60 protein-coding genes (1 of these 60 running past the window's edge) are annotated in these 55976 nt (G+C 75.3%); 41 read left to right on the forward strand and 19 right to left on the reverse strand.

The window, feature by feature from the left end:
* Nucleotides 1-87: 87 nt before the first annotated feature.
* Nucleotides 88-1059 carry a 4-hydroxy-3-methylbut-2-enyl diphosphate reductase gene (locus ACI8AA_RS13305; protein WP_457044887.1) on the reverse strand — a complete coding sequence of 324 codons (972 nt, stop codon included), beginning with the start codon at nucleotides 1057-1059 and terminating at the stop codon, nucleotides 88-90.
* A 133-nt stretch (nucleotides 1060-1192) separates the two neighbouring features.
* Here ACI8AA_RS13305 and ACI8AA_RS13310 point away from each other — a divergent pair, with 133 nt between their 5' ends.
* Genes ACI8AA_RS13310 through ACI8AA_RS13320 form a run of 3 tightly spaced genes read left to right on the forward strand, consistent with a single transcriptional unit; the run spans nucleotide 1193 to nucleotide 4138 of the window.
* Entirely contained in the window at nucleotides 1193-2650 is a 1458-nt protein-coding gene (locus tag ACI8AA_RS13310) for a hypothetical protein (RefSeq protein WP_457044888.1), read from the forward strand.
* A 49-nt stretch (nucleotides 2651-2699) separates the two neighbouring features.
* Entirely contained in the window at nucleotides 2700-3923 is a 1224-nt protein-coding gene (gene xseA / locus ACI8AA_RS13315) for an exodeoxyribonuclease VII large subunit (protein ID WP_457044889.1), read from the forward strand.
* Entirely contained in the window at nucleotides 3920-4138 is a 219-nt protein-coding gene (locus ACI8AA_RS13320) for an exodeoxyribonuclease VII small subunit (protein WP_456936965.1), read from the forward strand. Before xseA ends, ACI8AA_RS13320 begins: the two co-directional genes overlap by 4 nt.
* A 13-nt stretch (nucleotides 4139-4151) precedes the next feature.
* Here ACI8AA_RS13320 and ACI8AA_RS13325 read toward each other — a convergent pair whose 3' ends face one another.
* A complete protein-coding gene (locus tag ACI8AA_RS13325) occupies nucleotides 4152-4763 on the reverse strand; it encodes a DUF4245 domain-containing protein (protein WP_457044890.1) in 612 nt (203 codons plus the stop codon).
* 129 nt (nucleotides 4764-4892) lie between these two features.
* Between ACI8AA_RS13325 and glpX the strand changes: the two genes are divergently transcribed.
* Nucleotides 4893-5954 carry a class II fructose-bisphosphatase gene (gene glpX / locus ACI8AA_RS13330; protein WP_457044891.1) on the forward strand — a complete coding sequence of 354 codons (1062 nt, stop codon included), beginning with the start codon at nucleotides 4893-4895 and terminating at the stop codon, nucleotides 5952-5954.
* 70 nt (nucleotides 5955-6024) lie between these two features.
* Here glpX and ACI8AA_RS13335 read toward each other — a convergent pair whose 3' ends face one another.
* Entirely contained in the window at nucleotides 6025-7128 is a 1104-nt protein-coding gene (locus ACI8AA_RS13335) for a hypothetical protein (RefSeq protein ID WP_457044892.1), read from the reverse strand.
* Nucleotides 7129-7219: 91 nt separating this feature from the next.
* Nucleotides 7220-7777, reverse strand: a complete 558-nt coding sequence (locus ACI8AA_RS13340) for a hypothetical protein (protein WP_457044893.1) — start codon at nucleotides 7775-7777, stop codon at nucleotides 7220-7222.
* 154 nt (nucleotides 7778-7931) lie between these two features.
* Here ACI8AA_RS13340 and ACI8AA_RS13345 point away from each other — a divergent pair, with 154 nt between their 5' ends.
* From ACI8AA_RS13345 to ACI8AA_RS13360, 4 genes are all read left to right on the forward strand, one after another.
* Nucleotides 7932-9326 (forward strand): class II fumarate hydratase, encoded by a 1395-nt coding sequence (locus ACI8AA_RS13345; protein ID WP_457044894.1) that lies wholly within the window; start codon nucleotides 7932-7934, stop codon nucleotides 9324-9326.
* Nucleotides 9327-9418: 92 nt separating this feature from the next.
* A complete protein-coding gene (locus tag ACI8AA_RS13350; protein WP_457044895.1) occupies nucleotides 9419-10720 on the forward strand; it encodes a citrate synthase in 1302 nt (433 codons plus the stop codon).
* A gap of 11 nt (nucleotides 10721-10731) precedes the next feature.
* Nucleotides 10732-10929, forward strand: a complete 198-nt coding sequence (locus ACI8AA_RS13355) for a hypothetical protein (RefSeq protein ID WP_457044896.1) — start codon at nucleotides 10732-10734, stop codon at nucleotides 10927-10929.
* Nucleotides 10930-11136: 207 nt separating this feature from the next.
* Nucleotides 11137-13083 carry an NlpC/P60 family protein gene (locus tag ACI8AA_RS13360; protein WP_457044897.1) on the forward strand — a complete coding sequence of 649 codons (1947 nt, stop codon included), beginning with the start codon at nucleotides 11137-11139 and terminating at the stop codon, nucleotides 13081-13083.
* A 1-nt stretch (nucleotide 13084) separates the two neighbouring features.
* Here the strand turns inward: ACI8AA_RS13360 and ACI8AA_RS13365 are convergent, their stop codons facing one another.
* The 9 genes from ACI8AA_RS13365 to ACI8AA_RS13405 form a co-directional block, all read right to left on the reverse strand.
* Nucleotides 13085-13852, reverse strand: coding sequence for a hypothetical protein (locus tag ACI8AA_RS13365; protein WP_457044898.1), 768 nt, complete (start codon nucleotides 13850-13852; stop codon nucleotides 13085-13087).
* Complete coding sequence (locus ACI8AA_RS13370; protein ID WP_457044899.1) at nucleotides 13849-14190, reverse strand: hypothetical protein; 342 nt, start codon at nucleotides 14188-14190, stop codon at nucleotides 13849-13851. Before ACI8AA_RS13370 ends, ACI8AA_RS13365 begins: the two co-directional genes overlap by 4 nt.
* Before the next feature lie 139 nt (nucleotides 14191-14329).
* Nucleotides 14330-15436: a flagellar biosynthesis protein FliA gene (locus ACI8AA_RS13375; protein ID WP_457044900.1), complete on the reverse strand. Its 1107-nt coding sequence runs from the start codon at nucleotides 15434-15436 to the stop codon at nucleotides 14330-14332.
* A gap of 49 nt (nucleotides 15437-15485) precedes the next feature.
* Nucleotides 15486-15890: a hypothetical protein gene (locus tag ACI8AA_RS13380; protein WP_457044901.1), complete on the reverse strand. Its 405-nt coding sequence runs from the start codon at nucleotides 15888-15890 to the stop codon at nucleotides 15486-15488.
* Between the two features lie 215 nt (nucleotides 15891-16105).
* Nucleotides 16106-16384 carry a carbon storage regulator CsrA gene (gene csrA, locus ACI8AA_RS13385; protein WP_457044902.1) on the reverse strand — a complete coding sequence of 93 codons (279 nt, stop codon included), beginning with the start codon at nucleotides 16382-16384 and terminating at the stop codon, nucleotides 16106-16108.
* Nucleotides 16385-16472: 88 nt separating this feature from the next.
* The gene (gene fliW / locus ACI8AA_RS13390) at nucleotides 16473-16877 is read right to left on the reverse strand and encodes a flagellar assembly protein FliW (RefSeq protein WP_457044903.1); all 405 of its coding nucleotides are present in this window, start codon (nucleotides 16875-16877) and stop codon (nucleotides 16473-16475) included.
* Nucleotides 16874-17770: a flagellar hook-associated protein FlgL gene (gene flgL, locus ACI8AA_RS13395; RefSeq protein ID WP_457044904.1), complete on the reverse strand. Its 897-nt coding sequence runs from the start codon at nucleotides 17768-17770 to the stop codon at nucleotides 16874-16876. Before flgL ends, fliW begins: the two co-directional genes overlap by 4 nt.
* A 5-nt stretch (nucleotides 17771-17775) precedes the next feature.
* Nucleotides 17776-19194 (reverse strand): flagellar hook-associated protein FlgK, encoded by a 1419-nt coding sequence (gene flgK / locus ACI8AA_RS13400; protein WP_457044905.1) that lies wholly within the window; start codon nucleotides 19192-19194, stop codon nucleotides 17776-17778.
* Complete coding sequence (locus tag ACI8AA_RS13405) at nucleotides 19191-19685, reverse strand: flagellar protein FlgN (protein ID WP_457044906.1); 495 nt, start codon at nucleotides 19683-19685, stop codon at nucleotides 19191-19193. The genes flgK and ACI8AA_RS13405 overlap by 4 nt, the downstream gene beginning before the upstream one ends.
* A 140-nt stretch (nucleotides 19686-19825) precedes the next feature.
* On the opposite strand from ACI8AA_RS13405, the gene ACI8AA_RS13410 reads away from it, so the two are divergent.
* The gene (locus tag ACI8AA_RS13410) at nucleotides 19826-20788 is read left to right on the forward strand and encodes a sigma-70 family RNA polymerase sigma factor (protein WP_457044907.1); all 963 of its coding nucleotides are present in this window, start codon (nucleotides 19826-19828) and stop codon (nucleotides 20786-20788) included.
* A 155-nt stretch (nucleotides 20789-20943) separates the two neighbouring features.
* On the opposite strand, the gene ACI8AA_RS13415 is transcribed toward ACI8AA_RS13410, so the two are convergent.
* Nucleotides 20944-21780 carry a hypothetical protein gene (locus ACI8AA_RS13415; RefSeq protein WP_457044908.1) on the reverse strand — a complete coding sequence of 279 codons (837 nt, stop codon included), beginning with the start codon at nucleotides 21778-21780 and terminating at the stop codon, nucleotides 20944-20946.
* A 1-nt stretch (nucleotide 21781) separates the two neighbouring features.
* Nucleotides 21782-22861 carry a glycosyltransferase family protein gene (locus tag ACI8AA_RS13420; protein ID WP_457044909.1) on the reverse strand — a complete coding sequence of 360 codons (1080 nt, stop codon included), beginning with the start codon at nucleotides 22859-22861 and terminating at the stop codon, nucleotides 21782-21784.
* A gap of 362 nt (nucleotides 22862-23223) precedes the next feature.
* On the opposite strand from ACI8AA_RS13420, the gene ACI8AA_RS13425 reads away from it, so the two are divergent.
* From ACI8AA_RS13425 to ACI8AA_RS13575, 31 genes are all read left to right on the forward strand, one after another.
* Nucleotides 23224-24045, forward strand: a complete 822-nt coding sequence (locus ACI8AA_RS13425) for a flagellin N-terminal helical domain-containing protein (RefSeq protein ID WP_457044910.1) — start codon at nucleotides 23224-23226, stop codon at nucleotides 24043-24045.
* A 134-nt stretch (nucleotides 24046-24179) separates the two neighbouring features.
* Nucleotides 24180-25484, forward strand: a complete 1305-nt coding sequence (fliD, locus tag ACI8AA_RS13430; protein WP_457044911.1) for a flagellar filament capping protein FliD — start codon at nucleotides 24180-24182, stop codon at nucleotides 25482-25484.
* A 52-nt stretch (nucleotides 25485-25536) separates the two neighbouring features.
* Nucleotides 25537-25920: a flagellar export chaperone FliS gene (gene fliS / locus ACI8AA_RS13435; RefSeq protein WP_457044912.1), complete on the forward strand. Its 384-nt coding sequence runs from the start codon at nucleotides 25537-25539 to the stop codon at nucleotides 25918-25920.
* Nucleotides 25917-26261, forward strand: coding sequence for a hypothetical protein (locus tag ACI8AA_RS13440; protein ID WP_457044913.1), 345 nt, complete (start codon nucleotides 25917-25919; stop codon nucleotides 26259-26261). The genes fliS and ACI8AA_RS13440 overlap by 4 nt, the downstream gene beginning before the upstream one ends.
* A gap of 384 nt (nucleotides 26262-26645) precedes the next feature.
* Complete coding sequence (gene flgB, locus ACI8AA_RS13445; protein ID WP_457044914.1) at nucleotides 26646-26996, forward strand: flagellar basal body rod protein FlgB; 351 nt, start codon at nucleotides 26646-26648, stop codon at nucleotides 26994-26996.
* A 1-nt stretch (nucleotide 26997) separates the two neighbouring features.
* Nucleotides 26998-27396, forward strand: coding sequence for a flagellar basal body rod protein FlgC (flgC, locus tag ACI8AA_RS13450; RefSeq protein ID WP_457044915.1), 399 nt, complete (start codon nucleotides 26998-27000; stop codon nucleotides 27394-27396).
* 2 nt (nucleotides 27397-27398) lie between these two features.
* Entirely contained in the window at nucleotides 27399-27725 is a 327-nt protein-coding gene (gene fliE, locus ACI8AA_RS13455; RefSeq protein WP_457044916.1) for a flagellar hook-basal body complex protein FliE, read from the forward strand.
* Nucleotides 27725-29323 (forward strand): flagellar basal-body MS-ring/collar protein FliF, encoded by a 1599-nt coding sequence (fliF, locus tag ACI8AA_RS13460; RefSeq protein ID WP_457044917.1) that lies wholly within the window; start codon nucleotides 27725-27727, stop codon nucleotides 29321-29323. Before fliE ends, fliF begins: the two co-directional genes overlap by 1 nt.
* Nucleotides 29320-30399 (forward strand): flagellar motor switch protein FliG, encoded by a 1080-nt coding sequence (gene fliG, locus ACI8AA_RS13465; protein ID WP_457044918.1) that lies wholly within the window; start codon nucleotides 29320-29322, stop codon nucleotides 30397-30399. The genes fliF and fliG overlap by 4 nt, the downstream gene beginning before the upstream one ends.
* Nucleotides 30383-31297 (forward strand): FliH/SctL family protein, encoded by a 915-nt coding sequence (locus ACI8AA_RS13470; protein WP_457044919.1) that lies wholly within the window; start codon nucleotides 30383-30385, stop codon nucleotides 31295-31297. Before fliG ends, ACI8AA_RS13470 begins: the two co-directional genes overlap by 17 nt.
* On the forward strand, nucleotides 31294-32604 hold the full coding sequence (locus ACI8AA_RS13475; protein WP_457044920.1) for a FliI/YscN family ATPase: 1311 nt from the start codon (nucleotides 31294-31296) through the stop codon (nucleotides 32602-32604). The genes ACI8AA_RS13470 and ACI8AA_RS13475 overlap by 4 nt, the downstream gene beginning before the upstream one ends.
* A 1-nt stretch (nucleotide 32605) precedes the next feature.
* Entirely contained in the window at nucleotides 32606-33064 is a 459-nt protein-coding gene (locus ACI8AA_RS13480) for a flagellar export protein FliJ (protein WP_457044921.1), read from the forward strand.
* A complete protein-coding gene (locus tag ACI8AA_RS13485; protein WP_457044922.1) occupies nucleotides 33052-34020 on the forward strand; it encodes a transglycosylase SLT domain-containing protein in 969 nt (322 codons plus the stop codon). The genes ACI8AA_RS13480 and ACI8AA_RS13485 overlap by 13 nt, the downstream gene beginning before the upstream one ends.
* Nucleotides 34017-35318 carry a flagellar hook-length control protein FliK gene (locus tag ACI8AA_RS13490; RefSeq protein ID WP_457044923.1) on the forward strand — a complete coding sequence of 434 codons (1302 nt, stop codon included), beginning with the start codon at nucleotides 34017-34019 and terminating at the stop codon, nucleotides 35316-35318. Before ACI8AA_RS13485 ends, ACI8AA_RS13490 begins: the two co-directional genes overlap by 4 nt.
* A gap of 12 nt (nucleotides 35319-35330) precedes the next feature.
* A complete protein-coding gene (locus ACI8AA_RS13495; protein WP_457044924.1) occupies nucleotides 35331-35750 on the forward strand; it encodes a flagellar hook assembly protein FlgD in 420 nt (139 codons plus the stop codon).
* 87 nt (nucleotides 35751-35837) lie between these two features.
* Nucleotides 35838-37079: a flagellar hook protein FlgE gene (locus ACI8AA_RS13500; protein ID WP_457044925.1), complete on the forward strand. Its 1242-nt coding sequence runs from the start codon at nucleotides 35838-35840 to the stop codon at nucleotides 37077-37079.
* A gap of 316 nt (nucleotides 37080-37395) precedes the next feature.
* Nucleotides 37396-37707: a flagellar FlbD family protein gene (locus ACI8AA_RS13505; protein ID WP_457044926.1), complete on the forward strand. Its 312-nt coding sequence runs from the start codon at nucleotides 37396-37398 to the stop codon at nucleotides 37705-37707.
* A gap of 3 nt (nucleotides 37708-37710) precedes the next feature.
* A complete protein-coding gene (locus tag ACI8AA_RS13510; protein WP_457044927.1) occupies nucleotides 37711-38481 on the forward strand; it encodes a motility protein A in 771 nt (256 codons plus the stop codon).
* Between the two features lie 19 nt (nucleotides 38482-38500).
* Nucleotides 38501-39439 (forward strand): flagellar motor protein MotB, encoded by a 939-nt coding sequence (locus tag ACI8AA_RS13515; protein WP_457044928.1) that lies wholly within the window; start codon nucleotides 38501-38503, stop codon nucleotides 39437-39439.
* A complete protein-coding gene (locus tag ACI8AA_RS13520; protein WP_457044929.1) occupies nucleotides 39436-39912 on the forward strand; it encodes a flagellar basal body-associated FliL family protein in 477 nt (158 codons plus the stop codon). The genes ACI8AA_RS13515 and ACI8AA_RS13520 overlap by 4 nt, the downstream gene beginning before the upstream one ends.
* A 94-nt stretch (nucleotides 39913-40006) precedes the next feature.
* Nucleotides 40007-40975 (forward strand): flagellar motor switch protein FliM, encoded by a 969-nt coding sequence (locus ACI8AA_RS13525; RefSeq protein WP_457044930.1) that lies wholly within the window; start codon nucleotides 40007-40009, stop codon nucleotides 40973-40975.
* Nucleotides 40972-41721 carry a flagellar motor switch protein FliN gene (gene fliN / locus ACI8AA_RS13530; protein ID WP_457044931.1) on the forward strand — a complete coding sequence of 250 codons (750 nt, stop codon included), beginning with the start codon at nucleotides 40972-40974 and terminating at the stop codon, nucleotides 41719-41721. The genes ACI8AA_RS13525 and fliN overlap by 4 nt, the downstream gene beginning before the upstream one ends.
* A gap of 82 nt (nucleotides 41722-41803) precedes the next feature.
* Complete coding sequence (locus ACI8AA_RS13535; RefSeq protein WP_457045007.1) at nucleotides 41804-42199, forward strand: FliO/MopB family protein; 396 nt, start codon at nucleotides 41804-41806, stop codon at nucleotides 42197-42199.
* Nucleotides 42199-43017, forward strand: coding sequence for a flagellar type III secretion system pore protein FliP (gene fliP / locus ACI8AA_RS13540; protein WP_457044932.1), 819 nt, complete (start codon nucleotides 42199-42201; stop codon nucleotides 43015-43017). The genes ACI8AA_RS13535 and fliP overlap by 1 nt, the downstream gene beginning before the upstream one ends.
* Nucleotides 43014-43289 (forward strand): flagellar biosynthesis protein FliQ, encoded by a 276-nt coding sequence (gene fliQ / locus ACI8AA_RS13545; protein WP_387987863.1) that lies wholly within the window; start codon nucleotides 43014-43016, stop codon nucleotides 43287-43289. Before fliP ends, fliQ begins: the two co-directional genes overlap by 4 nt.
* A gap of 5 nt (nucleotides 43290-43294) precedes the next feature.
* Nucleotides 43295-44059, forward strand: coding sequence for a flagellar biosynthetic protein FliR (gene fliR, locus ACI8AA_RS13550; RefSeq protein WP_457044933.1), 765 nt, complete (start codon nucleotides 43295-43297; stop codon nucleotides 44057-44059).
* A 6-nt stretch (nucleotides 44060-44065) separates the two neighbouring features.
* Nucleotides 44066-45214: an EscU/YscU/HrcU family type III secretion system export apparatus switch protein gene (locus ACI8AA_RS13555; RefSeq protein WP_457044934.1), complete on the forward strand. Its 1149-nt coding sequence runs from the start codon at nucleotides 44066-44068 to the stop codon at nucleotides 45212-45214.
* Between the two features lie 80 nt (nucleotides 45215-45294).
* Nucleotides 45295-47325 carry a flagellar biosynthesis protein FlhA gene (gene flhA, locus ACI8AA_RS13560; RefSeq protein ID WP_457044935.1) on the forward strand — a complete coding sequence of 677 codons (2031 nt, stop codon included), beginning with the start codon at nucleotides 45295-45297 and terminating at the stop codon, nucleotides 47323-47325.
* Complete coding sequence (locus tag ACI8AA_RS13565) at nucleotides 47306-50002, forward strand: hypothetical protein (RefSeq protein ID WP_457044936.1); 2697 nt, start codon at nucleotides 47306-47308, stop codon at nucleotides 50000-50002. Before flhA ends, ACI8AA_RS13565 begins: the two co-directional genes overlap by 20 nt.
* Nucleotides 49999-50244, forward strand: a complete 246-nt coding sequence (locus tag ACI8AA_RS13570) for a hypothetical protein (protein WP_457044937.1) — start codon at nucleotides 49999-50001, stop codon at nucleotides 50242-50244. The genes ACI8AA_RS13565 and ACI8AA_RS13570 overlap by 4 nt, the downstream gene beginning before the upstream one ends.
* A 164-nt stretch (nucleotides 50245-50408) precedes the next feature.
* Complete coding sequence (locus tag ACI8AA_RS13575) at nucleotides 50409-51329, forward strand: type IV toxin-antitoxin system AbiEi family antitoxin domain-containing protein (RefSeq protein ID WP_457044938.1); 921 nt, start codon at nucleotides 50409-50411, stop codon at nucleotides 51327-51329.
* 82 nt (nucleotides 51330-51411) lie between these two features.
* On the opposite strand, the gene ACI8AA_RS13580 is transcribed toward ACI8AA_RS13575, so the two are convergent.
* From ACI8AA_RS13580 to ACI8AA_RS13595, 4 genes are all read right to left on the reverse strand, one after another.
* The gene (locus tag ACI8AA_RS13580; RefSeq protein WP_457044939.1) at nucleotides 51412-52707 is read right to left on the reverse strand and encodes a PhoH family protein; all 1296 of its coding nucleotides are present in this window, start codon (nucleotides 52705-52707) and stop codon (nucleotides 51412-51414) included.
* Between the two features lie 268 nt (nucleotides 52708-52975).
* Nucleotides 52976-53263 (reverse strand): hypothetical protein, encoded by a 288-nt coding sequence (locus ACI8AA_RS13585; protein ID WP_457044940.1) that lies wholly within the window; start codon nucleotides 53261-53263, stop codon nucleotides 52976-52978.
* A 3-nt stretch (nucleotides 53264-53266) separates the two neighbouring features.
* Entirely contained in the window at nucleotides 53267-54484 is a 1218-nt protein-coding gene (locus ACI8AA_RS13590) for a DUF885 domain-containing protein (RefSeq protein WP_457044941.1), read from the reverse strand.
* Nucleotides 54485-54497: 13 nt separating this feature from the next.
* Nucleotides 54498-55277: an isoprenyl transferase gene (locus ACI8AA_RS13595; RefSeq protein WP_456926444.1), complete on the reverse strand. Its 780-nt coding sequence runs from the start codon at nucleotides 55275-55277 to the stop codon at nucleotides 54498-54500.
* 137 nt (nucleotides 55278-55414) lie between these two features.
* Here ACI8AA_RS13595 and trhA point away from each other — a divergent pair, with 137 nt between their 5' ends.
* A protein-coding gene (gene trhA, locus ACI8AA_RS13600; protein WP_457044942.1) for a PAQR family membrane homeostasis protein TrhA crosses the window boundary here: on the forward strand, nucleotides 55415-55976 show its 5' portion. Its footprint extends 254 nt past the window's final position; only the first 562 of its 816 coding nucleotides appear in the window; it begins with the start codon at nucleotides 55415-55417; its stop codon lies off the right edge, out of view.

Genomic DNA, 55976 nt, shown 5'->3' on the forward strand with positions numbered 1-55976 from the left:
GCTGGGCCGCCCGGGACTCACACGAGGTCTGCCCCGCGGCGGCCCCCCGCGCCTGGGGGGCGGCGCCCCGGGTGCGTCCCGCGGGTCCTAGCGGACGGGGCGGGCGGTCTCGCCGCGCTTGGGCCGCAGCTCGTGCGGCAGCGCGAACACCAGCCGCTCCTCGGCCGCCTTCACCGTCTCGACGTCGGGGTAGCCGCGCTCGGCCAGGAGGTCGAGCACCTCGCTGACCAGCACCTCGGGCACCGACGCGCCGCTGGTGACGCCGACGGTGCCGACGCCCTCCAGCCACGCCGGATCGATCTCGGCGGCGTAGTCGACCAGGTGCGCGGCGCGGGCACCGGCCTCCAGGGCCACCTCCACCAGCCGCACCGAGTTCGACGAGTTGGTCGAGCCGACGACGATCACCAGGTCGCACTCGCCGGCCATCTGCTTGACCGCCTGCTGCCGGTTCTGCGTCGCGTAGCAGATGTCGTCGCTCGGCGGGGACTGCAGCCCGGGGAACCGGGTCCGGAGCTGGTCGACGGTCGCGAGCGTCTCGTCGACCGACAGCGTCGTCTGCGACAGCCACACCACCCGCTCGGGGTCGCGGACCTGCACGTTCGCGACGTCGTCGGCGCCGTCGACGAGCTGGATGTGCTCGGGGGCCTCGCCGGAGGTGCCCTCGACCTCCTCGTGCCCGCGGTGGCCGATGAGGAGGATGTCGTAGTCCTCCTTGGCGAACCGCTTCGCCTCCTGGTGCACCTTGCTCACCAGCGGGCAGGTGGCGTCGATGGTGCGCAGCGAGCGCGCCCGCGCCTCCTCGTGCACGGCCGGCGAGACGCCGTGGGCGCTGAAGACGACGACCGCGCCCTCGGGCACCTCGTCGGTCTCGTCGACGAACACCGCGCCGCGCCGCTCGAGGGTGGCCACGACGTGCTTGTTGTGGACGATCTGCTTGCGGACGTACACCGGGGCGCCGTGGATCTCCAGGGCCCGCTCGACGGCCACCACCGCCCGGTCGACACCGGCGCAGTAGCCCCGGGGATCGGCCAGCAGGACCCGTCCGCGCTGATCAGCCATGCCCCCATGGTAGGTGCCGCGGAGCCCCCGGCCCGGCCGCCGCCGGGAGCGTGACGAGCCGCACGCCGCCCGACCGGGTGGGCCGGGGACCGGCCGCTGTGCCGTTCGCCGCGCGCTGCGGCAGGCTGGGCGCATGTCCCGTGAGATCCCGGAGCCGATCCGCGCCACCGTCGGTCTGGCCGCCACCGTCCTCGACGACGTCCGCAGCCTCCCGCAGACGCTGCCGGGCCTGCCGGTGCGCATCGTCGGCATCGCGCTGCAGGCGGCGATGAAGCTGCAGCAGCAGTGGTCGGGGCTGGTGGCCCGCGGCGACGAGGTGCTCACCGGGCTGCGCGGCGACCGCGAGCCCGGCCTGGCCACCTTCGACGAGGACGAGGAGGCCGCCGTCGGCGGTGCGCCCCTCGTGGCCCAGCCGATCGACGTGCTGCGCGACTCCGCGTTCGACCGCGCCCCCGACGTCGACACCGTCGGTGACGGCGCCGAGGTCGACGTGATGGAGATCGACGTCGACACCGACGCCGCCGGCCTGGTCGACGACGAGCTCGCCGGGCTGCCCCCGGAGCCGTCCCCCGCGTCGGTCGTCGCCGCCGTGGAGGACGTCAACGACGAGGTGCTGGGCGCCGAGGAGGCCGCGTCCGCGCTCGACGCCGCCGACTCCGCGCTGACCGCCGAGGACGCCCTGGAGAGCGCGCTGCTCGAGGCCGAGGGCACCGACACCCCCGCCGGCACCGCGGCCGCCCCGGAGGAGACCCCGGCCGCGAGCGACCCGGGCGGCTCCCCGGTCGGCGAGCTGGCCGGCGCCCCCGACGTGGGCACCGACGACACGGTGGTGCCCGACGCCGCGGACTCCGGCGTGCCCGACACCGGCATCGGCCTCGCCGACGCCGGCGTGCTGGGTGAGGACGCGGAGGCCGACGCGGCCGCGGCCGAGGACGTCGCGAGCGAGGTCGACGTCGTCACGCCCGACGGGCAGGTCACCACGGTCGAGGGCACCGTCACCGAGGAGGGCGTCGTCGCCCCCGAGGACGGCGGCGAGCAGGCCGCCGCCACCCAGGGGACGGCGGCCGGCGAGGCCGGCGACGTCGTCACCGGGGAGCACGCCCGCGTCGACGAGGAGCTCGGCGCCGCGCCCGCGCCCGGCGAGGACAGCGGCGCGGCCACCGACACGATCGAGCCCGAGCCGGCCGCCGAGGCCACCGACGAGGGCGGCACGACCGTCGCCGCGGCCACCGGGGTGCGCACCGACGTCGGCGAGGCCGACACCGCCGAGGAGGACGCGGCGATCGCCGAGGGCGCGGCCGTCGACGCGGTCGGCGGGGACTCCGCCGCCCCGACCGACGACGCGCAGGGCGGCAGCGAGCTGTCCGGCTCGCAGGCCGCCGGGGCCGCCCCGATCGAGGGCTACGACTCCTTCACCGTCGCCCAGCTGCGCGGCCGGCTGCGCGGGTACCAGCTGGCCACGGTGTCGGACCTGCTCGCCTACGAGGAGGCCACCCGCGCGCGGGCGCCGTTCCTCACGATGCTGCGCAACCGGCTGGAGAAGCTCGAGCAGCAGGCCGTCGAGACCAGCCCCCTGCAGCCGCGGGGGTGAACCGGGGTGCCGGGCGGGGCCGTCGGCCCCGCCTGGCACCCTCGGGACCGTGAGTGCGCCCTCGTCCCCCGAGTCGCCGTGGCCGGTCCGGACGGTGGCCCGCAAGGTCGCCGAGTGGATCGGCCGGCTCGGCGAGGTCTGGGTCGAGGGGCAGGTCGCCCAGCTCAACCGGCGCAGCGGCGCCGCGACCGTGTTCCTCACCCTGCGCGACCCCGCCGCCGACCTCTCGGTGCCGGTCACCTGCGCCCGCGACGTCGCCGACCGGCCCGGCCTGGAGCTCACCGAGGGCGCCCGCGTCATCGTCCGCGCGCGGCCGGACTACTACATCGCCCGCGGCTCCTTCTCCCTGCGCGCCACCGAGATCCGCGCCGTCGGGCTCGGTGAGCTGCTCGCCCGCATCGAGCGGATCCGCCGGCTGCTGACCGCCGAGGGCCTGTTCGACCCGGTCCGCAAGCGCCCGCTGCCGTTCGCCCCCGCCGTCGTCGGGCTGGTCACCGGCAAGGACTCCGCCGCCGAGCGGGACGTGCTGGTCACCGCCCGCCGCCGCTGGCCGGCGGTGCGCTTCGCCGTCCACCACAGCCTGGTGCAGGGCGTGAACGCCGCCGCGTCGGTGATCGACGGGCTGCAGCGGCTGGACCGCGACCCCGAGGTCGAGGTGATCGTCATCGCCCGCGGCGGCGGGTCGGTCGAGGACCTGCTGCCCTTCTCCGACGAGGGCCTGGTCCGCGCGATCGCCGCCTGCCGCACGCCGGTGGTCACCGCCGTCGGCCACGAGACCGACACCACGCTGGTCGACCACGTCGCCGACGTCCGCGCGGCCACCCCCACCGACGCGGCGCACCGCGTGGTGCCGGAGATCGGCGAGCAGCGGCGGCTGGTCGACGGGCTGCGCGCCCGCGCCCGGCACCTGCTCACCGTGCGCCTCGAGCAGTCCGAGCGGTGGCTGGAGAGCGTCCGCAGCCGGCCGGTGCTCGCCGACCCCGAGCGGCTGCTGCACGGCCGAGCCGACGACGTCGCGGCGCTGCGCGACCGGGCCCGCCGCACGCTCACCCACCGCGTCGAGTCCGCCGAGCGCGACCTCGACCACGCCCGCGCGCGGGTGGCCGCGCTGTCCCCGCAGGCGACCCTGCAGCGCGGCTACGCGCTGGTGCAGCGGGGCGACGGCGCCCTGGTCCGCGACCCCGCCGAGGTGGCCGACGGCGAGCGGCTGTCGGTGCGCGTGGCGGGTGGGCGGCTGGCCGTCCGGGTGGACGGGCAGGATGGGGAGCCGTGAGCGAACCGACGACCGAGCAGCCGACGCAGACCTACGAGCAGGCCCGCGAGGAGCTGGCCGAGGTGGTCCGCCGGCTCGAGGCCGGGGGGCTCACCCTCGAGGAGTCCCTCGGCCTGTGGGAGCGCGGCGAGCAGCTCGCGCAGCTGTGCCAGCACTGGCTCGACCGCGCCCGCGAGCGGCTGGCCGCCGCGACGCCCGCCGAGCAGGAGGGCTGACCCCCGCCGGGTCTCAGCTGGGGACGCTGACCGGCGCGACGGCGGCGGCGACGGTCTCCAGCTCGTCGTCGCCGGCCGAGCCGGTGACCACGGTGGTCACGTCCCCGGCCTCCAGCGACAGCACGGTCTCCCCGCGCCCGTTGGTCTGCCGGGTCCAGGTGCGCCCGGCCAGGTCGACGCTGCCGTCGTCCTGCGCGCCGTCGAGGACGGTGCGCAGCCGGTCGGCGTCGGGGTCGTCGGTGGTGAGGAAGCCCGCGTACTCGTCCGACGGCGTCACGTAGCCGATCTCCAGGGTCACCGGCTCCCCCTCGCCGGCGTCCGCCGCGTCGGTGCGCGCGCTGGTCGGCCGGTAGCCGTCGGGAAGCTCGGCGGGCACCTCGACGGTGTAGGACGCCCGCTCGGCGGCGAGCCGGACGCTGCTGGTCGGGTCGATGGGGCGGACGGGATCGACGTCGCCCTGCCGGAAGGCGACCCAGCCGGCGACGAGCAGGACGATGACCACCAGCTGCAGCAGCGACCGGAGCATGTTGGCCGCGCTCATCCGGTTCGCGCGCTCCGCGGCGGTCGGCGCCGGCGGCGGCTGCTCCTCGGGGGCCTGCTGGCCCGACGGGCCGGGACTGGTCATGCCCCTAGGATCGCAGCACCGATCCACCACCCCGCCGCCCCGCTTCCGGACGGCCCCGCGCGCCCGACCGGCTCCGGGGACGGGTCGCGGGCGGCGGGCACCGGCAACGGTGCCGGACTAGGAGGTCTCGTGACCCTGCCCGTACCCGACGGCCCCGTGCCACCCGCCCCCCGCCGGAGCACCTTCCGCACCGACCGGCCGGCGCCCGACCGCAACCTGGCCCTCGAGCTGGTGCGCGTCACCGAGGCCGCCGCGATGGCCGCGGGCCGCTGGGTCGGCCGCGGCGACAAGAACGGCGGCGACGGCGCCGCCGTGGACGCCATGCGGGCGCTGATCGGCACGGTGAGCATGCGCGGCGTCGTCGTCATCGGCGAGGGCGAGAAGGACCAGGCGCCGATGCTCTACAACGGCGAGCAGGTCGGCGACGGCTACGGCCCCGAGTGCGACGTCGCCGTCGACCCCATCGACGGCACCACCCTGATGGCCAAGGGCATGCCCAACGCGATCGCCGTCATGGCGGTCGCCGACCGCGGCGCCATGTACGACCCGTCGGCCGTCTTCTACATGGAGAAGATCGCCACCGGCCCGGCCGCGGCCGACGTCGTCGACATCACCGCGCCGGTCGCCGAGAACATCCGCCGGGTCGCGGAGGCCAAGCGGAGCCGGCCCGAGGACGTCACGGTCTGCATCCTCGACCGGCCGCGGCACGACCAGCTCGTGCACGAGGTCCGCGAGGCGGGCGCGCGGATCAAGTTCATCACCGACGGCGACGTCGCCGGCGCGATCGCCGCGGCCCGCGAGGGCACCGGCGTCGACATGCTCATGGGCATCGGCGGCACCCCGGAGGGGATCATCGCCGCCTGCGCGCTCAAGTGCATGGGCGGTGCGCTGCAGGGCCGGCTGTGGCCCAAGGACGACGAGGAGCGGCAGAAGGCGGTCGACGCCGGCCACGACCTCGACCGCGTGCTCACCATCGACGACCTGGTGCGCGGCGACGTGTTCTTCGTGGCCACCGGGATCACCGACGGCGAGCTGCTGCGCGGCGTCCAGTACCGGGCCGGCGGCTGCACCACGCAGTCGCTGGTCATGCGCTCGCGCTCGGGCACCATCCGCTCGATCGACAGCCTGCACTCGCTGGAGAAGCTGCGCGCCTACTCCGCGGTGCCCTTCGACCGTTCCGACGACCAGTAGCCGCACGGGACAGACGCACGACGGCCCCGGGGCGAGCGCCCCGGGGCCGTCGTGCGTCGCGGGACCGGCGTCAGCCGAGCCGGCCCTCGCAGTTGGCGACCTCGTAGGTCACCCGGCCGGCGCAGGTGCCGGCGTACTGCTCCCACTGCGAGCCCGACGGGGAGGAGCCCCACAGGTCGTCGCAGGCCGCCCAGTCGCCGGCGAAGCAGCCGTCGGCCAGCGGCTGGAACTCGCCGTCCGGGTCCTCCCCGAGGCCCTGCGGCGGGACCGGGTCGCTCTGCGGCTCCGGCGCGGCGTCCCCGAGTCGCGTCACGCACTGGCCGGCCTCGTAGGGCGCCCGGCCGGCGCAGGTGCCCCCGTACTGCTCGTAGGCCGAGTCGACCGGCGTCGAGACCCACAGCTCGTCGCAGGCGGAGAAGTCACCGGCGAAGCAGGCCTCGGCCAGCGGCTGGAACTCGCCGTCCGGGTCCGAGCCGAGCCCCTGAGGGGGCACCGGCGCCGACGTCGAACCCGCGCCGCCCCCGCCGGACGACGACGTGGGCGACGAGGAGGAGCTGCTCGACGAGGACGACGACGAGGACGGGCCCGAGGACGACGAGCTGGACGCGGACGAGGACGTGCTGGTCCGCGTCGGGTCGGCGACGGTCGAGCTGTCGTCGTCGCGGAGCAGGAAGAACAGCCCGACGGCCGCGGCGGCGACCAGGAGCACACCGGCGATCACCGAGGCGATGACGACGTTCTTCCTGCCCCCCTTCTGCTGCTGCGGCTGGCCGTACCCCGGCTGCCCGTAGGGCGGCTGGCCGTAGCCGGGCTGCCCGTACTGGCCGTAGGGCTGGCCGTACTGCTGGTTCGGGTCGTAGGCCTGCTGCCCGTACGGCTGGTTCGGGTCGTAGCCGGGCTGGCCGTACGGCTGCTGGCCGTAGGGCTGCTGGCCGTACTGCTGCGTCGGGTCCTGGCCCGGCTGGCCGTAGGGCTGCTGACCGGGCTGGGGGAAGGGCGAGGTCTGGTCGCGCTCGCCCGGCTGGCCGTACTGGCCCGGCTGGAACTGGGAGGTGGGGGGCGCCGGCTGACCGAACTGCCTCGTCGGGTCGTCGGACTGCCCCCACCCCTGCCGGCCGGGCTGCTCGCCCCGGGGGTCGTTGCCGCCCGGCGGCGGATACGGCGGCTGGGACATGGTGCGGACTCCTCGGTTCAGGTCGATGCGCTGGTCAGGCTAGGTGGGCCGGGTGGCGGCGACCAGCACCGGCAGGTCACGGACGGGCCGGTCAGTCGAGGTCGGTGCACAGCGGCACCGACCACGCCTTCACACGGCCACCGCAGGTGAGCGCGTACTCCTCGTAGTCCGACAGCGGCGGCGACTCGGCGAACAGGTCGTCGCAGGCCTGCAGGTCGCCGTCGAAGCAGCCCTGGGCGTGGGCGTCGAGGACGGGGTCGGACCCGAGGACGCCGGGCGGCACCGGCTCGGACTGCTCGACCTCGCCCAGCCCGCCCCCCACCCCGTAGTCGTACTCGGAGGGAACACCGCCGTAGAGGGCGTCGCCCACCGCCTCGCCCATCGCCTCGCCGGCCGCGCGGCCGGCGTCGTCCGCGGCACCGCGCAGCACCAGTGCCCCGACGACGGCGGCGAGCACCAGCCCGAGGGCCAGGCCGGCAGCGACCAGCGCGGCGGGGAGGACGCGGGAGGCCGGCGCTGGCCCCGCGACCGGCGCGGGTGCCGGCGGGACGGCGGGCCCCCGGCCGGCGGTGGGGTCCCAGGTGCCCCACGGCGTCCAGCCGCCCACGGGGACGGTGCCGGGCGCGTCCGGGGGATGCGGGTGGGTCACGGGGCCTCCTCGGGCCGAGAGCGTCGCCGCACCGTAGGACCCGGGGCCGCCCCGTCCCGGGTCCCACTCCGGGCCTGCGAGCAGTGGGGAGGACGGGGCCCTTCTAGGGTCACGCGTGCAGCACCGATCCCACCGACACCACACGGGAGCCAGCGTGGCCACCGAGCAGGACCACCGCATCGAACACGACTCCATGGGGGAGGTCCGTGTCCCCGCGTGGGCGAAGTGGCGGGCCCAGACCCAGCGCGCCGTCGAGAACTTCCCCATCTCCGGCACCCCCATCGAGCGCGAGCTCATCGCCGCCCTGGCCGCCATCAAGGGCGCCGCGGCCCGCGTCAACGCCGACCTCGGCGTCCTCGACGGCGAGGTCGCACGGGCGATCGCCGCCGCCGCGGCCGAGGTGGCGTCCGGCACGTGGGACGAGCACTTCCCCATCGACGTCTTCCAGACCGGCTCGGGGACGTCGAGCAACATGAACACCAACGAGGTCATCGCGACCCTCGCCACCGAGGCCGCCGGCACGCCGGTGCACCCGAACGACCACGTCAACGCCTCGCAGTCGTCCAACGACGTCTTCCCCTCGGCCATCCACGTGGCCGCCACCCGGGCGATCGTGCGCGACCTGGTCCCGGCCCTGCGCCACCTCGAGTCCTCCCTCACCCGCAAGGAGGCGGAGTTCGCGGAGGTCGTGAAGAGCGGCCGCACCCACCTCATGGACGCCACCCCGGTCACCCTCGGCCAGGAGTTCGGCGGCTACGCGGCGGCGATCCGGTACGGCGTCGAGCGGCTGGAGGCCTCGCTGCCGCGCATCGGCGAGCTGCCGCTGGGCGGCACCGCCGTCGGCACCGGCATCAACACCCCGCCCGGGTTCGCGGCCGCGATCATCGACACGCTCGCCGCGGAGCTGGACCTGCCGCTGTCCGAGGCGCGCAACCACTTCGAGGCGCAGAGCTCCCGGGACTCGCTCGTCGAGGCCTCCGGCCAGCTGAAGACGATCGCCGTCGGCCTGGTGAAGATCGCCAACGACCTGCGGTGGATGGGCTCGGGCCCGCGCACCGGCCTCGGCGAGATCCAGCTGCCCGACCTGCAGCCGGGCAGCTCGATCATGCCGGGCAAGGTGAACCCGGTGATCCCCGAGGCGGTCATCCAGGTCGCCGCCCAGGTCATCGGCAACGACGCCGCGGTCACCTTCGCCGGCACCACCGGCGTCTTCGAGCTCAACGTGACGCTGCCGCTGATGGCGCGCAACGTGCTCGAGTCGATCCGCCTGCTGGCCAACGCGAGCCGGATCCTGGCCGACCGCTGCGTCGACGGGATCGTCGCCAACGTCGAGCAGTGCCGGACCTACGCCGAGTCCTCGCCGTCGATCGTGACGCCGCTGAACAAGTACATCGGCTACGAGGAGGCCGCGAAGGTCGCCAAGCAGTCGCTGGCCGAGCAGAAGACGATCCGCCAGGTGGTGCTCGAGCGCGGCTACGTCGAGCAGGGCAGGCTCACCGAGGCCCAGCTCGACGAGGCCCTCGACGTCCTCTCGATGACCCACCCCTGACCGTCCGGGGTGGGCCGGGATCCCCGGCCCACCCCCGTCGGGCGACGCTCCCTGTCGTCCTCGGGGCCCGACGCCAGTAGCGTTCGACCACCATGACCGAGACAGCCAGCACCCCCGAGGTATCCCTGCGACACGCGGGGGGTGACCTCCCGCTGCGCACGGTCCCGGCGTCGGAGGGCCCCTCCGGGCTCGACGTCTCCAAGCTGTTGGCGACCACCGGCCAGGTGGCGCTCGACGTCGGCTTCGTCAACACCGCCTCGTGCACCTCGGCGATCACCTACATCGACGGCGACGCCGGCGTCCTGCGCTACCGCGGCTACCCGATCGACCAGCTCGCCGAGCACTCCAGCTTCCTGGAGGTGACCTACCTCCTGATCTACGGCGAGCTGCCGACGGCCGACCAGCTGGCGGCGTTCGACACGCGGATCCGCCGGCACACGCTGCTGCACGAGGACCTGAAGATGTTCTTCAACGGCTTCCCGCGCGACGCGCACCCGATGCCGGTGCTGTCGTCGGCGGTCAGCGCGCTGTCGACCTTCTACCAGGACTCGCTGGACCCGTTCGACCCCCAGCAGGTGGAGATCTCCACGCTGCGCCTGCTGGCCAAGCTGCCGACGATCGCGGCCTACGCCTACAAGAAGTCGGTCGGCCAGCCCTTCCTCTACCCGGACAACTCCTGCGGGCTGGTCGAGAACTTCCTGCGGATGACCTTCGGCTTCCCGGCCGAGCCCTACCAGCAGGACCCCGACCTGGTGAAGGCGCTCGACATGCTCTTCGTCCTGCACGCCGACCACGAGCAGAACTGCTCGACGTCGACGGTGCGGCTGGTCGGCTCGTCGCAGGCGAACCTCTTCGCCTCTGTCTCGGCCGGCATCAACGCGCTGTTCGGACCCCTGCACGGCGGCGCCAACCAGTCGGTGCTGGAGATGCTCGAGTCCATCCAGGGCGAGGGCGGGGACATCCCGGCGTTCGTCGAGCGGGTGAAGAAGAAGGAGCCCGGCGTCAAGCTCATGGGCTTCGGGCACCGGGTCTACAAGAACTACGACCCGCGCGCAGCGATCGTGAAGCAGACCGCCGACACGGTGCTGGACAAGCTCGGCGGGGACAACCAGCTGCTCGACCTCGCCCGCCAGCTCGAGGAGATCGCGCTGTCCGACGACTACTTCGTCGAGCGCCGGCTCTACCCGAACGTCGACTTCTACACCGGGCTGATCTACCGGGCGATGGGCTTCCCGACCCGGATGTTCACCGTGCTGTTCGCGCTGGGCCGGCTGCCCGGGTGGATCGCGCAGTGGCGGGAGATGATCGCCGACCCGACGACGAAGATCGGCCGCCCGCGGCAGGTCTACACGGGTGAGACCGAGCGGGCGTTCGTCCCGCTGGCCGAGCGCTGACGACCTCGTCGATGGGCAGCGAGCCGCCCGGCGAGGACCTGCTGGTCCTGCCCCCGATCCCGCTGGCCACCGGGCGGCTGCTGCGCTCCGACGACGACCGGCCGGTGCCGATCACCGGCGTCGAGCTGGTCGTGCTCACCGAGGACGGCGCCGAGCACCGCATCCCGCTGGTGGCGCGGCACGGCGCCTGGTGGCCGCCCGACCGCTGACCCCGCCGTGCCCCTCCGCGGGACCGCACCTCCCCGGAGCGGCACGGCGCGCCCGGCCCGGTCCCCCGGCCGGGCGCATCCCCTCCCCCGTCGGGGTGAGGCCTCCCCTCCCGTCCCTCCTCCGGGCCCCCCCGGCGGTCGATCTGACGGCGAGCGCTCCACGCCGGAGCGCGGCCAGCCGATCGAGACCGCCCGGGGGACCCCGCCGTGCCCGCACCACGCACGCCCGCTCCCGCGCGCACGGCCGCCCCGTCCCGCACCGCCGCCCGCCGCACCACCTCGTCCCGCTCCGCCTCCCCGCGCACCGCTCCCCGCAGCGAGCTCACCGCCCGCGAGGCCGAGGCGCTGCGCGCCCTGCTGGCCGCCCGCGCCGCCGCCCCCGGCGCTCCCGCTCCCGCGCGCCGCACCGGCACCGCGACGAGGAAGCGCCGGAAGCAGCCCGCCCGCCGCCGGCCCACCGCCCGGACGCCGCGCGGACGCGGCCCCTGGCGCACCCGGCTGCTGGTCGTCGGCCTGGCCACGCTGCTCGTGCCCGTCCTCACCGTCCTGCTCGCCCCGGCCACCTCCGCGCCCGGCTCGGCGACCGTCGCTCCCGACCCGGCGGGCCTGGCCCTGGCCGCCCGCAGCACCCTGCTGCAGGACGCCGACGCCTACCGCCGGCTGCAGGCCGAGGTCGCCACGCGGCGGGCCGAGCTGCAGGCCGCGGTCGAGGCCGAGCAGGCCGCCCGGGCCGCCGTCACCGCCGAGCAGGTCACCGTCGGCTCCGCCGCCGCCGACCTGTACCGCGCCTCCGCCCAGACCCGCATGCCGGTCCTCGGCCTGTCCGCCGCGGCACCCGCGACCACGGGCGACGTCCTCTACCGCCAGGCGCTGGCCGACCGTGCCGCCGGGCAGCGGGAGACCGCCGTCGTCCGTGCCGAGCGCGCCGCGGCCGCCGCCCGGGCCGCCGCAGACCGCGTGGCCGCCGCGCAGGACGCCGTCGACACCTCCGCGGCGCAGGCCCGCACCGTGCTGGCCGGTGTCCGCGCGACCGTGCGCGACCTCGGCCTCGACGTCTCCGCGCAGCTGGCCGCGCTGGGCACCGTCCCGGCCGCCGGCGCGCAGCAGGAGCGCAACACCGCCGCGCTGCAGCGCTGGCAGGGCCACCTCGCCGAGCTGGCGTCGGCGGGGATCGAGCCGCCGTCCGCGGCCGAGCTGGCCGACCCGGCGGCGCTGCCCGACGGCTTCTCCCCCGCGCTGGACGCCGCCGGCCAGGCCGTGCCCGGCGTGGCGTGGGCCGTCGTCGGCAACCGGCCGGTGACCGTGCTGCCGGCGGAGACCGTCGCCGCGGTGAGCAGCGCGCTGTCCCGGCTGGGCCGGCCGTACGCCGCCGGTGCCACCGGCCCGGACGCCTTCGACTGCGGCGGGCTCACCGCCTCGGCGTGGCTGCTGGCCGGCTACGACCTGCCGGCCGGCGCCGCGGAGCAGTGGGCCGCGGCGGCCGTCGTGCCCGCCTCGCAACTGCAGGTCGGCGACCTGGTCGTCTCCGACGGCGGCGCGGACGTCGCCGTCTACCTCGGCGAGGGCGAGGTGCTCGGCGCCTCGGCGGCCACCTACCAGGTCGGCGTCCGCTCGATGCCCGGCGACGCCCGCGCCGTCCGGGTCACCCTGCCCGCACCCGCGACGCCGAACGCGCCGCTGCGGGCGTCGGCGTCCGGCCGCGGGGCCTGCGGCGCTCCCCCGGCGCCGGCCGGGCCGGTGAGCCCCGCGTGGGGCGGCTGGTCCAACGGCCGGATCCCGGCCGAGGCGCTGTGTCCGATCGCCCGCGGCCACGCGCTGCGCTGCGACGCCGCGGCCGGCTACGCCGCGCTGGCCCGGGCCTACGAGGCGGCGCTCGGCAGCCCGCTGTGCATCACCGACTCCTACCGGTCGAGGGCCGCGCAGGTGGACGCGTTCCGCCGCAAGCCGGCGCTGGCCGCGGTGCCGGGGACGTCGAACCACGGCTGGGCGCTGGCGGTGGACCTGTGCGGCGGGGTGAACGTGGCCGGGACGCCGCAGTGGACGTGGATGACCGAGCACGCCGGGCAGTTCGGCTTCGTCAACCCCGACTGGGCCCGGCCCGGCGCCGAGAAGCCCGAGCCCTGGCACTGGGAGTTCGGCGCGCTGCTCTCCTAAGCTAGGGCAACCAGCGGAGGTCGGGCAGGGCGGCCCAGGGCAGGCGGACGCACGCCTCGCCGGTCAGCCCGGCCAGGCGGTCGGTCACGCCCGCGGAGGCGCACGCCAGCGGCCGCAGCGGCGTGACGACGACGTGCGGCTCGGCCACCCGCAGCCCGGCCTCGGCGATCCGCCCGAGCAGCCGCTCGGGATCGGCCAGCGCGGCCGTGGCGAGCATCGGCGCGCCGGGGTGCGACCACAGCGCCACCGGACCCTCGACGCGGAGCACGCCCCCGGCCTCGGCCGCGCGGGCGGTGGCGGCGGTGCGGGTGCGGGCCACCACCGCGGCGTCGGCGCGGTCCGACGGCGTCCACGCGACGGTGCGGTCCCCGCGGCGGACGACGACGCGCCAGCCGACGCCGGTGCACGCCGGGCCGGTCCAGTCGAGGACGGCGACGCCGGCGCCGGCGGCCGCGGCGTCGCTGACCGGGCGGGCGGCGACGAAGGCGGTGAGCGCGGCGGCGACGCCCTCGGCGGTGGGGGCCACGCCGGCGTCGGTCATGTCCTCGGCGAGGTCGTGCAGGGGCACCCGCACGCGGCGCTCGTCCTCGGCGAGGACCAGCACCGGCCCGCGGGCGGGGTCGGCGAGCACGGCGGCGCGCAGCCTGCCCGTGACCAGGCCCGGCAGCACCGCGTCGGCGGCGGCGCGGACGTCGTCGACGGCGACCGGCGCCGGGCGCAGCCGCTGCAGCAGACCCGACGCGGAGCGGCCGGGGCGCCCGGGCGTCACTGGCGGCGTCCCCCGAGGGTCGCGCGCAGGTCGCCCGGCAGCTCGGTCAGGCCGAGGACGCTGTCGAGCTCGGCGGCCGACAGCCGCACCGGCAGGACGTCCTCGGCCCACCCGGTGACCCGGCGGACGCGGGCGGCGGGGCCGGGCCAGACGGCGTCGCGGGCGGCGGCCACGTGCAGCTCGGTGAGGACGTCGGCGAGGTGGACGGCGGCGACCGGGTGGACGCCGGGCCGCTCGACGGCGGCGCGCACGACGCCGGCCAGCAGCTCACGGTCGGCACCGGAGAGCCAGTGCGGGAGCAGGACGACGGCGGGGTCGCCCGCAGGCAGCACGCTCACCGCACACCTCCCCCCGTCGGCGTCTGCGGTCCCCCGGCGGCGGTGCAGCAGGGACTCGCGGTCACGTCCTCGATATCGGCAGCCCCGCGCCCGGATGGACCCGTCGGCGACGGACTCCTGCGTTCCGTTTACCGGGACGTCACTCGGACAACTCGGCGAGCCGGTCCTTGAGCGCCCGCTCGACGCGGTCGGCGTGCACGTTCATGTTGCGCACCGAGGTCCCGAGGTCGGCCGAGACCTGAGTCTTGGTCTGCCCGCCCCAGGTGGTCAGGTACCAGGTGGCCCAGCCCAGGACGTTGGGCTGCGCGGCCCGCTGGCCGCGCGCGGCGGTCGGGTCGGGGGCGCAGGCCGCGGTCAGCGCGTGCGACAGCAGCGTCTGCTCGGCCTCGTCCATGATCTGGTCGGGCGCCTCGCTGGAGTCCGGCAGCAGCACCTCGGTCGCGTCCGGGCCGCCGTCGAGGGACTGCAGGTTGCGCAGGCCGTTGAGGGTGGCGACCGTCTGCGAGTTGCGCCGCAGCGTGGCCACGCTCTGTCCCATGTAGGCCGCGAGCTCGCGCTCGGTGGGGCGCCGCTGGTGCTCGGCCTGGAAGGCGGCGAGCGCCTTCTGCTGCCGGTTCTCGGTGTCGGCGGCGGTGCGGCCGTGGGCGTTGCGGCCCAGGTCGTGCACCCACTTGGACAGCTGGGTGGCGAGGAAGGCGCCGAACGGGACGCCCTTGGTCTCGTCGTACTGGCCGACCGCCTTGAGGATCCACTCGGCGACCTGCTGGCCGAGGTCGTCCGGGTCGGGCAGGTGCATCCGGATCGTGCTCATGTTGCGCTGCAGCCGCTTGAGGCTGACCGGCTGGTAGTGCCGGCACAGGTCCTCGAGGAAGGCCGGCGGCAGGTCGCGCGGCGCGCGGCGGCGGACGCCGGCCTCCGCGCGCAGGCCCACGGTGGCGACGTCGCGGGCCGCGCACCAGGCGCGGATCCAGTCGGCGAGCACCTGGCCCCGGCCGCACGGGCCGTCGACCCGGTAGAGCCCCTCGCCCTCGTCGTGGCTGACCGTGACGCCGTCGGGCAGGTCGGCGCGGAACGCGGCCAGCGGCAGGTCCCGGTCGACGCGGAAGTGCACCCGGTCGCGGGCGGTGATCGGGACCCGCGCGAAGCCCTCGGCCTCGGGGATCCCGCCGAACACGAGCGGCGCGCGGGTGCCGGCGTCGGCCGGCTGGCCGGCGGTGGGGACGGCGGACGGGGAGGTGCTGGTCACCGGTGACTCCTGGTCGATCGCGGGGAAGGCGTCGGCGAGGGGTGGGGCGCTAGGCCGGGACGCGCTCGAGGGCGAGGGCGCCGTCCGGGGCCTCGACGTCGGCGTCGTCGGCGCGGAGGAGGACCTCGGCGGCGGCGCGCTCGGCGGCGGAGGGCTCGGCGGCGTACACCGGCATGTGGTCGTACAGGACCGTGAACAGGTCGCTGACGAAGGCGTAGGCGGCCTGCGCCTGCGGCGAGAAGCGGGCGATCGCCTCGCGGGGGCCGAGCTCCACGCCGACGGTGACGCGGACGACGCGCTCGTCCTTGCCGAGCCCGGTGACCGAGAAGGCGACCGACGGGTGGGCGGCGGCCAGCGCGGCCAGCTCGGCCAGGCAGCGCCGGGTGGACCCGCGGCGCGGCCGCAGCTGGACGTGGACGACGACGGTCTCGTCGGCCTGCTGGGTCCCTGCCATCACACTGTGCTGCATCCTCATCGCCCCCTGTGTCGTGCTCGGGGGCAACTCTGGCGCATGAGCGGACGGTCACCGGCACACAACTCGCCGTGCCCTGTGCAATCTCCGGGGCGACCTTCGTCAGGTCTTGCCCAGGACGGAGCCCTCCACGGTCCGGCGGGCCGTCGCATCGGCGATCCTCGCCGAACCGCCGGCCCGCCGTCCGTGGCGTGTCGTCAGCGCGCGGGCCGCTCCGGCGAGCCGGGCCGCTCCGGGGCGGCATGGGCGGCCGGCGGCGCGAAGGCGGCGAGCGCGCCCAGCGTGTCCGCGGTGACCTGCGCGGCGAGCAGGTTGGCCTCGGCGATCTGCCGGTAGACCTCCTCGCGGTGGATGGCCACCTCGCGCGGGGCCTTGAAGCCCAGCCGGACGGTGCCGCCGCGGACCTCGACGACGTGCACCTCGATGTCGTCGCCGATGCGGATGGTCTCGCCGACGCTGCGGGTCAGTGTGAGCACGGGTACCCCTCCATGGGTGTGTGTGACGGCCTCCTGGCACCCCCGCCCGGCGGGGCGGGGGGTCGAGCGGTCGGACCGCTCCCCTCCTCTATCGGCGCAGGGGACGCCGGATCGGATGACGGCCGTCGGGGAGCACGACCTGGGTGGCGCGCCAGTTCGCCGGGTTGAGCACGACGGGGGCGCGCAGGTTCACCGTCGCCGCGGCCGGACCCTCGGCCGGCACGGTGACCAGGCAGAACAGCGAGGCGTCGGCCGGGTCCGCGAGGTCCAGGTCGGCCAGCACCGGGGCCGGCAGCACGGGCGCGTAGTCCGGGAACCACCGGGCCGGGGGGACGGCCAGGAACCGCGGACCGTCGGCGTCCAGGGACTGCAGCCAGAACAGCAGCCCGTCCCCGTCGGCCGTGACGAGCACGTAGTCGCGGGAGTCGGGGAAGCCGGGCAGCGGGGACACCATGCCCACCAGCGGCAGGGTGACGACCGGGGCGAGGGTCACCGCAGGAAGTCCGCGAGCGAGGGCTGGATGACCTGGGCGGTCGCCTGCAGGGCGGCCTGGTAGCCGGTCTGCTGGAACTGCAGCTGCATGATCGTCTTCGGCAGGTCGACGTCCTCGACGGTGGCGAGCTGCTTCTGCAGCGCCAGGGACCGGTCGGAGTTGACCTGCGCGGCGTTGTCGATGCGCGCGGCGCGGGCGCCGACGGCCGACGCGGCGGTGAGCAGCCGGTCGACGGCGGTGTCGAGGGCGGCCAGGTCGGCCTGCACCGAGGCGCCGGCCCGCACGTCGGTGGCGATCCGCCCGACCACGGCGAACAGGTCGTCCCCGGGCGGGCCGAAGGCCTCGACGCCGGTGACGTCGATGCGGACCTGCTCGTCGTTGGAGATCCGCCGCTTGATCGGGACGACGCCGGTGCCGTCGGCGTTGCCCACGCCGACCCAGGTGCCGTCGGCCTGGTACGCCTTGGCGCCGCTGGTGGCGCCGCCGAAGACCGGGCGGCCGTCGACGTTCTCGTTGGCCAGGCCGAGCAGGCTGTCCCGCAGTGCCGCGACCTCGCTGGCGATCGCGGTGCGGCTCTCGTCGGTCATCGCGCCCTCGTTGGCCGCCTGCACCGTCAGGTCCCGCACGCGGCGGACCTGCGCGAGCATCGAGGTCAGCGCGGTGTCCGTCGTCTCCATCCAGCTCTGGGCGTCGGAGATGTTGCGCGCGTGCTGGGCCGTCGCGGCCTGGTCCTTGCGGATCTGCAGGGACCGGTTGACGGCGGTCGGCGAGTCCGAGGGCCGGCTGACGACCTTGCCGGAGGTGAGCTGCTCCTGCAGCTTGCCCAGGTCCGCGAGGTTGCGGTTGAGCCCCTGCAGGGCGGTCTGGGCGACGGCCCGCTGCGTGATGCGCATCCCGGTCACCGACCCACGACGCCGGTGCGGTTGATGAGGGTGTCCAGCGCCTCGTCGATCGCGCTCACCATGCGTGCGGCGGCGTTGTAGGCGTGCTGGAAGGAGAGCATGTTGGTCATCTCCTCGTCGAGGTTGACGCCGGAGGTCGACTCACGGGCGGCGTCGACCTGCGCGGACACCACGGACTGGACCTCGGCGTTGCGCGTGGCCACGGAGGACTCGACGCCCAGGGCCACCACGAGCCTGCGGTAGGACGCGTCCAGGCCGGCGGGATCCAGGCTGAGCTGGAAGAACGCGTCGGCGTTGTCGCCGTCGGCCGACGGCGTCCCGTTGGTCCCCGACGGCGGGGTCGCCGCCGCGGCGACCTGCTGCGGGGTGAGCGGGCGCAGGGTGATGTTGGCGGCGGTGACCACGGTGCCGGACCCGCCGGTGTCGAACAGCGCCTGCCCCGGCGCCCCGGTGAGGTCGTGGCCGCCGGTGTGCGCGGCGTTGAACGTCGTCGCGACCGAGCGGGCGAACTCGTCGAGCTGCGTGCGGTAGGCCGGGACCGTCTGCGTCAGGGCGGTGAGCTGACCGGCGGCGGTGCCACCCGCGCGCAGGGTCGACCCGCCGGGCTGGGTGACCAGCCGGGGCGCGTCGGCGCCGACGCCGTCGGCGTTGTCGGCGCCGGCCAGCCGGACGGCGGTGGCGGCGCTGCCGGCGACCAGGCCGGTGCCGCCGACGGTCACGTCGACGACGCCGTCGGCCCGCGGCACGGCGGTGGCGCCGATGCTCTGCGACAGCTGCAGGACCAGCGCGTCGCGCCGGTCGGAGAGCTCGTTCACCGGCAGGCCGGACAGGGTGGCCTGCCGGATCGCGCCGTTGAGCTCCGCGACCGAGGCGGCCGCGGTGTTCACGTCCGCGACCAGGGCCTGCAGGCCGTCGCGGGCCTGCTCCCACTGCTGGTCGAGCGCGGCCCGGGTGGTGCGGATGCCGTCGGCGAGGACGTCGAGCCGCTCGAGCACCTGGCTGCGCGAGGCGAGGGTGAGCGGGCTGTCGGACAGATCGGAGAAGCCGGCCCAGACGTCGGACAGCATGCTCTGGAGGCCGTTGTCGCCCGGCTCGCGGAAGGCGTCCTCGATCCGGGAGAGCGTGTCGGCCTCGGCGGTGAGCTGCGCGCCGGCCGCGGTCTCGAGGTGGGCGCGGGCCTCGAGGAAGGCGTCGCGGACGCGGCGGACCCTGTCGGAGTCGACGCCGCCGTCCACGCCGGTGCTGACCGAGTGGATCGCCGGGACGGCGGTGCCGCCCATGGCCGTCTGGTCCACGCGCTGGCGGGAGTAGCCGGCGGTGTTGACGTTGGCGATGTTCTGCCCGGTGACGTCGAGGCCGCGCTGGGCGGCCCACAGCGCCGTCGACGCCGTGTTGAGGCCGGAGAAGGTGCTCACAGGGCACCGTCCAGGGTGACCGCGCGGGAGGACCCGTGCTCGGAGCGCCCGGTGGCGCCGTAGGTGCCGGCCGTGGGGTGGCGGACCGACAGCAGCGCGTCGCCGATCGCGGACAGGCCGCCCTCGATGAGCTCGCGGTTGGCGTCGGAGAGGCTGCGCAGGTCGGTGACGAGGACGAGCAGCGCCTCGTGGTGCTTGGCCAGCAGGTCGCTCCACGGCGCGGGGGCGGCCTCGGCCAGCTGGCGCAGCGACGGGTTGACCCCGGTGCCCAGCCGGACGGCGATCGCCTCGGTGGCGGCGGCCCGCTCGACCTCGAGGACGCGCAGCTGGTCGAGGACGACCTCGATCTCGTGCGCGATCCGGGCCAGCCAGCGGGTCTTGCCGGACAGGATCAGGTACTGCTTCTCCTCTGCCTTGAACAGCAGCAGGTCGAGCAGCTCCTGCTCGCGCCACAGCAGCGTCGACAGGTGCTGGAAGTCCACGTCCGCCACCGCCTCCCTCGTCTCCCGGCGGGTGTCCCCGCCTTCGCGGACAGACGGTCGGCAGCGGGCAAGCGGCCCTCAAGCCGAGTTCCCAGGATTGGCAGGAGTTGTGCGTCCGGGACGGTGCGGTCCCTGCCGAGGAAGGGACCGTGCCAGCAGCCCGCTCCCCGGTGACCGACCGCGCGGTCCCCGCGCGCTCCGCTCCCCCGCAGCCGTCGGACGCCGCGCGCCCCGAGGCCCTGCGCTCCGAGGTCGAGGTCGAGGCGCTCGTCACCGAGCACCTCCCCCTGTGCTCGTTCGCGGTCAACGCGGTGGCCTCGCGCATCTCGCTGCCGGGCCACGTGAGCCGGGAGGACCTGCTGTCCTGCGCGAAGGTGGCGCTGGTCGAGGTGGCCCGCCGGTTCGACCCGTCGGCCGGCGCGACGTTCGCCACCTACGCCCTCCCCCGCCTGCAGGGCGCGGTCCTGGACGAGCTGCGCTCGGGCGACTGGGCCAGCCGCTCGGTCCGGGCCGCGGCCCGCCGCACCGACGCCGCGTCCGACGCGCTGACCATCCGGCTGGGCCGGCCGCCGACGCGCGAGGAGCTCGCCGAGGCCCTCGGCGTGCGCCGCGAGGACCTCGACGCGCTGCAGGTCGACGTCCACCGCGCCGTCATGGTGAGCATCGACGCCGAGTCCGGCGCGGAGGGCGGCACGCTGGACCTGCCCGACCCCGGCGAGTCCCCCGAGCGGGCGGTGCTGCGCGGCGAGCGGGCCCGCTACCTGCAGGACGCCATCCGCGCGCTGCCCGACCGGCTCGACGAGGTCGTGGAGCGCAACTTCTTCGGCGGGGAGTCGCTCACCGACATCGCCGCCGACCTCGGCGTCACGCTCTCCCGCGTCTCGCAGATGCGCGCCCGCGCGCTGACCCTGCTGCACGCGGCGATGAGCGAGGTCTGGGAGGGCCGGGCGGTGCCCGCCGACGGCGGCGTCCGCGCGCGCAACCAGCAGCGGCTCTACGTCGAGCGGGTCGCCGGCCGCGGCACCGCCGACCGGGGCCTGCCGCCGATCCCCGCCCCCCGGCGGACGCCCTCCCGGGCGGCCGCGGCCTACGGGGTCGCCCGCCCGGCCTGAGCCCCCGGCGCCGCCTGCCGGCACACGACGGAGGGCCCGGGTCCCTGCAGGGGCCCGGGCCCTCCGTCGTGCGCGTCAGGCCCCTCCGCCGGAACGGGCGTGGGCCACACCGCCCGAGCGGTGCGGCCCACGTCGACGACGATCCGGGCGTGCGGTCAGTCCCCGGGTCGGTGCACGCCGTCGGGGGTCACGAGCAGCGCCTGGTGCGCCTCCACGGGCCCGGTCCACTTCGCCACCAGCTGGTGCAGGAGCAGCGCGTGCAGCCGCTCGAGGCAGAACCCGGTGGCCCGCCGCTGGTAGCCGTCGCGCTCCTGCGCCAGTGCCGCCTCGAAGGTGCCGGCCACGGACTCCAGCGCCTCGAGGACGATCAGCAGCCACTCGGTCGGGTAGACGCCCACGCTCGGGGTCGCGAACAGCACCGACCGGTCGAGGAAGTCGGTCACCGACGCGTCGTCGACGACGCCGAGGTCGATCGCGACCCCCATGAACAGCAGCAGGTCCCGCACGACGTGCGACTCGCCGTACTGGCGCAGCAGGCTCCTGCCGAAGTCCAGCGGGGCCGGCACGACGAGCGTGGGACCGTCCGGGAGGAAGACCTCGTCCGGCAGCCGGCCGAAGGTGGTGGGGTCGACGAGCTGGGTCATCCCCGCCGGGGTGCCCACGGTGCGGGTCACGCCGAACCGGCGGAAGTGCGCCAGCCCCAGCATCAGGTCACCGGCGGGTGCGTCGGCGCCTCCCCACTCGGCCTCGAGCATCCGGCGCAACGCGAACAGGGCCGCGTACTCCCCGAGCGTGCGGTCGCGGCCGGCCAGGTCGGGAGCCCACCGGGTGAGGTCGACGACGCCCTCCCCCAGCCCTGGCGCGAGCGCGACCGGCTGGACGAAGGCCGGCAGAGGCCACTCCAGCGGGCGGTGGGTGACGGCGTAGTAGCGGAGGCCGGCGCCCCCGGAGGCCCGTCCGGGAGCGGGAGCCGCGGTGAGGTCGGCGGTCACCTCAGGCACCGATGCGGTCGGCGCGGGAGCGGATGTCGCGGGCCGTGCGCCATGCGGTCACCCACTGCTCCGCGGTGTGCTCGGTCAGGTGGTGGGCCAGCACGCGCTCGCGGGCAGCGGCGGCCTGCTCGCGGCGCCAGTCGGGGTCCTCGACCGCTCGGCTGATGGCGGTGGCCCAGTCCCGCGGGCGCTTGGCGCGGTAGCCCAGGCCGAGCCGCTCGTACTCGGCGCTCGGTGAGCGGACGGAGAACACGCCGCGGGCTGAGTACTCGAGCACCTTCAGCCAGCTCTTGCAGTTGTTGAACTTGTCGATGCGCAGCGGCGCGACGCCGACGTCGAACCGCTCCCCCACCGCGGCGACGTAGTCGTCGACCTCCTGGACCCAGGGGATCTCGACCGGGTCCTCGGTGAGCCGCAGCGCCTGGCGGGCGTTGCGTCCCTGTCCCAGGATCGCGAAGCGACTGCGCCCGGCGGTCCGCTCGAGCGCCTGCTGCAGCCCGGACCCCATCTCCTGCAGGTCGTAGGGGTGCGTGCCCACGGTGCCGGTCCAGCCGACCGTGAGGACGTCGGGCTCCCGCTCGTAGGCCGGCGGTAGCTCCGCCAGCCGGCGCGGGATCGCGTTCGGCACGACCGTCCCGCGCCCCCCGGACCCGTACTCGCGCAGCAGGTTGGGGGTGGAGACCGTGACGAAGTCCGCTTCGCGCGCGCAGGTCTCGGCGATGCGCCCGACGCCGCGGCGGATGAGGAGCTCGTGCCCCTGGTGACCGGGCGGCAGGGCGGTCAGGTGGTCGTCGAGCTCCACGACCACGGCCACGCCCTGGGCCTGCAGCAGCCGCAGGCAGTCGAGCATCTCGCGCGTCTTGGGCAGCTGCATGACGACGACGTCGGCTCCCTGCGCGTCGACGTCGCGGACCACCAGCGGTCCGGCGGGGTCGTGGGGGTCCGGCGCCATCGTCGTCCGGAGGCCGCGCTGGACGGTCACCTGGACGTCCAGTCCCGCCTCCTCGACGGCCCGGGCCGGCTCCGCCATGCGGTGGAACATCGAGCCGGTGAACACGGTCGTGGTCAGCAGCACCTTCACGGGAGCACGTCCTCACCGCGCTCCGTCGGAGCGCTGGGTCGCGACGCCCGGCAGCCGAGCGGCCGGGCTGGGGAACGGGTGCGCGAGGGCGTCCACCGGCGGACGCGCACCTCGGCGGCCGGCCCACCTTCCCGGCCGCGTCGCACCTCCCCGCGCCACCCTCCGGTGACACGCCGCCGCACGTCCCGCGAGTCACACCCGTCCGCCCCGTCCCGCCGACCACCCGCCCCGGGGGAGGCAGGCGCGCAGAAAAGTCACCGGTTCGCCTCAAGGTCGGCGACCACCCGGCCGTAGACCCGTGTGCACGACCGCAGCACGGATGCAGCGGTACCAGGTACGACCCGATTCCAAGGAGGAACACCATGGGTCTGCGCGTCAACAACAACATCGCCGCGTTCAACGCCTACCGGAACCTGTCGACCACCGACACGGCGATGGGCAAGTCCCTGGAGAAGCTCTCCAGCGGCCTGCGCATCAACCGGGCCGCCGACGACGCGGCCGGTCTGGCCATCTCCGAGGGCCTGCGCTCGCAGATCGGTGGCCTCAAGGTCGCCGTCCGCAACGCCCAGGACGGCATCTCCGTCGTCCAGACCGCCGAGGGCGCTCTCACCGAGACGCACTCGATCCTGCAGCGCATGCGCGACCTCGCGGTGCAGGCGGCCAACGACGGCGCCCTGAGCGACGACGACAAGGCCAAGGCCGACGCCGAGTTCCAGGCCCTGGCCGACGAGCTCGACGACATCTCGAAGACCTCCTTCAACGGCACGAACCTGCTGGACGGCTCGTACTCGTCGAAGAACTTCCAGGTGGGCTCCAACAACAGCGACGTGCTGGGCGTCACCATCGGCGACATGAGCGCGTCCGCCCTGGGCGTCTCCAGCTCGGTCAGCATCTCCTCGGCGTCCGGCGCCTCCTCGGCGATCGAGACGATCAGCGCCGCCATCAGCTCGGTGTCCGAGGAGCGGGCGGAGCTCGGTGCGGTCCAGAACCGGCTCGAGCACAAGATCAACAACCTGAACGCCACCGTCGAGAACCTGACCGCGTCGGAGAGCCGCATCCGCGACACCGACATGGCCCAGGAGATGGTGGCCTTCACCCGGTCGCAGATCCTGTCGCAGGCCGGCACCGCGATGCTGGCCCAGGCGAACCAGAGCTCGCAGGGCGTCCTGCAGCTCCTCCGGTGACGGAGCGCCTGACCAGGTAGTCAGCACCATCCGGTGAGGGGGGAGGCCCAGGCCTCCCCCCTCACTGCGCACCGGGGGCAGGTCACACCCGCCCCACCCGACACCCACCCGCACGACCCCTGGAGAGCGCAGCGATGGTGAGCCTGAGCGTCGACGGCCTGGTCTCGGGCCTGGACACCACGAGCTTGATCACCCAGCTCGTCGCCGCCGAGGGGACCGTCCAGAACCAGCTCAAGAGCCGGCTGTCCCAGACGCAGAAGGCCGCCGAGGCGTACCGCTCGGTCAACACCAAGGTCGACGCGCTGCGCGCGGCCGCGGAGGCCCTGGGCACGGACGCCACCTGGACCGCCGCGAAGGCGACCAGCTCGAACACCGCCGTCGCCGTCGCCGTCACCGGCACGCCGCAGACCGGCTCCATGAGCTTCACCGTCGACTCCGTCGCCGCAGCGCACGCCGTCGTCGCCTCCACCACGCAGACCTCGGCGACCGCCGCCGGTGCCTACTCCAGCCTCACCCTGTACGAGGCCGACGGCACCACGGTGAAGCGCACGCTGACCGCCCTCGGCACCGGGTCGCTCAACGACACCGCAGCCGCCGTCAACAAGAGCGATCTCGGGCTCACCGCCACCGTCCTGCAGGTGAAGCCGGGCGAGTACGCGCTCCAGGTCAGCTCGAAGACCACCGGCGCGGCCGGCGGGTTCTCCCTCGGCACGGGGTTCCGGGTCCTGCGTCAGGGCGCGAACGCCCAGATCACGGTCGGCGAGGCCACCCCGCCGCTGACGATCACCTCGACCACCAACACCTTCACCGGGGTCATCCCGGGCGCGACCCTCACGGTCAGCGCCAGGAGCACCACCCCGGTGACCGTCGACGTGGCGTCCGACCCCGACGCCGTCGCCGCGAAGGTGCAGGCCTTCGTCGACGCCGCCAACGCCGCGCTCACCGAGATCGCGAACAAGTCCGCCAACGGCGCGGAATCGACGGCCGTGCTGCGTGGCGACAGCAACCTGCGCCGGCTCACCGACCAGATCCTCACCGCGGTGTCCGACGTCGTCGCCGGTCCGGGCTCCCCCGGCACCTACGGCGTCGCGCTCACTCGCGACGGGGAGGTGCAGTTCACCAAGGACACCTTCCTGGCCAGGCTGCAGGCCGACCCCGCGAAGGCCCGGTCGGCGTTCACCGCCACCGACGGCGTCGCCACCCGGGTGCAGGAGCTGGCCAAGCGGACCACCAACGCCACCACCGGCACGCTCACGCTGCTCGCCAAGGGGCGCGACGAGCTGGCCACCGACCTGCAGGGCCGCATCGACGACTGGGACCTGCGCCTGGCCGCCCGCAAGGAGGCCCTGACCCGGCAGTTCACCGCCATGGAGACCGCGCTGAGCTCGCTCAAGTCGCAATCGACCTGGCTCGCCGGCCAGCTCTCCGGCCTCGCCTGACCCGATCTCTCCTGATCCCCGCTCCCCCGTCCCCGATCCAGGAGCTCCCCCGATGACCGCCGCCTCCCTCCGCTCCCGCTACCTCGGCGACGCCGTGAGCACCGCCTCGCCGCAGCAGGTGCTGGTGATGCTGTACGACCGCCTGGCCCTGGACCTCGAGCGCGCCCGGACGGCGCTGGCCGAGGGCCGGCGCGCCGACGCGCGCGAGCAGGTGCGCCACGCCCAGGAGATCGTCTTCGAGCTGCTCGGCAGCCTGCGGGTCGACGCCTGGGAGGGCGGCCCCCGCCTCGCCGCGCTCTACAACTGGCTGATCGCCGAGCTCAACCAGGCGATGGTCAAGCAGGACGCCAACCGCCTCCGCTCCTGCCTGCAGGTCGTCGAGCCGCTGCGGGACGCCTGGCGCCAGGCCGCCGCGAGCCTGGCGGGTACCGCATGACCGTGGCGCACTCCGCGGACGAGCAGCGTCGCGCGGAGTGGGCCAGCGTCCTCGAGGAGATGGAGGTCGAGGTCCTCGACGCCGAGCGGGCGATCCGCGGCAACCGCGCCGAGGAGATCGCCGCGTGGGGCCGGCGCATGGAGGACTGGACCCCGCCCAGCGTCCTGGGCCCGGTGCCCACGGACCTGCGCGAGCGGGCCGCCCGGCTGCTGCAGCACCAGCTCGCCGTCGCCGAGGAGCTCGTCGAGCGGATCACCCAGTCCCAGCGCCAGCGCGACGTCGCCGCGCGGATGGCCTACCGGCCCCGCCCGGTGGCCGCCTTCATCGACAGGGCCCTCTGACCCCGACTGGCACGACTCCACAACGAACCGACCCGGCCGGGTCCGCCTCAGGGCGGGCCCGGCCGTCGTCGTCCCCGGCCATGGACCGCCTCTCGCGCGCGAGAGGCGGGTCGGCCCTGCCTTCCGCGCGCGGAAGGCGCCTCAGGAGACACCAGCGAGCCCGGTGGTCCCCGCCCGGCCCGTCCGCGCCATCCGTCACACCCGTCACCCGAGTCACGGAACGTGGTCAAGGTGTGACGGACCGCTGCCGAGAACGGGCTTGCACGGACAGCACCACTCTCGCCACGGATCGGCGGCCCCTCCCCTGCGCTCGCGCGCCGGGGTCCCCCGACGTACCCGGAGGCCAGTCGTGCCCTGCCGCCCTGCCCGCCGGCGGTCCACCCGATGACGATCAACGACGTCACGATGACGACGCTGCACGCGGCGCTGAGCGGCCTGGCCCTGCGCCAGCGCGTGACCGCGGACAACATCGCCAACGTCCAGACCCCGGGCTTCCTGGCCGGCCGCACCGACTTCGAGTCCTCGCTGCGCGCCGAGCTGCGCCAGGGGAGGACGCCGACGGTCTCCGGCGGCTCCATCGCGCGCTCGTTCGAGCCGACCCGCGAGGACGGCAACAACGTCAACCTCGACAGCGAGACGGTCATCGCCACCGAGACCGGCCTGCGCTACCAGTTCGCGCTCACCGCGCTCGACGGCAAGTACAGCGGTCTGCGCACGGCCCTGAGGACGACCTGACGTGTTCGACAGCCTCGACATCTCCGGGTCCGGACTGTCCGTCCACCGGCGCTGGATGGACGCCGTCTCGGACAACATCTCCAACATCAACACGGTCGGCTCGACCGACGGCGAGGCGTTCCGGGAGCGCATGGTCGTCGCGCAGGCCGTGGACTACGGCTCCGGCGAGGGCGGCGTCCGCATCGCCCGGGCCGAGTTCGGCAGCGGCGAGGGCCGGCTCGTGTACGAGCCCGACCACCCGCTGGCCGACGCCGAGGGCTACGTCCGGTACCCGGACATCGACCTCGGCGACCAGATGACCCAGCTGATCATGGCCCAGCGCGGCTACCAGGCGAACCTGGCGTCCCTGGACCGGGCGACCACCGCCTACCAGGCCGCCCTCCAGCTCGGGAAGGGCTGACCATGAGCTCCCCCATCGACGGCATCTCGCTGCCCGGCATCCCGGCGATCGGCGCCCTCGGCGGCGCGGCCGCCACGACGGCCGCGGCCCCGGCGCCCTCCACCTCGGGCGAGGGCTTCGCCGCCGCGCTGACCGGCGCGCTCGACCAGGTCGGCAGCCTGCAGAAGGCCAAGGACGCCCTCGCCGTGCAGGGCGCCACCGGCGACCTGCGTGACGTGCACGACTACATGATCGCCGCCCAGGAGTCCTCCGTGGCCACCGAGATGGTCGTGACCTTCAAGAACAAGGCGGTCGAGGCCTTCACCGAGATCATGAGGATGCCCGTCTGATGCCTGCCGCACTCGCCGGTCCCCTGGCGAAGATCAAGGGCACGCTCGCCACCATCAGCCTCGGCCAGAAGGTCGTGATCGGCCTGCTGGTGGCCGGGCTGGCCCTGGGCGGCTTCTTCTTCTACCGCTGGATCACGACGCCGACCATGGCGCCGCTGTTCTCCAACCTGGCCTCGACCGACGCCTCGGCGATCGTCGACGAGCTCAACGCCTCCGGCGTCTCCTACGAGCTCGCCGACGGCGGCGGCACGATCCTGGTGCCCAACGAGCAGGTCTACGACCTGCGGCTGCAGATGAGCGGCAAGGGCCTGCCGGCCGGCTCGGACACCGGGTACGCGCTGCTCGACGAGCAGGGCATCACCACCAGCGAGTTCCAGCAGCAGGTGCAGTACCAGCGCGCCATCGAGGGCGAGCTGGCCAACACCCTCGAGGCGCTCGACGGCGTGCAGACCGCCGTGGTCCACGTCGCGCTGCCCGAGGACGAGGTCTTCGCCTCCGACGAGGGCGAGCCGACCGCCTCGGTGCTCCTGGACCTGGAGCCCGGCACCGAGCTCGCCGGCGAGCAGATCCAGTCGATCACCAACCTGGTCTCCTCCAGCGTCGAGGGCATGGACCCCGACCAGGTCACCGTCTCCGACTCGACCGGCCAGCTGCTGTCGGCCGCCGGCCAGGGCGTGAGCGCCGCCTCCGGCGACGCCCGCTCGCAGATGGAGACCGACTACGAGAGCCGCCTCGCGTCCAACGCCCAGGCCATCCTCGACACCGTCCTCGGCCCGGGCAACGCCCGCGTCGCCGTGCGCGCCGACCTGGACATGTCACGGAGCGACAGCACCGCGACGACCTACGGCTACACCGAGGGCACCCCGCCGGTGTCCGAGCAGACCTCGACCGAGCAGTACACCGGCGACGGCACCGCCGTCGGCGGCGTGCTCGGCCCGGAGAACACCGCCGACGCCGCCGACGGCACCGGCGGCGGCACCTCCACCTACTCGACCGAGTCGACCACGGCCAACAACTCCGTGGACCAGACGGTCACCAACACCGTCACCGCGCCGGGGGAGGTCAACCGGCTCACCGTCGCGGTCGTCCTGAACGACACGGTGGCCGGCAACCTCAACCAGACGCAGGTGCAGGACCTCATCGGCAACGCCGTCGGCCTGGACACGGCGCGCGGCGACGACATCAGCGTCGCCTCGCTGGCCTTCGACACCACGGCCGCCGACGCCGCGGCCGCGGAGATGACCGCGGCCCGCGAGGCCGAGCAGCAGGCGCAGATGTGGGCGCTGGTCAAGAACGGCGGCATCGCGCTCGGCATCGCGCTGCTGGTCCTCGTCGTGTGGCTGCGCTCGCGCCGCCGCGGCGACGACGAGGAGGACGAGGACGACGAGCCGCTGGAGCTCGACGAGGGCCTGATCGCCGAGCTCGAGCGGCTGCGGGTGTCCAGCTCGCGGGACGACACGGCCGTCCTGGACAACCGGGCGCTGGAACTGGAGGCCGCGGAGCGGCAGCGGGTGCGGGGGGAGATCGCGACGATGGTCAGCGAACGTCCGGACGAGGTGGCGCAGATGCTGCGCGGCTGGCTGAGTGACGTCAGATGACGCTCGCACCGGTCGAGCAGCTGGTGGGCGCGGGCGGGACCAACCTGCCCGCGCTGCCGCCGGCTCCCCCGCGCCCCGAGATGCCCGGCCTGCGCAAGGCCGCCGTCTTCCTCGCCCAGATGAGCAAGGAGGAGGCCGGGCTGCTGCTGTCCAAGCTGCGCCCGCGCGAGGTCGAGGCCCTCACCCGCGAGATCATGAAGCTCGGCTCCGTCGAGCCGGACGACGTCGACGGCGTCCTCACCGAGTTCTCGCAGATGATGGCCGCGCAGCGGTACGTGGGCCGCGGCGGCGTCGACTTCGCCCGCGAGATCCTGGCCGCCGGCCTCGGTGAGGACAAGGCCGAGGGCATCCTCGCCCGGCTCAACGTCGTCTACACCGAGGTGCCGTTCGCCTCGCTGCGCAACGCCGACGTCCGCCAGCTGGTCACCTTCCTCAAGGACGAGCACCCGCAGGTCATCGCGCTGGTGCTGGCCCACCTGTCGGCCGCGCAGTCGGCCGAGGTGCTCTCGGGCTTCTCCCCCGAGCAGCAGGCCGAGGTGGCCCACCGGATCGCCACGATGGACCGCACCTCCCCGGAGATGGTCCGGCTGGTGGAGGAGGAGCTCGGCCGCCGCATGGGGTCGCTGCTCGCCCACCAGGACATGTCCACCGTGGGCGGCGTCGAGACCCTCGTGGAGATCATCAACCGGTCGCCGCGGCCGACCGAGCGCTCGATCCTCGAGTGGCTGGACACCTCCGACCCGGAGCTGGCCGAGCAGGTGCGCGCGCAGATGTTCGTCTTCGAGGACATCACCACCATCGACGACCGCTCGATGCAGCTGGTGCTGCGCGAGGTCGAGGCCAACGACCTGGCCACCGCGCTCAAGGGCGTGCGACCCGACGTCCGCGACAAGGTGGTCCGGAACCTCTCCGAGCGCGCCGCGGAGAGCCTCGCGGAGGAGATCGAGCTGCTCGGCCCGGTCCGCGCCCGCACGGTCGAGGAGGCGCAGGGCAAGATCGTCGCGGTCATCCGCACGCTCGAGGAGCAGGGCGTCCTGACCATCTCGCGCGGTGGGGACGATGAGTTCGTCGCCTGAGGGACCCCGGGCGACGGCGCGGGAGTCGGTGCTGCTGCGCGGGGCCTCGGCCATCGCGGCGGCCCCCTACCGGCAGGTGCCGGGGACGACGCTGCCCGAGCCGCGCACGGCACCGCAGGCGACGCCCGGGGCGCCGGCCCACCCGCCGACCCAGCAGCTGACCCGGCCCCTGGGCCTCCCGCCCACCGCGCCGCCCACCGAGCAGCTGACCCGCCCCCTGACGCTGCCCGTCGTGGACGGCGCGCCCGAGGTGGTCGTCGAGCGGCGGTCCACCGTCCGCCGCGCCGCCGACGTCCCGGTGCCCAACGGCCGCGGCGTGCTGCGGCTCGGGGACGTCTACGCCGAGGAGCTCGCCCGGCTGCGCGAGTTCGCCCGCGCCGAGGGGCACAGCGCCGGCTACGCCGAGGGCATGGCCGAGGCCGGCCGGGTCGTGGCGGAGGCCGAGGCACAGGCGGCCGCCCGGCTGGCCGACGTGCAGGCCCGCTGGGAGCGCCGGATGGCCACGGCCACGGCCGCGCTCGGCGCCGCCGTCGTCGCCCTCGACACCGCCGCGGTGCCCACCGCCGAGGACGTCCGCGACACCGTGGTCGACGGCGTCCTCACGCTGGTCGAGGAGCTGCTCGGCCGTGAGCTGTCGGCCTCGACCACCGCCGGTGTGGACGCGATCCGCCGCGCGCTGACCCTCGTCCCCGCCGACGCGCCCGCCGTCGTCCGGCTGCACCCCGACGACCTCGCCGAGGTCCCGCCGGCCGCTCTCGCCGCGCTGCCCCGGTCGGTCACCGTCGTCGGCGACGACGCCGTCGAGCGGGCCGGCGCCGTCGCCGAGTGCGGCCCCCGCCGGGTCGACGCGCAGCTGTCGACGGCGCTCGCGCGGGTGCGGGCGGTGCTGTCGGCGTGAGCACCGCGAGCACGCTGATCGCGCGCGCCCGCCTGGCCGCCCGCCCGCAGCTGACCGGCTCGGTGGTCGGCGCCATGGGGCTCACCCTCACCGTCGAGGGCGTCGCCGCCGCCGTCGGGGACCTGGTCGAGGTCGGGCCCGGCCCGCGCGGGCTCATGGCCGAGGTGGTCGCCGTCTCCCGCGACCGGCTCACCTGCATGCCGCTGGGCGAGCTCGGCGGCGTGCACGCCGGCGCGCCGGTCCGCAACACCGGCATGCCGCTGCAGGTGCCGGTCGGCGAGGCGCTGCTCGGCCGGGTGCTCGACGGCCTGGGCCGCCCGGTCGACGGGCACGGCCCGCTCGGCCCCGGCGTCGACTGGGTCGACCTCGCCAGCGAGACCCCGCACGCGCTGTCCCGGCGCCGGGTGGAGGAGCCGCTGCCGGTCGGCGTCCGCGCGCTGGACACCCTCGTGCCGGTCGGCAAGGGCCAGCGGCTCGGCATCTTCGCCGGCTCCGGTGTCGGCAAGTCGACCCTGCTCGCGCAGATCACCCGCGGCACCGAGGCCGACGTCCGGGTCATCGGGCTGATCGGCGAGCGCGGCCGCGAGGTGAAGGAGTTCCTCGAGGAGAACCTCGGGGCCGAGGGCATGGCGCGCACGGTCGTCGTCGTCGCCACCTCCGACGAGCCGCCGCTGGTGCGGCTCAAGGCGGCGTTCGTGGCCACCCGCATCGCCGAGGGCTTCCGCGACCAGGGCCGCGACGTGCTGCTGCTCATGGACTCGATCACCCGCACCGCCATGGCCCAGCGCGAGGTCGGCCTGTCCGCCGGCGAGCCCCCGGCCACCCGCGGCTACCCGCCGAGCGTCTTCGCGATGATGCCGCGGCTGCTGGAGAAGGCGGGCCCCGGCGCGACCGGCTCGATCACCGGCCTCTACACCGTTCTCGTCGAGGGCGACGACCACAACGAGCCGATCGCCGACACCGCCCGCTCGATCCTCGACGGGCACGTCGTGCTCACCCGCAGGCTCGCCACCACCGGCCACTTCCCGGCGATCGACGTCCTGGAGTCGATCTCCCGGGTCGCCGGGGCGGTCACCGCGCCCGCGCGGATGGCCGACGCCCGCGAGATGCGGCGGCTCATGGGCGCCCTGCGGGACGTCAAGGAGCTGGTGGAGATCGGCGCGTACCAGGCCGGCAGCGACCCGCTGGTCGACCGCGCCCGCGCGCTGTCCCCCGCCATCGACGCCTTCCTGCGCCAGCCGCTGGAGGACTGCACCTCCCCCGACGACGCCTGGGCGATGCTGCACCGGCTCGTGACGGCCGGCTGACGTGGCGAAGCCGGCCGCCTTCCGCCTCGAGCCGGTGCTGCGGGTCCGCCGCGCGGCCGAGCAGGCCGCGGAGCGGGCCGCCGCCGAGGCGGCCGCCGCGGCCCGCGAGGCGGAGCGCCGCGCCCAGGCGCAGGCCGCCGCGCTGGCCGCCCGGGTGCCGCCCGCGTCCGCGCCGGCGCACGTCTTCCTCGCCGCGATGGTCGCATCGGCCGCCGCGGCTGCCGATGTGACAGCTGCACGGGCGACGGCGCAGGCCTCGGCCGAGCAGGCCGGGCTGCTGCGCGCGCGGTGGACCGCCGCCGCCCAGCAGACCAAGGCGCTGGAGAAGCTGCGCGAGCGGCACCTCCTCGCGCTGCGGACCGCCGAGCTCGGCGCCGAGGAGCGCGCGGTCGACGACCTGGTCACCGCCCGGCACGCCGGGACCGGACCCGAGGGAGAGGAGGAGCCGTGGAGGGACTGACCGCGGTGCACAGCCGCATCGCCGAGATCCAGAACCGGATCCTCACCTTCGCCTCGGCGTCGGCCACCTCGACGTCGGCCGCCTGGGCCAGCGCCGCGTCCGCCGCCGGGCTCACCGGCACCGCGGGCACGACGGCGACCGGCACGACGGCGACCGCCGGCAGCGGCCTGGAGGGGCAGGCGGTCGCCGCGGCGCAGCGCTACCTCGGCGTCCCCTACGCCTGGGGCGGCACCGACCCGTCGGTGGGCCTGGACTGCTCCGGGCTGGTGCAGCGGGTCTTCGGCGACCTGGGCATCGACCTGCCCCGCACCAGCTCCCAGCAGGCCACCGCGGGCACCCCGGTCGCGAGCCTGGCCGAGGCCCGCCCCGGCGACCTGGTGTTCTTCGACAACTCCTCGTCCCGCCCGGGCATCGACCACGTCGGCATCTACGTCGGCGACGGGAAGATGATCGCCGCGCCGCAGGAGGGCGACGTCGTCCGCGTGCAGGACGTCGGCACCCCGACCGTCATCCGCCGGGTGCTGCCCGCCTCCGCCGCGGCTCCCACGGCGGTCACCCCTGCCGGCGCCGGCCTCGCGGGCGTCCCGTACGCCGACCTGTTCACCGCCGCCGGCGCCCGGCACGGCGTCGACCCGGCGCTGCTCGCCGCGGTCGCGAAGGTCGAGTCCGGCTTCGACTCCGCCGCCGTCTCGTCCGCGGGCGCCACCGGCCTCATGCAGTTCATGCCGGCCACCGCCCGGGGCCTCGGGGTCGACGCCACCGACCCGGCGTCGTCGATCGACGGCGCCGCCCGCTACCTGCGCCAGCTCACCGACCGGTTCGGCTCGACCGACCTGGCGCTGGCCGCCTACAACGCCGGCCCCGGCACGGTCGCCCGCCACGGCGGCATCCCGCCGTACGCCGAGACCCAGTCCTACGTCCGCAAGGTCACCAGCGCCGCGGAGGCCTACTCGTGACAGCTCCCGTCCTGACCGCCGCCGCGGCCGCGCCCGCCCCGGCCTCCCCGGCCGGCGGGTCCGACCCCGGCTCGGCCGCGGGTTTCGCGTCCGTCCTCGACGACGCCCTCGACGACGCCGTCACCGGCCGCCCGCGGGCCGACCGCGGCGTCGGCCGCGACGGCGACCGGCCCGGGCGCCCGGAGGCCCCCGCCGACGCCCCCGCCGACGACGCCGACCCGGCCGGCGGGAGGCCCGCGGGCGACACCCCCGCCCCGCCCGGCGCGCTGCCGGCCGGCTGGGCGCTGGCCCTCGCCCTCGGCACCGCCGTCCCCGGCACGGGCACGACTCCCCCCGGCGGCACCGGACCCGCCGCCCCCGGCGCGGCCGCCGCGCACGGCACCGTCCCCGCCGGGGCCGTCGCGGTGCCGGGCGTCGCCGCCGGCCTCCCCCAGGCCGCCGTGGCGCCGGTCCCCGCCGACGCCGGGGTGCCGGCCGGTGCGGGCACCGCGCCCGCCGCCCTGCCCGGCGCCGCCGTCCCGGCCCCCGCGACCCCGCCGCCCGCGGCCCCGGCCGCGGCGGCGCTGCCCGCCGGGCTCGTGGTCGTCGCCGCCGCGGACCCGCAGCCGGCGCCGGCCGCGTCGACCGCCGTGCCCGTCCCCGCCGAGGCGCCGGCCGCCGCGCCGGTCCCCGCCGGGGCCGCGGACCCGGGCGCGCAGGAGCACGACCCCGGGACCTCCGACGGGGCCCTGCCGTCGGCGGTCCCGGCCCCCGCCCCGGCACCGGCCCCCGCCGTGACCACGCCGACCGCGGCCCCGGCCCGGCCCGACGTGCCCCAGCCGCCGGTCGCCGCCCAGGTCGCCCCCACCGTCGCCACGCTGGCCGCGGGCCCCGACGGCACGCACACCATGACGCTGGTGCTCACCCCCGAGACGCTCGGCCCGGTCGAGGTCCGGGTGACCGTCCAGCACGGCACGGTCGAGCTGAGCCTGCGCGGCGCCTCCGACGCCGGCCGCGCCGCCCTCCTCGACGCCCTGCCCGACCTGCGCCGCGACCTGGAGGCCTCGGGCCTGACCTGCTCGCGGCTGCAGGTCGACCGCGACCCGGCCGGCTCCGGCTCGTCGCAGGCGCAGGCCGGCTGGCAGCAGGCCCAGCAGCAGGCGGGCGAGCACGGCCGCGGGTCCGCCCAGGGCGACGCCCGGGGTCGCGGCCCCGCCGACGACCGCGGCCGGCCGTGGCTGCGCACCGACCCCGACGGGAGCCGCCCGGCTGCCGCCGCCGACCACCCCGCGTCGAGCGTCCTCGACGTCCGGGCCTGAGAGGAGCCGACGATGACCGAGCCCGTGGGCGGCGTGGGCGGCAGCCCGGCCACGTACACGGCCACCACCGCGGTGGACCGCAGCGACCAGATGGGCAAGGACATGTTCCTGCAGCTGCTGGTCGCGCAGATGCGGTACCAGGACCCGAACAGCCCGACGAGCACGACCGAGTTCATGTCGCAGACGGCGACGTTCACCCAGGTCGAGAAGCTCGAGGAGATCGCCGCGCAGAACGCCGAGCTGCTGGCCCTGCAGCGCTCGCTCTCGGCCGGCGCGCTGGTCGGCCACAGCGTCAGCTGGACCGCCGAGGACGGCACCACGCAGACCGGGACGGTGTCCTCGGTCCGCTTCGGCGGGGACGAGCCGACCGCCGTCGTCGGGGGCGCCGAGGTGCCCCTCGGCCGCCTCAGCGAGATCTCCCTCCCCGCCTAGAGAAGGACCCCCTCGCCCCCCACCGCTCGCACGCCCGCGGCGGGCCCCTACGAGGGGGCCGCCGACCCCTCCTGAGAGGACCTCCCCGTGCTCCGCTCGATGTTCTCGGCCATCTCCGGCCTGCGCGCCCACCAGACCAAGCTCGACGTGACCGGCAACAACATCGCCAACGTCAACACCGTCGGCTTCAAGAGCAGCCAGACCGTCTTCGAGGACACCCTGTCCCAGGTGATCCGCAACGGCTCCTCGCCGACCGCCGAGACCGGCGGTACCAACCCGGCGCAGGTCGGCCTCGGCGTCCGGGTCGCCGGCGTCACCACCAACTTCGGCCAGGGCTCCACCCAGAACACCGGCCGCGCCACCGACTTCATGATCAGCGGCGACGGCTTCTTTGTGACCCGCGCCGGCAACGAGAACCTGTTCACCCGCGCCGGGTCCTTCGACTACGACGGCGCCGGCAACCTGGTCACCCCCGACGGCGCCCAGCTGCAGGGCTGGATGGCCGGCCCGGACGGCACCGTCAACGCCAACGGCCCGATCGGCCCGCTGGCCATCCCGTTCGGCCAGGTCATGTCCCCGACCGCGACGACGACGGGCGCGCTGGCCGGCAACCTGTCGACGGCGTCCGTGGCAGCCGACCCGCTGGCCACCCCGCCGGTGGCGGCCACCCAGGTGCAGACGCAGATCACCGCCCACGACTCGATCGGCACCGCGCACCAGATCGCGCTGACGTTCACCAAGACCGGCACCAACACCTGGTCGGTGGCCGCCAGCGAGAACGGCACCCCGATCGGCGCGGCGCAGACGCTCACCTTCGACGCCTCCACCGGCCGGCCCTCCGGCGGCAGCACCTTCACCCTCGGCGTCACCGGCGCCAACTGGCCGGGCACCATCCCGGTCGACCTCACCGGGATGACCGAGTTCGGCGGCAAGACGGCGCTGACCCCGAGCGGCGTCGACGGCAACGCCATGGGCACGCTGCAGTCGATCTCGCTGAGCAACGACGGCACGATCATGGGCGTCTACTCGAACAGCCTCCGCGAGCCGATCGGCAAGCTCGCGCTGGCCACCTTCGCCAACCCCGGCGGCCTGTCCAAGGCCGGCAACTCCAGCTACCGGGTGGGCGACAACTCCGGCCAGGCCGTCGTCGGCGAGGCCGGCACCGGCGGCCGCGGCTCGCTGACCGCCGGCGCGCTGGAGATGTCCAACGTCGACCTCGCCGAGGAGTTCACCGGCCTGATCGTCGCCCAGCGCGGCTTCCAGGCGAACAGCCGCGTGATCACCAGCTCCGACGAGATCCTGCAGGACCTGGTCAACCTCAAGCGGTAGAGGACCTCCTCGCCCCCCACGCCTCGCTCCGCTCGGCGCGGGCCCCTGCGAGGAGGCCGTTCCAGCACGTCACGAGGCCGCGGCCCGGCACCCGTTCCCCGGGGTGCCGGGCCGCGTCGCGTCGTCCCCTCCGTCTCCGCGCGCGAGAGGCGGGTCGGCTGTGACGTGCGGGAACGCGGTGCCCGGCTCACCCCCGGGGGTGATGCGGCGGGCCGGGTTCGGCTCAAGCAGTCCCCGCGCGGGACCGATGGTCCCTGTAGCCGCCGCCGCGCCGTCGCGGCCCCTCCCCTTCCCGAACGAGCCAGAGGACCCACCCGTGATCCGAGTGACGCGCCTGAACGGGGAGCACTTCGCGCTCAACCCCGACCTGATCGAGCGGGTCGAGGGCCACCCCGACACCGTCGTCTTCCTCGTCGACGGCACCAAGTACGTCGTCAGCGAGGACGTCGACGCGGTGCTCGACGGGATCCGCGAGTACCGGGCCAGCATCCTCGCCACCGCCTACGCCATGGACCGCGGCAGCTACCGCTCGAGCACGACCGCCGGCGCGGGCAGCCCGGCGACCGACCCGGGCGGCGACACCCGCCGCGCCTCGGTCGTCCCCTTCCCGGCCCGTGAGGAGCGCTGACCCGTGGACCCGTCGACCCTGATCGGCTTCGTCGTCTCGCTCGTGGCGCTCCTGGTCTTCATGGTCATGGAGGGCGCCGACCCGACGTCGCTGATCTTCCTCCCGGCCATCGTGCTCGTCATCGTCGCCACCTTCGGCGCGGCGATGTCCGGCCAGACGATGGCCGACCTCAAGAAGATGGGCGGCTGGTTCAAGGCCGGCCTCATGCCGGCCAAGGTCCCGGCGGCCTCCGAGCAGATCCAGACGCTGGTCAGCCTCGCCGAGAAGGCCCGCAAGGAGGGCCTGCTCGCGCTGGAGGCCCAGGTCAAGCAGATCGAGGACCCGTTCCTCAAGCGCGGCCTGCAGATGGGCATCGACGGCACCGACCCCGAGGAGCTGCGGGCGGTCCTCGAGAGCGAGATCGCCGCCAAGAAGGCGGAGGACAAGGTCGCCGCCAAGTTCATGACGACGATGGGCGGCTACGCGCCGACCATCGGCATCGTCGGCTGCATCGTCGGCCTGATGAACGTCATGGGGAACCTCAGCAACCCCGAGGCGCTCGGCCCGATGATCGCCTCGGCGTTCGTCGCGACCCTGTGGGGCGTCATGGCGGCCAACTTCTGGTTCCTGCCCATGGGCGCCAAGATCCTGCGGGTCAGCGAGCTGCAGGCCGCCCAGATGGAGCTGCTCGTCGAGGGCATCGCCGAGATCCAGGCCGGCACCAGCCCGCGCGCCGTCCGGCTCAAGCTCAGCGCCCTGATCCCGCCGAGCGAGGCCGCCAAGGAGGCGGCGTGACCTCCCCCGGGGCGTCGGCGTGAGCGCCGGCGGCCACGGCGGCAAGCGCCGCAGGAAGCACCCCGAGCACGAGGAGCACGAGAACCACGAGCGGTGGCTGGTGTCCTACGCGGACATGATGACGCTGCTCCTGGTGCTCTTCGTGGTCCTGTTCGCGATGAGCCAGGTGGACAAGGAGAAGTTCGCCGCGCTGGCCAGCGGCCTGTCGGAGGCGCTCGGCGCCCCGGTGAGCGCGCTGAGCAGCGCCGGCACCGACTCCGACGCGTCGGTGCTGGACTCCCTGGACGCCGCCGTCGACGTGCAGATCCCGCCGGCCCCCACTGCGGAGTCGGACGTCGACGCCGCGGCCGCGCAGGCCGCCGCCCAGGAGGCCGCGAACGTCGCGGCCGAGGCGCGCGCGGAGTACGACCAGCTCGCCGCCGCGCGCGACGCCATCGACGCCGCCCTCGCGGCGGCCGGGCACGCCGGGACGGCGCGGTACGAGATCGACGAGCGCGGCCTGACCGTGCACATCGTGTCCGACCCGGTGCTGTTCGGCCCGGAGGAGGCCACGCTGCAGCCCCAGGGCCGCACCATCCTCGACGCCGTCGCCCCGACCCTGGCCGCGCTGCCCAACGACCTCGCGATCGAGGGGCACGCCAACTCGCTGCCGGTGACCCCGGGCGGGCCGTGGCCCTCCAACTGGGAGCTGTCGGCGTACCGGGCCACCACGGTGGTGCGCTACCTCGCCGCCGCCGGCGTCCCTCAGGACCGGATGTCCGGGACCGGCTACTCCGACACCCGCCCGGTGGTGCCGGCGAGCGACCCGAACGCCCTGTCCCTCAACCGCCGCGTCGACGTCGTCGTGCTGTCCGACGCCTCCGCCGAGGCCCGGGAGCTGCTGCCCGGCCTCGACGCCCCCGCACAGGCCGCGCCCGCACCGGCCGCCGCCCCTGCCCAGGAAGGCACCCACGAGTGAGCACCAAGAGCAAGGCCATGGAGAAGGACGCCGCCGAGGACGCCGAGGCGAAGGGCGGCGGGAAGAAGAAGCTGCTCGCCGTCGTCGCCGTCCTGCTGGTCGCCCTCGGCGCCGCGGCGTACTTCTTCCTGTTCGCCGGCGGCGAGGCCGCGGCCGAGGAGCCCGAGCACGGCGGCTACACAGCGCTGGAGCCGATCGCGGTGAACCTGGCCGGCGGCGGCTACCTCAAGATCGGCATCACCCTGGAGTACACCGCGGCCGCCGCCTCCGGCGGGCACGGCAGCGGCGGCGTCGACGGCTCCAAGGCCCTCGACATCCTCATCTCCACCTACTCCCAGGCCCAGCCGGCCGACGTGACCGGCGCCCGCGAGGCGCTCAAGGAGTCCCTGGAGCACCAGATCGTCGAGGCCTACACCGAGGACGGCGTCCCGATGGTCATGCACGTCTACCTCACGGAGTACGTCACCCAGTGACGCACTGGTCCCACCCGTCCCACGCTCCCCGGCTGACCGGCGGCGCCCCGCGCCGCCGGTCAGTTCGCGTCCGGGCCCCGCCGATGAGGGGACCGTGACCCGCCCCGACACCGCGACCGCGCCCCCCGGGCCCGGGCCGCAGGCGCCGGCCGGTGGCGGCCGCAGCCGGCGCGGTGCGCCCCGCACCTACGACTTCCGCCGCCCCACCAAGCTCTCCCGCGAGCACGTCCGCGTGCTGCAGATCGCCCAGGAGGCCTTCGCCCGCCAGGCGACGACCGTCCTCACCACGATGCTGCGCACCGGCGCCCGGATGGAGCTGCACGGCATCGAGCAGCACTCCTACGACGACTTCCTCGCCACGCTGCCCGACCCCTGCTTCCTGACGACGTTCACCATCGAGCCACTGGGCGGCAAGGGCCTGCTGGCCTACCCGCTGGACATGGCGATGGCCGGCGTCGACCACCTGCTCGGCGGCTCCGGCGCCGCGAACCAGCCCGAGCGGCCGATGACGGCGATGGAGACCACCATCACCACCTCGCTGCTCACCCGGCTGCTGCAGGAGTTCGCCGCCTCGTTCGCGCACGTCACCCAGCTGCAGCCGGCCATCGACGGCATCGAGTACAACCCCGCCCTCGCCCAGGCCGCGGCGGGCTCGGACACCGTGATGGTGGCCCGCTACACGATGTCCATCGGCAGCCGCGAGGGCGCCGCGTCCCTGGTGCTGCCGTTCAGCTCCTTCCAGCAGGCCCTCGACAGCGCCGCCTCCCCGCAGCTGTCGGAGTCGGCCCAGCGCACCCGGCAGCGCGCCGCCGAGCTGCTCGCCGCCCGCCTGGAGCTGGTGCCGGTCGACGTCAGCGTCCGGTTCAGCCCGCTCGAGGTGTCCTCGGAGGACCTGCTCTCCCTCACCGTCGGCGACGTGCTGCTGCTGCGGCACCCGCGGGACGCGCCGCTCGAGGTCACCACCAACGACGCCGTCTTCGCCCACGCCATCGCCAGCAACCACCGCCGCCGGCTGGCCGCCGCCATCGTCCCCGCCCCGTCCGCCGTGAAGGACCCCGCATGACCGCCACGCTCGACTCCACCCAGGCCGCCTCGGAGACCATCACCGCCGTCGTGGTGGCCGCCGCCCGGGCCGCGGCCGCGCTCGTCCCCTCCGGCGCCGAACTGGTCCCGGGGCCCGCGGTCACCGACCCCGACGCCGTCCCGGTCCCCCCGGCCGCGGCCGCCGCCGTCGGCGCCCGGCTGTCCGGGGAGATCACCGGCGACGTCGTCCTGGTGCTCTCGGCAGAGGTGGTCGAAGCGCTCGACAACTCCCCCGTCGGCCCGATGGACGTCGCGACCGCGCTGCGACCCGCGCTCGAGGCCGCCGCGGCCACCCTGGGCCGGGTCCGGGTCGACGCCGAGCGCACCGAGGACCCAGTGACCGCGCTCGACGGACTGCGCGACAAGGGCATGTTCGTCGCCGTGCCGCTGGTGGCCGGCGCCGACCACCAGGCCACGCTCGCGCTGCAGGTGACCCTGCCGACCGCGCCGCGCACCCCGCGCAACAGCCTGGACCTGCTGCGGCACGTGGCCATGGAGGTCACCGTCGAGATCGGCCGCACCCGGATGACCGTGGGCGAGCTGCTCTCGCTGCACCCGGGCGAGGTGGTCGAGCTCGACCGCGCCGCCAGCGCCCCGGCCGACCTGCTGGTCAACGGCACCCTCATCGCGCGCGGCGAGGTCGTCGTCGTGGACGAGGACTTCGGCCTGCGGATCAGCGAGATCGTCAGCGACGCCGCCGCCGAGCTCGGGGCCGCGCAGGCATGACCGAGCTCGCGGGGTCATCAGACGACGCAGCACCTGAGGTCACGAAGCCGACGAGCGCCGGCGAGGAGGAGCAGTGACCTGGATGCTGATCCGGCTCATCCTGTCGCTGGCCTTCGTCGGCGGGGTGCTGTGGTTCGCCGCGCGCCTGGCGAAGAAGCGCGGGCTGGGCTCCTCCGGCGGCCTCGTCGAGGTCGTGGCGCGGCAGCGGATGGGCCGCGCCAGCACGGTCAACGTGCTGCGCATCGCCGACCGGGTGCTCGTCGTCGGCGCCACCGAGGAGCAGGTCACCCTGCTCGCCGAGCTCGACGGCGACGCCGTGGAGGCCACGCTCGCCGAGCGCGCCGCCGCGACGCCGGCCGCGGGCGGCCCGGCCGTTCCCGCGCCGCGGGTCGGCGGCGCGCTGGCCGGGTCGGTGTTCGACCGGTCGGGCTGGCAGGGCTTCGTCACCCAGCTGCGCGAGCGGACGGTCCGCCGCTGATGACCGCCACCGTCCCCGCGCGCGCCCTCGCGCGCCGGGCCGCCACCCTGCTGCTGGCCCTGCTCGGCTGCGCGCTCGCCGGCGTGCTGCTCGCGGGTCCGGCCGCGGCGGCGCCCACCGCGCCGACCGCGCCCACGGCACCGACGGTGCCCGCGGTCGACGGCGGGGTCGACATCTCGGTCGGCAGCGGCAGCCCGAGCACCTCGATCACGCTGATCCTCGCGATCACCGTGCTGTCGGTGGCGCCGGCGGTGCTGCTGCTGTGCACGTCGTTCACCAAGATCGTCGTCGTCCTGTCGCTGACCCGGAACGCGCTGGGCCTGCAGTCCTCGCCGCCGAACTCGGTGCTCACCGGCATCGCGCTGTTCCTGACGCTGTTCGTCATGGGGCCGGTGCTGTCGACCATCAACGAGGTCGCCGTGCAGCCCTACATGGACGGCGCGATGACGGTCTCCCAGGCCTACGACGCCGGCGTCGTGCCGCTCAAGGAGTTCCTGCTCGACAACACCCGCGACGACGAACTCCAGCTCATGGTCGGCCTGTCCGGTGAGGAGCAGCCCGAGGACCGCGCCGCGGTGAGCATGACGACGCTGGTCCCGGCGTTCGTCCTCTCCGAGCTCAAGAGCGCCTTCATCATCGGGCTGGTCGTGTTCATCCCGTTCCTGGTGATGGACATGCTGGTCAGCGCCGCGCTCATGTCGATGGGCATGATGATGGTGCCGCCGTCGATCGTGTCGCTGCCGTTCAAGCTGCTGTTCTTCGTGGTCGTCGACGGCTGGGCGATGATCACGACGTCTCTCGTGGGGTCGTACGGATGACCGACGCCGACGTCACCGACATCGCCGTCCAGACCATGATGGTGGCCGCCAAGGTCGCCGCCCCGGTCCTGCTCACGGCCCTCCTGGTCGGCTTCCTCATCTCGCTGTTCCAGGCGGCGACCCAGATCCAGGAACCGACGCTGTCGTTCGTCCCCAAGATGATCGCGGTGAGCATCGCCCTGCTGGTCACCGGCAACTGGGTGCTCTCCGAGCTGGTCGACTTCACCCACACCCTGTTCGACCAGCTGCCGCGCCTGCTCGGGCGGACCTGACCGGCATGGACCTCGAGGTCCCGGCGGTCACCCTCGCGGCCCTGCTGCTGGCCACCGCCCGCGCGGCCGGCTTCGTCCTGCTCGCCCCGCCGTTCACCACCCGCACCATCCCGGCGCCGGTCAAGGGCGCCCTGGCCCTGGCGCTGTCGGTCGCCCTGGTCGACCGCGTGGCGCCGGGGCTGCCCGAGCCGACCACCGGGTTCCTCGTCGTCACCGCCGTCAGCGAGGTGGCCATCGGCGCGGCGCTGGGCTTCGTCGTCCAGCTGTTCTTCACCGCGGTGCAGTTCGCCGGCGAGCTCATCGACCTCACCGGCGGCTTCTCCCTGCAGCCGGCCTACGACCCGCTGGCCATGACCACCAACTCGGTCATCGGCAAGCTGCACTACCTGCTCGCGACGACGCTGCTGTTCACCAGCGGCGGGCACCTGATGATCGTGCGCGGGTTCGCCACCTCCTACGAGGGGCTGCCGGTCAGCGGCGGGTTCCCGGCCGGGGACGTCGGCCCGGTCGTGCTGACGGCGTTCTCGATGATGTTCCTCGCCGCGCTGCAGATCGCCGGCCCGATGGTGGCCGTGCTGCTGCTGGCCGACGTCGCCCTCGCCCTGCTGTCCCGGGCCGCCCCGGCGCTGAACATCTTCGCCATCGGCTTCCCCGTGAAGATCATGCTGACCCTCGCGCTGCTCGGGCTGACCTTCCCGCTGCTGCCGCCGGCGCTGGACGCGCTGGTGGAGCAGGCCACCCGCGCCATCGTCGGCTTCCGGAGCGGGTGAGGCCGCGTGGCCAAGGACGGACAGGGCGGTGAGAAGACCGAGAAGCCCACTCCCAAGCGCCTCAAGGAGGCGCGCAAGGAGGGGCAGATCCCGCGGACCCAGGAGCTCGGCACCTGGGCGGGCGTGGCGGCGGCGAGCGTCTTCCTGCCCGTGCTGGTCGGCAACGCGTTCGACGCAGTGGGCCGGCTGTTCGTGCGGTTCGGGTCGGTGGTCGAGCACCCGGAGGCCGAGGCCGTCGGCGCGCTGCTCGGGGAGGCGCTGACGACGTTCCTCGAGACGGCGCTGCCGATGGCGCTCGCGCTCATGCTCGTCGGGGTGCTCGCCTCGGCCGCGCAGGGCGGGGTCGCGCTGGCCACCAAGGGCATGAAGCCGACGCTCAAGAAGCTCAACCCGTTCCCCGGGATGAAGCGGATGTTCGGCACCCACGGCCTGTGGGAGGCGCTCAAGGCGGTCATCAAGACGGCGGCGCTCGGCACCGTCGTCGTCGTGACCAGCGGGAAGGCGCAGGCGCTGGTGTCGGCGTCGGGCGCGCTGCCGCTGTCGGCGGTGGTGACGACGTTCGCCTCCTCCGCCGTCCTCATGTTCCGCGTCGTGGCGATCACCGGCCTGGTCATCGCGATCGCCGACTACGTCGTGGTGCGCAAGCAGACGATGACCAAGCTCAAGATGACCAAGTACGAGATCCAGCAGGAGCACAAGCAGTCCGAGGGCGACCCGCACGTCAAGGGCCAGCGCCGGTCGATGCAGCTGGCCCTGTCGCGCAACCGGATGATGGCCGAGGTCGCCACCGCCGACGTCCTGCTGGTCAACCCGACGCACGTCGCCGTCGCGCTGCGGTACGAGCCGGAGAAGGGCGCGCCGCGGGTGGTGGCCAAGGGCGCCGACGAGGTCGCCGCGCGGCTGCGCGAGCGGGCCGCCGAGGCGCGGGTGCCGATGGTGCAGGACGTGCCGCTGGCCCGGGCGCTGCACGCCTCCTGCGAGCTCGGCCAGGAGGTGCCGCCGCAGCTGTTCACCGCCGTCGCGCGGGTGCTGGCCTTCGTCATGCAGCTCGGCGCCCGCGGCGTGCGCGGCGGCTTCCACCGGCCCGGGTTCGAGGCACCCGACGTCGCCGGCCTGCCGAAGGCCGGCCGCCGGAGGACCCCGATCGCCTCCTAGAGCGTGAGGCTCCTGTGACCGGTGGGGCGTCAGCGGTCGGCCGGGCACCCCCGGCTGCCGATGCAGTGCCCGTGCGAGGGATGACCAAGGCCGCCGTGCCCGTCGGCGTGGTGGCCATCGTCCTCATGCTGGTCGTGCCGCTGCCCGCGGCGGTGCTGGACCTGCTGCTGGGCCTGAACATCACCGCGTCGCTGCTGATCCTGCTGGTCGCGATGCAGATCAAGCGGCCGCTGGACTTCGCGGTCTTCCCGTCGCTGATCCTCATCGCGACGCTGTTCCGGCTCGCCCTCAACGTCTCCTCGACGCGGCTGGTGCTCACCGACGGCTACGCCGGCAAGGTCATCGAGGCCTTCGGGCACTTCGTGATCGGCGGCTCGCTCGTCGTCGGCCTGGTGATCTTCGTGATCCTCACGATCATCCAGTTCGTCGTCATCACCAACGGTGCCGGCCGCGTGGCCGAGGTCGGCGCCCGGTTCACCCTCGACGCGATGCCCGGCAAGCAGATGGCCATCGACGCCGACCTCAACGCCGGCCTGATCAACGAGCAGCAGGCGCGCAAGCGGCGCACCGAGGTCACCGCCGAGGCCGACTTCTACGGCTCGATGGACGGCGCCTCGAAGTTCGTCAAGGGCGACGCCATCGCCGCGATCATCATCACGCTGATCAACCTGATCGGCGGCTTCGCCGTCGGGGTCATGCAGCGCGGCATGGCGCCCGGCGACGCCGTCTCCACCTTCTCGCTGCTGACCGTCGGCGACGGCCTGGTCTCGCAGATCCCCGCGCTGCTGCTGTCCACCGCGACCGGCATCATCGTCACCCGCTCGGCCAGCGACGGCGACATGGGCAGCGACCTGCTCGGCCAGCTCGGCCGCTTCCGCCAGCCGGTGCGCATCGCCGGCGGCGCGGCGCTGGCGCTGTGCCTGATCCCGGGGCTGCCGAAGCTGCCGTTCCTGGTCATCGGCGGGCTGTTCCTGGTCATGGCCGCGCGGATGCAGGAGGCCCCGGCCGAGGACGACGACACGCCCGCGCTCGCCGCCGCCGAGGAGCCCGCGCCGGACTCCCCCGAGGCGATCGCCGAGCGCATGCGGGTCGACCCGCTGGAGCTCGAGGTGGCCTTCGACCTGGTCGACCTCGTCGACTCCTCCCGCGGCGGCGACCTGCTCGACCGGGTCAAGGCGCTGCGCCGGAAGGTCGCGATGGAGACCGGCCTGGTCATCCCGCTGGTCCGCACCCGCGACAACCTCGACCTGCCGTCGTCGCAGTACGTCATCTGGCTCAACGGCGTCCCGGCGGCCAAGGGCACCTCGCCCGCCGGCACCGTGCTGGCCATCGGGGACGCCCTCGACGGGCTGCCCGGCCGGCCCACCCGCGAGCCGGTGTTCGGCCTGCCCGCCAAGTGGGTGCCGGTGGAGCTGCAGCGGCAGGCGGAGATGGCCGGCGCGACCGTCGTCGACCGCTCCTCGGTCATCACCACCCACCTGGCCGAGGTGGTGCGCCAGAACGCCGCCGAGCTGCTCGGCCGCGAGGACGTGCGGCTGCTGGTCGAGATGGTCAGGCGGACCCACCCGGTCGTCGTCGAGGAGCTCACCCCGGGGCTGCTCACCCTCGGCGAGATCCAGCGGGTGCTGCACGCGCTGCTGGCCGAGAACGTCTCCATCCGCGACCTGGTGCGCATCTTCGAGGCGCTGTCGCTGCGGGCGAAGACCTCCACCGACCTGGACGGGCTGGTCGAGGCGGTGCGCGCGGCGCTCGGCGCGGCGATCAGCCACCCCTACGTCACCCCCGACGAGCGGCTGCACGTGCTCACCCTGGAGCCCGCCTTCGAGCAGCGGCTGCTGGAGGCGGTGCGGCAGAGCGACGGCGGCCAGGTGCTGGCGCTGGACGCCGGCTCGGTCGACGCGCTGGTCACCGGGTGCAGCGGGCTGCTGGAGGACGCCGAGCAGCACGGCCTGTCCCCCGTCCTCGTCTGCTCCCCCCAGGTGCGGGCCGCGCTGTCCCGCCTGATGCGTCAGGTCCTCCCCCGCCTGCCGGTGATCTCCTACTCGGAGGTCTCCCGGACGGCCCAGATCGAGTCACTGGGAGTGGTGAACGGTGCCGTTGCCATCCGTTGAGGCGCCCACGCCCGAGGCCGCCGTCGCCGCGGCCCGCGAGCGGTACGGCAACGCGGTGCGGATCACCGGCGTGCGCCGCATCCGGTCCGGCGGCGTGCTGGGCTTCTTCGCCACCGAGCGGTTCGTCGCCGAGGTGGAGGACGTCGAGCCGGCCCGGCGCGGTCCCGCGCCGAAGTCCGAGTCGGCCCGCCGGATCGAGGCCGCGCTCAGCCGCGACCCGGGCCCGCTCGCCGACACCGGGGCGTTCCTGCGCGCCACCGAGCTGCACCGCAGCCGGCCCGCGGCGGCCCGGCCCACCACGCGCCCGGCCACCCCCGCCGAGCGCCCGGCCACCCCCGCCGAGCGCCCGACGACCCCGCCCGAGCTGCCGGACCCGGTGTCCGAGCTGGCCGGCCTGCTCGGGTCCGGCGACGGCGACCCCGGCGTCGACCTGTACTCCCGGGCGTCGGTGGGCGCGACCCGCCGGCCCGCCGCCGGGACCCCCTTCCGCCCCGCCGCCGTCCGCACCGCTGCTCCCCGTACGGCTGCTCCTCGCGCGGCTGCCGCCCCGTCCGCCGCCGCGCCGTCGGCTGCCGCGCCGTCGGCTGCCCGCCGGCCCGGCCGGGCGGCGGTGCGCCCGCCGGCCGAGCCCGCCGGGCCCTCGCTGTTCACCGCCGCGCTGGCCCAGGTCGTCGCCGGTGACCGGGAGGTCCGCGAGGCCGTTGACGACGCGGTGCGCTCGGCGGCCGCGATGTCCGCCGCCGAGGCGCTGCGGGCGGTCCAGGCGGTCGCCGCCGCGACCGCCGAGGCCACGGACGAGGAGCTCGCGCCCCCGTCGGTGCTGCGGACCCCGGAGCCCGCTCCGGCCGCGCCCGCGATGCCGCTGGCCGCCGCCCTCGCCGTCGCGATGGCCGCGCCCGCCCGCGCCGCCGCGCCGTCCCCCGCGGCTCCGGCTCCGGCCCCCGCTCCGGCGCCGGAGCCGGTCGCCCCGGTGGCCGAGGTCCCCGTCGCCGAGGAGCCGGTCGCCGAGGAGCCCGTGGTCGAGGCTCCCGTCACGGAGGCGCCGCTGTCCGGGGCCCCTGAGGCCCCCGAGCCCGCCGAGGAGTCCGGTCCCGGCGTGGACATGTGGGCCGACCCCGCGCCCGTGTCCCGCCCCGCCGCCGTCGCCGAGCCCGTCGCCGAGGAGCCGGTGGTGGAGGCGCCGGCCGTCGACGAGCCCCCGGCGGACGAGGACCCCGAGGACCTCGACGGCAGCGAGGACTCCCTCCTCACCGAGCTGCTCGGCCCGGAGGCGGACGAGACCGCCGCCGAGGCGCCGGTCGCCGTCGCCGTCGTGACCGAGGACGAGCCGGTCACCGACGTCCTGCCGGCCGTCGTCGCCGAGCCGATCGAGGTGCCGGCGCCCCAGCCGGTGGCCGCCTGGGCCGACCCGGACCTCACCGGCCCGGTCACCGGGCGCGAGGAGGCCATCGCCGAGGTGCTGCGTGCGGCCCTGGCCCACGACACCCCGGACGAGGCGCTCACCGACATCCTCCGCGGCGTGCTCGCCAGCGCCTCCACCCAGGGCGGCGTGCACCGCGGCCGCCCGCCGGTCCCGGCGCCCTCGCAGCGCGTGGACCAGGAGCCGGGCTGGGTCGACGCCTCGGCCGAGTCCGACGAGTGGGAGGCCGAGGAGGCGGTGCTCGCGCCGACCGCCAGCGACCCCGCCCCGCTGCCGCTCGACTCCACCGCCGTCCTGCCCCCGCTGTCGCTGCTGCCGCCGCCCACCCCGGGCGCCGAGCTGGCCGTGCCGCGGCTGCTCGGGCGTCCGCCGGTGCCGCCGGCGCGCCGGCTGCCGCCGGTGCCCGGGCAGGCCGTCGCCCGCGTGGCCGCCCCGGCGCCGGGGCTGGCCACCGTGACCCGCCTGCCCGTCGACGCCCGCGCCGCCCGCGGGTGGGCGCCGGCCCGCGTCGTCGTGCCGTCGGTCCGCGAGGCCGGCGCGGTGCCGGCCGGCCGCGGCTGGGTCGACCCGCGGATGGTCGAGGCCGCCGCCACGGTGGCCCGCCTGCGTGCGCTCGGCGTGCCGGAGGACCTGCTCGGTGCGGGCTTCGCCGCCGAGGTGGCGCAGTCCGGCACCTACGCCGCGCTGACCCGGGCGCTCGGTGCGGCTCTGCCTTCGGCGCCGTCGGCCCCGGCCGGTGCCGGCGAGGTGCTGCTGGTCGTCGGCCCCGGCGTCGAGACGCTCGCCGCCGCCCGCTCCCTGGCCGCCGGCATGCGGCTCGACGGCGACCGGCTGCAGTGGGCCACCCGCGGCGACCTCGCCGCGCTCGCGCCCGGGTCCAGCCGGATCACCTCGGTCGACACCGCCATCGCGCGCAAGCAGGACGCCGCCGCCGCGGGGACGCCGACCGTCGTCGCGGTGGACGCCCCGATGCGCGCCGGGAGCCGGACGTGGCTCGAGCAGGTCATGGCGATCTTCTCGCCGGTCGCCGTCTGGGCCGTCGTCGAGGCCACCCGCAAGCCCGAGGACGTCGGCCCGTGGCTGGACGCGCTGCCCCGCGTCGACGCGCTCGTCGTCCAGGACTCCGACCTGACCGCCGACCCGGCCGCCGTGCTGGGCCGGACGACGGTGCCGGTGGCCCTCCTCGACGGCGTGCGGGCGAGCGCGCACCGCTGGGCCTCGCTGCTGTGCGAGCGGCTGGAGACCGCTGAGGCATGAGCCCGCTGCGCTGGGACGTCCTCACGGCGGGGTTCGTGCTGGCCCTGCCGGTGCTCGCGCTGTACCTGCGCGGCGACTTCACGCTCGACGACGTCGTCACCCGGCTGCCCTGGTGCCTGCTCGCCGGCTGGGGCGCCGTGGCGCTGCTGCGCTGGGCTGCGACGCCGCGGACCCGCCCGGCCCCGCAGCGCGCGTCCCGGACGCCGGCCCTCCCGGACGAGGACCCCACCCCCGCCGCCTGAGCCCGCTCCGGGGCGTGATCGCCGGTGTTCCTCACGCGTTGGCGGTCCTGCAGGACCCGCAAGGCACGAGGAACACCGGCAACGGGAGGTCCACAGGGCTCCGGCTGTCCACGGACCGACCGCCTGCGCACCACGGCAGGCACCCGGGCCCGACCGTGGCCGGCGTGCCGTCCGACGAACCGCCCCCACCCACCCTGCGCCGCACCCTGGTCGCCGACGGGTGGAGCGACGACGAACTCGCCCGCGCACGCCGGTCAGGTGAGCTGTCCCGGGTGCGTCGCGGCGCCTACGTCGAGGGCGCGTTGCCGACGGCCGCGGCGGTCCGCCACCACCTGCTCGTGCGCGCGACCGTCGCGGGTCTGCGGCGGGACGCGGTCGTGAGCCACGAGTCGGCGGCCGTCCTCCACGGGCTGCCGACGTGGGGACTCCGCCTGGGCCGGGTGCACGTGACCCGGCAGCCGCCCGCCTCCAGTGACGTCAGCCGGACACTGCGCTGCCACGTCGCCCGGCTGGAGGACGACGAGGTGACGGCGGTCGGCGGGATCCCCGTCACCGACCCGGTCCGCACGGTGCTCGACCTCGCCCGCTGCCTGCCCTTCGAGGTGGCGGTGGTCGTGCTCGACGGACTGCTAGCCGCACGGCCGACCGCCGCGGACGTCCTCGCGGCCCGGCTGCCCCGCATCACCGGGACGCGGGGCAGCCGCGCCGCGGCGCGGGCCGTGGCCTTCGCCGACGGCCGCAGCGAGAGCGTCGGCGAGAGCCGCAGCCGGGTGCTCCTCCACCGGCTGGGCCTGGCGCCCAGCAGCCTCCAGCACTCCGTGCACACCGCCGACGGGGTGCTGCTCGGACGCGCCGACTTCGTGTGGGAGCCCGACCGACTGCTCGGGGAGTTCGACGGGCGGGTGAAGTACGGGCGGCTGCTGCGGCCCGGCCAGGAGCCGGGCGACGCCGTGTTCGAGGAGAAGCGCCGCGAGGACGCCATGCGCGCCGAGGGGTGGGGCATGGTCCGCTGGACCTGGGACGAACTCGACGGCGCACTGGCCACCCGCGTCAGCCGCGCGCTACGCCGTCGTCGCGACACCTGATCCCCATTGCCGGGGTTCCTCGTGCACTGCCGGTCCTGCAGCACCGGCAGTGCACGAGGAACGCCCGCAATGGGCCCGCCGGTCAGAGCTCCATGTCCTCCAGCATCTCGGTGACCAGGGCGGCGATCGGCGAGCGCTCGGACCGGGTGAGCGTCACGTGGGCGAACAGCGGGTGCCCCTTGAGCTGCTCGACCACCGCCGCGACGCCGTCGTGCCGGCCGACCCGCAGGTTGTCCCGCTGCGCGACGTCGTGGGTCAGCACCACCCGCGACCCGCTGCCCAGCCGCGACAGCACGGTCAGCAGCACGCCGCGCTCGAGGGACTGGGCCTCGTCGACGATCACGAACGAGTCGTGCAGCGAGCGGCCGCGGATGTGGGTCAGCGGCAGCACCTCGATGAGGTCGCGCGCGGCGATCTCGTCGAGGACCTCCTTGGACACCAGCGCGCCGAGGGTGTCGTAGACCGCCTGCGCCCAGGGCGACATCTTCTCGCCCTCGCTGCCGGGCAGGTAGCCGAGCTCCTGCCCGCCGACGGCGTACAGCGGCCGGAAGATCACGACCTTCTTGTGCGCCCGCCGCTCCATCACCGACTCCAGCCCCGCGCACAGCGCCAGCGCCGACTTGCCGGTGCCCGCGCGCCCGCCGAGCGAGACGATGCCGATCTCGGGGTCCAGCAGCAGGTCCAGCGCCACCCGCTGCTCGGCCGAGCGCCCGTGCAGCCCGAACGCCTCACGGTCACCGCGCACCAGCCGCACCTGCTTGTCCGGCGTCACCCGCCCCAGCGCCGAGCCGCGCGAGCTCAGCAGCACCAGCCCGGTGTGCGCGGGCAGCTCCGCGGCCGCCGGAACGTACACCTCGCCGGTGTCGTAGAGGCCCGACAGCTCCGCGTCGTCCAGCGACAGCTCGGCCATGCCGGTCCAGCCCTCGTCGACGGAGTCCAGCGCGCGGTACTCGTCGGTCTCCAGGCCGACGGCGGCCGCCTTGACCCGCAGCGGCACGTCCTTGGTGACCAGGCAGACGTCGCGGCCCTCGGCCCGCAGGTTCAGCGCGACCACCATGATCCGGCTGTCGTTGCTGTCGTTGCGGAAGCCGGCCGGGAGCACCGCGGCGTCGCTGTGGTTGAGCTCGACGTGCACCGTGCCGCCGTCCTCCCCCACGGGGACCGGCGCGTCGAGCCGGCCGTGGGTGACCCGCAGGTCGTCGAGCAGCCGCAGCGCCTGGCGGGCGAACCAGCCGAGCTCCGGGTGGTGCCGCTTGTCCTCGAGCTCACCGATGACGACCAGCGGCAGCACCACGTCGGCGTCGCCGAAGCGCAGCAGCGCGCGGGGGTCGGACAGCAGGACGGAGGTGTCGAGGACGTACGTGCGGCGAGTGGTCACGGGTCGTCTCCCCTGGGGCGCGAGGCCGCGCCCCGGCTCGAAGGTGGCCGGGCCCCGGCGCAGGGGCCGGGAACCGGCCCCCCTGGTCGACGAGAACGTCAGCACCAACCGGGCCTCCCGTGGACGGCGGGGCGGGCCCGTCGTCCACCCCGGACGCTAGAGCCCCGGACCGACAGGAGCGCGCGATCGCAGCGCGGCGAAACGCACTGTTCACCCGTTGGGGTCCCACCCGTACCGCCCGTCCCGGCGACGGCGCGGCACGCCCGGCTCAGTACAGCTCGCGCCCCCGCGCGTCCGGCGGCCGGGGCAGCGGGCGCGACGCCGGCAGCTCCCACGTAGGTGGCGGCCCGCCCTCGTACGGGACGTCCCAGGGCTCCTCCCGCCGTCCCCGCCGCGGCCGCACGGCCGCCACCGCCCACAGCACCGGCACGAGCAGCACCGGCCACTGGACGGCGAGGTCGCCGATCCACAGCAGACCGGCGAGCAGGAGCACGAGCAGCCATCCCGCCGTCCACAGGCCGAGGGCGCGGGCCTCCCGGGGGTCGCGGCGGGGCACCGGTCAGGCGTCCGAGAGCTCGGCGGTGACGACGGCGGGGGTCAGCGGCTCGTCGAGCAGGCGCACGAAGCGGTCGGCGATGTCCTGGCCGGCCGGCCGGGCGCCGAGCCAGCGGTGCAGCAGGTCGTAGCCCTCGACGTAGGTGGTGATGTAGGCGCGCCACAGCGGGTGGGTGAGGAACCGCAGCTGCTGGCGGGCCCGGTCGGGGCTGACCAGCGACCAGCGCTGGATGTAGGCGGCGACCTCGTCGGCGTCGGCCCCGCGGTCGTGCAGCAGCACGGCGGCGTCCTGGCGCACCCGGTTCAGCGGCGCCGCGGCCGCGGCGATCCGCTCGGCGAGGTGCCCGTCGAAGCGCAGGCCCAGGTCGCCGAGCACCTCGGCCGACCAGGGCCCCCAGCCGTCCCCGACGGCGGCGTCGACGCCGAGGTCGGCCAGCCCCTCGGCCATCAGGCACTCGGGGGTGTTGACGAGGAACACCGTGTGCTCGAGGTGGCCGGCCCGCTCGACCAGCCCGCGCTCCTTGCGGCAGTGCTCGGTGTGGTGGCCGGGGTAGGACTCGTGCGCCACCAGGTGCACCAGCTGGCTGAGCCGGTGCGGCAGGTCGGCGTTGATCGCCACCCGCGAGCGGAAGTCCCCCTCGTAGTAGTTGAAGCCCGACCAGGGCTTGTCGGTGACCACCTCGTAGCGCACCGTCTCGGCCTCGGGCAGCCCGTACCGGCCGCGCACCCGGTCGCGCAGCGCGCTGGACAGCGCGTGCACCGCGGCCTCCAGCCGCTGCGGCGGGCACTCCTCGCGGCGGCGGTGCGCGGCGTAGCGCTCGGCCAGCGACCCCTCGCCGGGCAGCAGCGCGTCGAGCTCGGCGTGGGCGGCGGCGTAGGCGGCCGGGTCGCCGAGGGTGAGGTCGACCTGGAAGTAGCTGCGCACCTCGTCGAGGAAGCCCACCGGCTCGCCGCTCATCTTCCGGGCGCTGCACTCCAGGCCGGTGAGCTGGCCGCGCAGGAACGCGGCGCGGTCGGCCGGGAGCTCCGCGGCGTCCAGCTCGCGCAGCAGCGCCCGCGCCTGGTCGCGCAGGCCCTGCGGCGTCGGCGCCGGCTCGCTCTCCACCTCGGCGCGGATCCGCTTCTCACCGGTGTAGGCGTCGACGAAGCCGGGCTCCAGCCGGTCGAACCGCAGCCCCAGGCGCACGTACTCCAGGGGGACGTCGACCGCACCGGCTGCCATGGGCCCGAGTCTGTCACCCACCGAAACGGCGGTGCCGCGCCGCGTAGGCCCGCAGCGCGCGCAGGAAGTCGACCCGGCGGAAGTCGGGCCAGTAGACGTCGGTGAAGTAGAACTCCGAGTGCGCCGTCTGCCAGAGCAGGAAGCCCGACAGCCGCTGCTCGCCGCTGGTGCGGATCACCAGGTCCGGGTCGGGCTGGCCGCGGGTGTAGAGGTGCTCGGCGATGTGCTCGACGTCGAGCACCTCGACCAGCTCGTCCAGCGACGTCCCCCGGCTGGCGTGCTCGGCCAGCAGCGAGCGGACGGCGTCGGCGATCTCCCGGCGGCCGCCGTAGCCGACGGCGAGGTTCACCGTGGCGCCCGGGCGGTCGCGGGTGACCTCCTCGGCCTCCTTGAGGACGGTGACCGTCTCCGGCGGGAGCAGCCCCAGCGCGCCGACCGGGTGCAGCTGCCAGCGGCGGTCGGGCGCCGACAGGTCCAGGGCGACGCCCTCGATGATCCGCAGCAGCGGCGTCAGCTCGGGCTCCGGCCGGGACAGGTTGTCGGTGGAGAGCAGGAAGAGGGTGACCACCTCGACGCCGGCCTCGTCGCACCAGGCGAGGAACGACGCGATCCGGTCGGCGCCGCGCCGGTGCCCGGCGTTCGGGTCGAGCAGCCCGGTGGCGCGCGCCCAGCGGCGGTTGCCGTCGATGATCGCGCCCACGTGCCGGGGGACGTCGGCGCCCACCAGCTGCCGGGCCAGGCGACGCTCGTACATCTGCGTCAGGACGTCGCGGACCCACTGACGCGCCCCCACGGGGCCACACCCTAGGCGCCCCCGGACACCGCCGTTCCGCTGCCTCCCGCCCGCGCGTCGCCCCTCCCGCCGGGCTGCCGGGGAACTCACAGGTCTCTGCCGGTGCGGCCCTCCCTACGCCTCCGTAACCTCGGTGTGTGACCTCTGCTGCCGACGAACTGGAGCCGGTCCGGGTACAGGCCGACGGGGCCGAGATCGAGGCCCCGCGCGGGCCGGCCGTCAGCACCGTCCTCGAGGAGGGCGAGCGGGTCGAGCGGACCTGGACGCGCGAGGACTTCGGCGGCGACGACGACTGGGACCACCCCGACACGCGGCCGCGGCTGCGCGGGTGGTTGCACCTGTTCGCCTTCTTCGGGGCGATCGTCGCGGGCGCCGTCCTCGTGCCGCTGGGCTCGGTGCTCGGCGCCCGCGCCGGCTTCTCGGTCGCCGTCTACTGCCTGACCATCTGCGGCCTGTTCGGCATCAGCGCGCTCTACCACCGCCGGCGCTGGTCCCCCCGCGGCTGGAAGATCATGAAACGGCTCGACCACTCGATGATCTTCCTGTTCATCGCGGGCACGTACACGCCGTTCTCGCTGCTCGCCGTCGACCAGCCGCTGGGCTACTGGGTCCTCGGCGGCGTCTGGGCCGGCGCGCTGGCCGGCGTCTGCCTCAAGCTCACCTGGCCGACGGCGCCGCGCTGGGTGGGCGTGCCGCTCT

The organism is Geodermatophilus sp. SYSU D01180, assembly GCF_054050415.1.

Excerpts from the sequence above, each read along its gene's own strand:
- ACI8AA_RS13305 (WP_457044887.1), bottom strand. The coding sequence starts at position 1,059 with ATGGCTGATCAGCGCGGACGGGTCCTGCTGGCCGATCCCCGGGGCTAC.
- ACI8AA_RS13310 (WP_457044888.1), top strand. The coding sequence starts at position 1,193 with ATGTCCCGTGAGATCCCGGAGCCGATCCGCGCCACCGTCGGTCTGGCC.
- ACI8AA_RS13325 (WP_457044890.1), bottom strand. The coding sequence starts at position 4,763 with ATGACCAGTCCCGGCCCGTCGGGCCAGCAGGCCCCCGAGGAGCAGCCG.
- ACI8AA_RS13335 (WP_457044892.1), bottom strand. The coding sequence starts at position 7,128 with ATGTCCCAGCCGCCGTATCCGCCGCCGGGCGGCAACGACCCCCGGGGC.
- ACI8AA_RS13350 (WP_457044895.1), top strand. The coding sequence starts at position 9,419 with ATGACCGAGACAGCCAGCACCCCCGAGGTATCCCTGCGACACGCGGGG.
- ACI8AA_RS13355 (WP_457044896.1), top strand. The coding sequence starts at position 10,732 with ATGGGCAGCGAGCCGCCCGGCGAGGACCTGCTGGTCCTGCCCCCGATC.
- ACI8AA_RS13380 (WP_457044901.1), bottom strand. The coding sequence starts at position 15,890 with ATGGCAGGGACCCAGCAGGCCGACGAGACCGTCGTCGTCCACGTCCAG.
- flgL (WP_457044904.1), bottom strand. The coding sequence starts at position 17,770 with ATGCGCATCACGCAGCGGGCCGTCGCCCAGACCGCCCTGCAGGGGCTC.
- ACI8AA_RS13425 (WP_457044910.1), top strand. The coding sequence starts at position 23,224 with ATGGGTCTGCGCGTCAACAACAACATCGCCGCGTTCAACGCCTACCGG.
- fliD (WP_457044911.1), top strand. The coding sequence starts at position 24,180 with ATGGTGAGCCTGAGCGTCGACGGCCTGGTCTCGGGCCTGGACACCACG.
- fliS (WP_457044912.1), top strand. The coding sequence starts at position 25,537 with ATGACCGCCGCCTCCCTCCGCTCCCGCTACCTCGGCGACGCCGTGAGC.
- ACI8AA_RS13440 (WP_457044913.1), top strand. The coding sequence starts at position 25,917 with ATGACCGTGGCGCACTCCGCGGACGAGCAGCGTCGCGCGGAGTGGGCC.
- flgB (WP_457044914.1), top strand. The coding sequence starts at position 26,646 with ATGACGATCAACGACGTCACGATGACGACGCTGCACGCGGCGCTGAGC.
- fliE (WP_457044916.1), top strand. The coding sequence starts at position 27,399 with ATGAGCTCCCCCATCGACGGCATCTCGCTGCCCGGCATCCCGGCGATC.
- fliF (WP_457044917.1), top strand. The coding sequence starts at position 27,725 with ATGCCTGCCGCACTCGCCGGTCCCCTGGCGAAGATCAAGGGCACGCTC.
- fliG (WP_457044918.1), top strand. The coding sequence starts at position 29,320 with ATGACGCTCGCACCGGTCGAGCAGCTGGTGGGCGCGGGCGGGACCAAC.
- ACI8AA_RS13470 (WP_457044919.1), top strand. The coding sequence starts at position 30,383 with ATGAGTTCGTCGCCTGAGGGACCCCGGGCGACGGCGCGGGAGTCGGTG.
- ACI8AA_RS13495 (WP_457044924.1), top strand. The coding sequence starts at position 35,331 with ATGACCGAGCCCGTGGGCGGCGTGGGCGGCAGCCCGGCCACGTACACG.
- fliN (WP_457044931.1), top strand. The coding sequence starts at position 40,972 with ATGACCGCCACGCTCGACTCCACCCAGGCCGCCTCGGAGACCATCACC.
- ACI8AA_RS13535 (WP_457045007.1), top strand. The coding sequence starts at position 41,804 with ATGCTGATCCGGCTCATCCTGTCGCTGGCCTTCGTCGGCGGGGTGCTG.
- fliP (WP_457044932.1), top strand. The coding sequence starts at position 42,199 with ATGACCGCCACCGTCCCCGCGCGCGCCCTCGCGCGCCGGGCCGCCACC.
- fliQ (WP_387987863.1), top strand. The coding sequence starts at position 43,014 with ATGACCGACGCCGACGTCACCGACATCGCCGTCCAGACCATGATGGTG.
- fliR (WP_457044933.1), top strand. The coding sequence starts at position 43,295 with ATGGACCTCGAGGTCCCGGCGGTCACCCTCGCGGCCCTGCTGCTGGCC.
- flhA (WP_457044935.1), top strand. The coding sequence starts at position 45,295 with ATGACCAAGGCCGCCGTGCCCGTCGGCGTGGTGGCCATCGTCCTCATG.
- ACI8AA_RS13570 (WP_457044937.1), top strand. The coding sequence starts at position 49,999 with ATGAGCCCGCTGCGCTGGGACGTCCTCACGGCGGGGTTCGTGCTGGCC.
- ACI8AA_RS13590 (WP_457044941.1), bottom strand. The coding sequence starts at position 54,484 with ATGGCAGCCGGTGCGGTCGACGTCCCCCTGGAGTACGTGCGCCTGGGG.